Raw genomic sequence first — 57,671 nt, 5'->3', positions numbered from 1 at the left:
TCAGAGATTTCCTTTTCTTTTGATAATATATGGTTGCAACCACCTGAGATTATTAAGAATGGATCATGGTCTAAAGAAAGCCAGCTTTATTCTATCATCGGATTTTATTATTATTTATTAACTGGTCAAACTTTCTTTCAAACTGATACTAAAGGAGAGCTGACTGTTAAAATAAAACATTTATCACCCATCGAGCCAAAACTTTTAAATCCTCAAGTTTCTACTGAATTAAATAATTTAGTAGTTAAATGTTTGAAAAAAGATAAGAATAAGAGACCAGGAAGTTTTAAAGAGGTATATCAAAGGCTTGAGAAATTAGAAAAGGAGAATAAATTAATATCTTCTCAAGAAAAAATAAAGGAAAGACAAGAAAAACAAGAACAACAAAAGAAATTGTTTAGTCTAAAAGAAAGATCATTCTGGTTTTTATACCGTTATTGGCGAGTGGGAATTGGAATGATAGCTGGAATTATAATTTTAACTGTTTTATTATCAACTGGAGGTTATCAACCTATTCTTAAGCGGGATACAACTCCTAAAAAAGTTGTTAAGTACTTTTATAAATCACTAAATAATAAAAATATTAATTTATTAGAGGAAGTATCGAATGCAGAAAAAATAGATTATTTGGAGGAAGTTGTAATCAGGGGTAGAGTAATTGAAAAGATGAAACAGGCTTATGGTGGTTCTAAAAGACCAGGAAAAGATGTAATTTACTCTATTGAAGGGCTTAGTATTGAATTGATTAGTAAGCAGCCAGTTCCTAAATTTAAAGCTAGTTATAAATTTATTTTTAACCGACCTCAAGCTAATCAAATTGAGATTCCTATGGAGGATTATTTAATCTTAAAGCGGGTTAATAAAAAATGGAAGGTAGTTAAGATTAGAGGAAGTATTACTAATCAGAATTTTATGGTAGAAGCTAGAAAGAACAAAGCAGAGGGCCAATAGATATGGCTCTCTGTTTTATTTATTGGTAATATGTTTTAAGAAACTTATTTCTGAGATAAAATAATTGTATAATTCATCATAATTTTTTAAGCCGTAGATTACTTTTAGGAATTCTTCTAGTAGCCATTGATTGCTAGTTAAGAATTTGTGGATCTGTTTTGGTGCTAGGAAGAAAAATTGGCTTAATAGCTTAGCTTTTTTAAATTCTAATATAATTTCTTGGTTAACTAGTGTTGTGTAATGATTTAGAGATTTATTTTTTTCTAAGTTATCAATGATTGCTTTGCTTGCTAATTGACCACTTTTTAAAGCATAGAAGATTCCTTCGCCAGATAGTGGGTCAACTAATCTAGCAGCATCACCTACTAATAATCCCTGGTTAGTATTTAAAGTTTTTTCACTTTGCCAAACAGGTAATAAGTGTCCTTTAGCATTTAACTCTTCTTGAATAAATATTTTTTCTTTGTTTAAATAGTTTGTTAATTTTTCTTTAAGGTTTAATCCTTGTTTATAACTAGCAATACCTACAGACAAATGATCTTGTTTAGGAAAAATCCAACCATATCCTTTAGGAATAGCACCATAATCTAGCTTTATCCTACTTCTTTGGTTGGCCAATTGTGGAGTAGAGACTTTTATTTCTTTTTCAAATCCTATAGCATGATTCATATTAGTTTTTAGTCCTAGTTCTTTAGCTATTAAACTATTTACCCCATCAGCTCCAATAAGATAATTACTTTTAAATAAATTATCTTTTGTCGTAACTTCTAGTCGATCATTTTTAGTAATAGAAAGAACTTTACTATTACTAATTACTTTAGCTCCTGCTTCTTTAGCTTTATTAACTAATAGATTATCAAATTTATCTCTCATTACTAGATAAACAAACGGTTTAGAAAAATCAATCTCAATTGCAGGTTGCAGATTATAATCAAATGTGATATTAGTTATTTTATCTTCAATAATATTAGTTAAATCAATATCTGCTAAGTATTTTTTGGCTTTAAGAGAAATAGCGCCTCCACAAGATTTGTAACGAGGTAATGATTCTTCTTCGATTAATAATACATTTAGATTTTCTTTAGCTAGGTTATAACTAGTATAGGCACCAGCTGGTCCAGCTCCAACAACAATAACATCAAAGACCACTTAGACCACCACCATTAAAATTTATTATTGAGCTTTATTATAGCCTATTCTATAAAAAAGCATTTCTTGCCTATTAATTAATAAATTATGGAGGGATACTATGAATTTAATAGATTTACATTGTGATACTATATATCGCATTTGTAATAATCAAACAGCAAGTTTAAAGAAAAATTCATTTCATGTTGACTTAGAGAAATTACAACAGGCTAACTCCTGGGCCCAATTTTTTGCTTTATTTATAGATTATAAAGAAGAAGCTATTTATGGAGAAAATCCCTTTGAGCACACTTTAGGTATGTTAGATAGGTTCTACCAAGAGGTTGAAGCTAATGATGAACTAGTAGCTATAGCAAAAAATTATCAAGATTTAAAAGCTAACCAACAAGAAAATAAGATATCAGCTTTTTTAACTATAGAAGAGGGGGGAGTTTTAGAGGGCCAACTATCTAGATTAAGAAATTTTTATCGTTTAGGAGTTAGATTAATAACTCTAACATGGAATTATCCCAACCAATTGGGATATTCCAATAGTAAACTACAGTATAGACAACAAGGGCTTACACCTTTTGGGAGACAAGTAGTTAAAGAAATGAACAAATTAGGAATGTTAATCGATGTGTCCCATTTATCTGACCAAGGTTTTTATGATGTAGCTCAATTATCCTCACAGCCATTTATAGCTTCTCATTCTAATGCTAGAGAGCTTAGAGATCATCATAGGAACTTAACTGATAAAATGATAAGAATAATTGCCAAACAAGGTGGAGTAATAGGACTTAATTTTGCAGCTAGTTTCTTAGGAGATAATAAAATAAGTAAAGTAGAAGATATAGTACGCCATATTAAACATATTAGAAATGTTGGAGGTAGTGAAGTTATAGCATTAGGTTCTGATTTCGATGGAATCGACTGTGAGTTAGAGATCAGTAATATTGCTAAGATTGATAAATTGATTACTACTTTAAAAAAGAATCAATTTACTACTGAGGAAATAGAAAAAATATTCTTTAAAAATGCAGAGCGAGTTATAAAAGAAGTTTTATAATTTTTATTGAATCTTTCATCACCTTAAAATGCTTCATCTTATGTAAAGTTTATAAGAGAAAAGGAGATTAAGTAACAAAAGTTGGCAAGATTAATATACTAGTAGTGAAAGGAGTGATAATAATGTTATTTAACTTATTAACAAATAGATTATCTCAAGAAGAGACAGAAGATATTTCATTATCTGATAGACTAGGTGTTTTTTCAAGTGGAGTAGGTTTTATAGCTAGTTGGTTAGCTTTTGCAGAACTTAAAGAAGAAGTAGATCTCCCCCTCCCAGAAGATTTGGATCAGTCTGAAAGTAATTTAGAGCCCCAAGAAAAGCCAGGAGAAAGAAAAGATACAGGAGTGAGTGATCAATTTGTTTGGTTGTTAGTCTTTCTTGTATTTTATATAAGTTTTGGCCCGTTTAATAAACGAGAAGAAAAAAAAGAGGAAGGGAGTGATTAAGGGCTTAATATATTTTTAACTTAGTCACTTATGACTACTAATTTTAAATAAAAAAAGGATAATCATAGACATAATAGAAACTTATTAACAAATACTTTAGAATAAGGGCAGTTAAATAAAACTATATATCAAGAAATTACAAGTAATTTAAAGAGGTGATATTAGTGACTGATGAAATTAAATTAACTCAGTATAGTAGTTCATCTGGCTGAGCAGCTAAAATGGGCCCTAAGGCTCTGTCGCAAGTTTTGCGACGCGTTGAATTTCCTGGAGTTGATGAAAACTTATTGGTTGGATTTGATAAAGCGGATGATGCAGTAGCTTATAAACTTCAAGGTGAGCAAGTGATAGTACAATCAGTTGATTTTTTTACTCCAGTAGTTGATGATCCTTATTTATTTGGTCAAATTGCTGCTGCAAATGCTTTAAGTGATATTTATGCTATGGGAGCTACTCCTTTGTTAGCTATGAATATTGCTGGTTTTCCTACTTGTTTAGATAATCAAATCTTAGAAGAAATTTTGCAAGGAGGAGCTGATCAAGTAGCTAATGCAGGAGCAATAATAGCTGGTGGTCATACTATTGAAGATGATGAGCCTAAGTATGGATTAGCTGTAACTGGAGTAGTTGAACATAATAATTTAATTACTAATTCTGGTGCTCAAGTTGGTGATCAACTAATTTTAACAAAGCCTTTGGGGATGGGGGTTATGACGACAGCTTTTAAAGGGGGCATAGCTGAAGTTGATGGTAATAGTCTTGCTGTTAAAGCAATGGCTACTTTAAATAATAAGCCTGTAGAATTGATGCATAAATATAATGTTAATGCTTGTACTGATATTACAGGCTTTGGTTTATTAGGACATGCTTGGGAGTTGGCCACAGGAAGTGGCTTGGAAGTTACTATTTATGCTAATCAAGTTCCATTATTTGCTCAAGCAAAAGAATATGCTGCTTTAGGCCTAGTTCCTGAAGGAGCTTATAGAAATCAGGATTATTTACAAAAGCAAGTTGAGTTTGGGGTAAAGATTAATGAAGCAAGAAAGGATTTATTATTTGATCCTCAAACTTCAGGAGGTTTATTAATATCTGTTGCTAAAGAAGATGCTGCTGATTTATTAAGCGATCTTTATCAAGCAGGATTAGATGATGCTACATTAATTGGCCAAGTTACAGGAACAGGGCCAAAAATTAAAGTTAGAGATGAGGGAAATTAATGTTTGAAGAGGAATATAAATTAATTGTTTTTGATTCAACGCACCATTCTTTAACAGCAGAAGATATTTTAAAAGATGCAGGATATAAAATAATGATGGTACCAGTTTTACCTGAAATTAGTGCTGATTGTGGAATAGCAATTAAACTAGAAAAGCAGGTTAAAACAACCAAATTATTAGGAAAATTAAATAAGAAGGGGATTGAGTTAGCTGGTTTATATCAAGTGTTAGTAGAGAAAAAGGAAAAAAAGATCAAAAGATTAGATTAGCTAGTTAACCGATTAACCAGGAGGGGATTATGGCTAAACAGGTTACAATTCGTGATGTGGCAGATTATGTAGGGGTTTCAGTAGCTACAGTATCTAATGTTTTAAATGAAAATCAACATAAAGTCTCTCAAAAGACTTACCAAGAAGTTTTAGAAGCAATAGAAAAGTTAGGATACTATCCTAACTTTACAGCTCGTACTTTAGCAAATAGAAAATCACATCTAATTGGGATTATGCTTCCTTTAGTTGAGCAAGATAAAGCTAATACTTTACTGCAAGATAATCCCTTTTATAGTCAATTTATAAGTGGAATTGAGATGAAGACTAGAGAAAAAGACTATGATATTTTGATTACGGGGGTTGGCCCGGAAGAGAGTTGTAAAGATTGGATTATCAAAAGAAATTTAGATGGAATTATTTTTTTAGGGGTCTATCCTAACTTACTCTCCAAAAAGATAGAAGAAATAGATGTTCCTATTGTACTAACTGATACTTATAAAGATTATACTGGGCAGTTTCATAATATTGGTGTTAATGACCAACAAGGGGGTTATTTAGCTACTGAATATTTATTAAAATTAGATCATAGAAATATTGCTTTTGTAACAGGTAATAGAGATTTGAGTGAAGTTAATTATAGACGTTATCAAGGGTATCAAAAAGCATTAAAAAGATACAATATTACTGAAAATGAAGAATTAGTTTATGAGACTGAAGTTTCTTTTGAAGGGGGGTATAAAGTAGGAGCAGAACTATTATCTGATCAAAATGATATTAGTGCAGTTTTTGCTGTAGCAGATATTTTAGCATTTGGTATTATAAAAGCTTTTCAAGAGCATGATAAAAAAATTCCTGAAGATCTTTCAATTGTTGGTTTTGATGATTTAAAGACATGCCAATATGTTACTCCGGCTTTAACTACAATAAAACAAGATATCTTTTACAAAGGAGTTAGAACAGTAGAAGTATTAATAGAGGAAATAGAATCCCAAGCCAAAGAGAAAAAGAGTATTACATTACCTTTAGAATTAGTTATTCGAGATTCTACACAACAGAGAAAGGACTAACAAACCGCCTTGACAAAACTTTTTAGCAAGTATATAATGTGGGTAAGTTAAACGCTTAACATAAAATCAATCAGTAGAAGTGCTTTTTGATTGTGCAACCGTTTGCAAAGATTGAATTAATATTTAAGATAGGAGCTGATGAATATGAATAGTGAAGAAATAATAGACCAGGGCCAAGGAAATAAAAGAAAGAGATACTTTGTTTTAAGTGAAATTAATGAATATAATCAAGATGATAATTATTTATATTTACAATTATCTGAAGGAGAATTAGTTTTAGAGTTTATTACCTCAGAAATAGTTAGGGTAGTAATGGGCCAACGTGATAAAGCAGATTTATCTACATCACCAGCATTGGTAGAACATAATTTAAAGTATCAAGATTTTGAAGTTGAAGATAAAGGAGATTATTTACAAGTTACAACACAAGATTTGAAAATAAAGATTAATAAACAAAAATTAGGGATTAGTTTTTATGATTTAGATGGTAATTTAATTCATAGAGACTACTCCAAAAAAGCTTTAGGTTGGAGTAAGGATGAAGTAAGAGCATGGAAGGAATTAAGGGAAGAAGAAAGATTTTATGGTCTAGGTGAAAAGACAGGTTGGCTAGATAAAAGAGATGGAAAATATGTAATGTGGAATCATGACACATTTAGTCCGCATGTAGATGATACTGATCCATTATACCAATCAATTCCATTCTTAATTGGTCTTAATCAAAATAAAGCTTATGGTATTTACTTTGATAATACCTATAAAAGCCACTTTGATTTAGGTGTAGGTGAAAAAGATTATTATTCATTTTGGGCTGAAGGAGGAAATCTAGATTATTACTTTATTAATGGGCCAAGTCTTAAAGAAGTTGTTGATAGTTATACGACTCTTACAGGAAAGATGCCTTTACCTCCAAAGTGGTCATTAGGTTATCACCAATCTCGTTATAGTTATCATCCAGAAGAAGAAGTAAGAGAAATAGCCCAGAACTTCCGGGAAAAAGAGATTCCTTGTGATGCTATTCATTTTGATATTCATTATATGGATGAATACCGTATTTTTACTTGGGATGAGAATAGATTTCCTAATCCAGAGCAGTTATTAACTGATTTAGGTGCTGATGGCTTCAAACCAATAACTATTATTGATCCAGGTGTTAAAAGAGATCCTAAATATGATATTTATCAAGAAGGAATAGAAAATGATTATTTTTGTAAATATCTTGATGGAGAATATTTTATAGATAAAGTATGGCCAGGAAGATGTGTCTTTCCTGATTTTACTCAACAAGCAGTTAGAGATTGGTGGGGAGATTTACACCAGAGGTTAACTGATGTAGGAGTTAGAGGAATTTGGAATGATATGAATGAGCCAGCAGTCTTTAATGAAACAGATACTATGGATACTGATGTCATTCATCAAAATGATGGTGATTTAGGAACTCATGATAGATTCCATAATTTATACGGATTTTTAGAAGACCAGGCTACTTATGAAGGACTAAAGAAACATTTATCTAATGAACGACCTTTTGTGCTAACTAGAGCTGGTTTTGCAGGAATTCAACGTTACTCAGCAGTTTGGACAGGAGATAATCGAAGTTTTTGGGATCATATTAAGTTAGCGATGCCAATGTTAATGAATTTAGGTTTATCTGGTGTTACCTTCTCTGGAACAGATGTAGGAGGATTTACTGGAGATACTAGTGGAGAACTTTTAGCTCGTTGGACCCAGTTAGGATCTTTTGTGCCATTTTTTAGAAATCATTGTGAAATTAGAGCTATTTATCAAGAACCATGGGCTTTTGCTGAAGAATATGAAAGTATTATTACAGAATATATTGAATTACGTTATAAATTTTTAACTCATATTTATAATTTATTTTATCAAGCTACTCAGACAGGTTTACCAGTAATGAGACCATTAGTAATGGAGTATCAATCTGATGAAGAAACACATAACTTATCTGATCAATTTATGGTAGGAGATAGTATTTTAGTAGCTCCTATTTATCAACCAGATCGAGATAGAAGAATGGTTTACTTCCCAGAAGGAACTTGGTATGATTTCTGGACGGGAGAAGAATATGAAGGCAACCAGCATGTAATTGTAGATGCTCCACTAGATACCCTACCTCTTTATGTTAAAGCAGGTAGTATCCTTCCTTTAGCTCCAGTAGTAAATTATGTAGGAGAGAAGGATATAGAAGAATTGAATATTAATATTTATTTAGACTCAAAAGTAACAACAGATAGTTATAAACTATATAATGATGATGGTTTAAGCTTTAATTATCAAGATGGTGAATATAGTTTAACAGAGTTTACTTATCAATATCAAGCTGCTAATTTAGAATTTACAATTGATGATCAGCAGACTGGTTATCAGGAGTATAAAAGTTATTGCTTATCCTTTAATAATGTAGCAAGTAAACCTAGAACGGTTATAGTAGATGGTGCAGAAGTTGATGATTGGAATTATGAAGCTCAGAGATTAGAGGTTACTATTCCAGCTAAAACTACTAAAGTAGAAGTCAAATTATAAGAAGCTAAAAAGCCCCAGGTAGAGATTAATCTCTACCTGGGGCTTTTTTAGAATTGATACAAAGTTTAACAATTAAGCAGGTAAAAAATAAAATTTATAGAAATAATACAATTAGAAAGGGAGGGGCAAAATGAAGAAAATAGCTTTAATTGCTCATGATGAGAAAAAAGATGATTTAGTTAGATTTGCTCAAGAGAATGAAAGAGTTTTGAGTGGTTTTAATTTAATTGCTACAGGGACTACTGGTCAGAGATTAAATGAAAATACTAATTTGGAAGTAACTAGAATGGCTTCTGGTCCTTTAGGGGGCGACCAACAAATTGGAGCTGAAATTGCTAGTGACAATATAGCAGCAGTTATTTTTCTAAGAGATCCATTGACTGCTCAGCCCCATGAACCAGATGTAAGTGCTTTACTTCGTGTTTGCGATGTGCATAATGTACCTTTAGCTACTAATTTAGGTACTGCAAATATGATCTTATTAGATAATTTAGTTGATTAGTTGCAAGACCTAATTCCTTATCGGGGATTAGGTCTCTATTTTCTAACCTAACAAGGAATATTTATTGATAAACTAGATAACTTATGTTATGATATTAAAGGAAGATAATTACTACATAAAATAAGATGTGGAGGTGTAAGAAATGGCTTATACAATTACTGATGGTTGTATTTCTTGTGGGGCTTGTGAACCTACTTGTCCAGTAGATGCTATTTCTGAAGGAACTGACAAATATGAAATTGATGCTGATGCTTGTATTGATTGTGGTGCTTGTGCTGGTGCTTGTCCAGTAGAGGCTATTGAAGCTTAATTTGTAGTTAAGATCTCAGGATGCCCTGGGATCTTTTTATTTTATGATCTTTTTATTTTATAAGGATAATTTATACCATTATTGAATAACATATAAAGTAAGTTATTTGATATTTGAGCTAGAGGTGATATGGTGAGTGCTAAAATTGGATTAGCTTTAGGAGCTGGATCAGCTAGAGGTATTGCTCATATAGGTGTCTTAAAGGCTCTGCAAGAGGAAGGCATAGCTATAGATTATTTAGCAGGAGCTAGTATTGGTAGTGTGGTAGGAGGATTCTATGCTGCTGGATCTGATTTACATATGTTAGAACGATTAGCAATTCATTTAGAGTGGGATCATTTTACTGATATTACAGTTTCTAAGCAAGGATTAGTTGCAGGAAATAAAGTTAAAGAATTTTTTCAGTTATTAACTAAAGGAAAGACTTTTGCTGATTTAAATTTACCCTTCTCAGCAGTAGCAGCTGATATTGAAAAAGGAGAAGAGGTAGTAATTAAAGAAGGGTTAGTAGCTGATGCTCTAAGAGCCAGTATGTCTATTCCTGGTATTTACATTCCCTATGAATTAGAAGGGAAAAAGTTGGTTGATGGGGCAGTATTAAATAGAGTACCTGTTAGTGCTGTAAAGGAGGAAGGTGCTGATATTGCAATTGGGGTAGAGGTTAGTTATAATCTAGTCCGAAGTTATAATGTCAATACTATCTTTGATGTAATTATGAGTTCAATTGATATTATGCAACAGGAGATTGCTCAACATAAAAATGTGGAGGCGGATATACTAATTGTTCCAGAAGTAGGTCATATTGCTTCTACTGATTTAAGTCAAGCCCAGGAATGTATCCAATTAGGTTATCAGGCAGCTAAGGAAAAGATACCAGAAATAAAAAGATTGATTAATGAATATAATAAAGAGACTGCTAAGTAGATTCTTTAAGTTGATTGTTGGGAAAGGAAGTGAGATAGAAATGGGGATAGATTTAATTAAGAAAAGAAGTTTTTGGATTAAAGCTTTAATTGTAGTAGTGGTAGTGGGCATTTTAGCTGTATACCCAAGTGATTATTACCTTATTTCACCTGGTATAGCCAAACCTTTATCACCGATGGTTAATATTAAGGCTGATACTTACCTTCAAACAGGTAAAGTTATGTTAACTGCTGTTTCTATGAAAAGTGCTAGTTTATTAGAGTATATGTATGTCAAGCTGTTTAATCCAGATTTAATTGAATTGCAGTCTAAAAATTTATTGCCTCCTAATATGAATATGGAGGAATACTTTAAATTTATGCGTGAAATGATGAAAGAGAGTCAGATGAAAGCTAAGGCCGTAGCTTTAGAAGCAGCAGGTTATAATCCCCAGGTTAGTGGGCAAGGGGCCAAAATAACCCATGTATTAAAAGAAGGCAATGCTAAAGGGAAGCTAAAACCTGGTGATATAATTATTAAGGTTGATGGAGAGCCAGTAGGTTTATTAACAGAAGTTGTAAGTGAGATTCAGGATAGAAAGGTTGGAGCACAAGTAAGGGTTACTGTAAAAAGGGATGGAGTTAAGAAGACTTATTCAATTAAAACTAAGAAAATACAAAATAATGCTGATAATCCATCTATTGGAGTCTTAATAACTTCTTACAAGCGGGAATATGATTTTCCAATTAAGATTAATATTAATGCTGGAAGGATTGGTGGCCCATCAGCTGGAAGTATGTTTGCCCTGCAGATTTTTAATCAATTAACTAAAAAAGATTATACCTATGGTTTAAAAATTGCTGGAACAGGAACAATTAGTTTAGAAGGTAAAGTCGGTAGGATAGATGGTGTTAAACAAAAGATAGCAGCAGCTAAAGAGCGAGGGGCCAAGATATTTTTTACCCCTCAAGCAAATGCTAAAGCAGCCAAAGAGATGGAAACTCCAGAGATTAAGATAGTCTCTGTCAAAAACTTTACTGATATTATTAATTATCTTAAAAGTTTAAAATAGGTGTTTGCCTAAAGTCAACCCCACCTTTTTTTGCTTTGTTGTTAGAGTAGGCAAGAGTATATAAATCATTTGCTAATAGATCATATTCTAACATCTCCTGTAGGAGATTACGTGGGGTTTGTTTTGATTTAAAGTGGTTAGCTACTTTGGTGATTAAAGGCAAGTTAGATTTCTTCTTAATTAATTTAAGTAACTGCCTACCTTGCTGATTAAAACCTAGGACTCTTAAATATTGTGGGCCGTAAGCAGTATCGAATTTAGTTAATTGATCTTTAGTTAACCCTAATAGCAGATGAATTAAAATACGTTGAATTCTAGTTTGTGTAAAGCGTTTAGTCTTAATTAAATTAATTAATTCTTGTAATGAAGTGGCTTTAAGAGCTGCTTCTTTAAATCTATTTTCTAATCCTCCAGTTATATTTTCATAGTTTCTTAATTTGTTTTTATCTACTCTTCTAAGTAGGGTTAATAATTGTTGACTAAAATCATTAGTAAAGATTGGCCCTAAATTATCCTTGAACTTATTTTTTAAAACTTCAACTGTTGAATTAGGCAAGGATTGCCTGATCTGTTGATCAATTAATGGTTTGTTTTGTTGTTGATTTTTTTTAATTCGATTTCTAATAGCAGAGCCACTAGCAATATTATTAAGTTTATTAGAGTAATAGTCTGCCCCTTCTCTTTTAATAGTTAGTGGCGTAATAGAGCTATTTAAATTAATTAGAGCTTTAATATATTCTAGACCTAAAATATTATTAGGATTATTTATAATTTCTTCTGCTTTTGTTGGTGATACTTTAAAATCACTTGATTTTAGCTTTAAATAACTAGTAAGTGCTTTAGTTCGCGCTTGAGGATAGGAGTGACCTTCTTTTAATTTTTCTTGCAGTAATGAACTTAGTTGTTGTGGTTCTTTAGCTAGTAATTCTCCGAGTTCTTTTAAAGAATTAATGTTACCTGACTCACTACCAAAAGAAAGATAATCAACGGTCTTGGTAGCTTCTAATGATCTTACAGCTGCCCAAGCGAAATATTCAGCACTACGAGTAGAATAGACAACAGGAAGTTGGAGGATTAAGTCTACTCCTACCTGAAGTGCCATTTTAGCTCTGCTCCATTGGTCTATAATGGCTGGTCTTCCTCGTTGTAAAAAACAGCCACTCATGATACAAATAGTAGCATCAGCTTTACTTTTATTTAGTGAGTTTTGCAAATGAATTTTATGTCCTAGATGAAAAGGATTATATTCAGTAATAATGCCGAGTACTTTCATTTTTGCCCCCTTTTTTGTTTATTATAGCTCGAAGATTAATAAATATCAATTTAATCTGTCAGATAATTATTAATTTTAGAATTAATAGATTAAACAAGGAGAATAAAGAGGGCATCTAGTATTTAAATAAATGGAAAGTCATAAAGGGAGGTAGGATAATGAGTTTTATTAAAAGAATGCACGCTCAAGCTCGTGATGGTAAAGAAAAAATAGTTCTTCCAGAAGGCACTGAACCAAGAATGATTAAGGCTGTTCCTTTAATTATAGAAAAAGGGATTGCTGAGGTTGTCTTATTAGGTGATAAGCAAGAAGTTCAAGATATTGCTCTAGAACATGGAGTTGATTTATCTGGAGCAGAGATTATTAATCCAGTTAAGTCAGATAAGTTAGAAGAGTATGCTCAAGTTTATTATAAGTTAAGAAAACATAAAGGAATTACTAAAGAAGAGGCACAAGAAAAGATTAAGGAACCATTATATTTTGGAGCAATGATGGTTAAGCAAGAAGATGCGGATGGACAAGTAGCAGGTGCTGCTAATCCAACTGGTAATGTCTTAAGGTCTGCTATTAAGATTATTGGTACAGCCGAAGGAATTTCTGTTATCTCGGGTGCATTTGTAATGATTGTTCAAGATAAAGATTTTGGTGATGATGGATTATTATTATTTGGGGATTGTGCTGTAAATCCAAATCCTGATACTAATCAATTAGCTGAGATTGCTGTATCTACAGCAAAAACTGCTCAAGATTTAGCTAATATTGATCCTAAAGTGGGTATGTTATCATTTTCTACAAATGGTAGTGCTCAGCATGATTTAGTTAATAAAGTACAAGAAGCTACAGATAAAGCCCAAGAGATAAATCCTGATCTAAAGATAGATGGTGAGATGCAGTCTGATGCAGCTTTGGTACCTAAAGTAGCGGATAAGAAATATCCTGAGAGTGAGATTGCTGGTAATGCTAATGTATTGGTATTCCCTGATCTACAAGCAGGTAATATTGGATATAAATTGGTACAGCGATTAGCAGGTGCAGAAGCGATTGGCCCTATTTTACAAGGAGTAGCTAAACCAGTTAATGATCTATCACGGGGTTGTAATGTACAAGATATTGTTAATGTAGTTGCTATTACTGTTGTACAAGCCCAGAATTGTTAATTTATAAATTAATATTTTTAATAATCGATACTAAGGAGGAATTCAAATGGGGATTTTAGTAATTAATAGTGGTAGTTCTTCGATTAAATACCAATTATTTAATATGGATGATGAATCAGTACTAGCTAAAGGATTAGTAGAAAGAATTGGTATTGAAGGATCTAGATTAGAACAAGAGGTTAATGGAGAAGAAATTGAAATAGAACAAGAAATTGCTGATCATTCAGTAGGTATGAAATTAGTAATTGATACTTTAACTGACACTGAGACTGGAGTTATTTCAGATGTAGAAGAAATTGATGCTGTGGGTCATAGGGTGGTTCATGGTGGAGAATACTTTGATGGATCAGTTGTTGTAGATGATGATGTAAAAGAAAAAATTGAGGAATGTGCAAAATTAGCCCCTCTACATAATCCAGCTAATTTAATGGGGATTGAGGTTTGTGAGGAATTAATTCCTAATGCGCCTCAAGTGGTTACTTTTGATACTGCTTTCCATCAGTCTATTCCTAAAGAATCTTATATGTATGCTTTACCGTATGAATTTTATGAAAAACATAGAGTACGTCGTTATGGTTTTCATGGAACATCCCATAAATTTGTGGCACAACGCGTGGCTGAGGAGATGGGCCAACCTGTTGAAGATCTAAAGATTATCACTTGCCATTTAGGGAATGGGGCTAGTGTAACAGCAGTTAAAAATGGTAAGGCTTATGATACAAGTATGGGTTTAACACCTTTAGAAGGTTTAGTAATGGGGACTCGTTGTGGAGATATTGATCCAGCAGCAGTACCATTTATTATGGAAAAGGAAGATTTATCTCCTCAAGAAATGGATCAGTTAATGAATAACAAGAGTGGATTGTTAGGAGTTTCTGGTGTTAGTAGTGATATGAGAGATGTAGAAGATGCTGCGTCTGATGGCAATAAAAGAGCCCAATTAGCTTTAGATATGTTTACTAATCGAGTTAAAAAGTATATTGGTTCTTATACAGCAGAGATGAATGGAGTAGATGCTATAGTATTTACAGCAGGAATTGGAGAAAATGGAAGTGAAGTAAGAGAAGCATCTTGCTCTGAATTAGATTATTTAGGGGTTAAGATTGACGCTGATAAAAATAATGTACGAGGTAAAACTCAAGAGATTAGTACTACTGATTCTAAGGTTAATGTTTATGTGATTCCAACTAATGAAGAATTAGTTATTGCACGGGATACTAAAGAGTTAATTAAGTAAAAATCTGAGTCCTTTTCTTGACAAGAATGTAAAGTGTATATTATAATAAGAGATGTTGCTTTGGAATCTTGAGTTTAATATTCTTTTTATATTATATGATTCCTGGGGTGATTAGATGAAAATAAATATTAAATCCATTAAAGATACTTTAGGCGCTAAAATTGATGTAAAAAAATCTATTAATTTGGAGTCTAGAAAGATTAGAGGTCAGGAGATTGAATTTATTGGATCATGTGAATTAGATTTAATGGTAATTAATGCAGAAGATAAATATGTAGTTAGTGGCCCAGGTAAAGTGTTAGTTAAACTACCTTGTAGTCGCTGTTTAGAAGAAGTTAAAGAAGAATTAAATTTTAATTTTAATGAAGAAATTAAAAAAGTTGATGTTGAGCATAATGAATTAGATTTATCCAATTCATTAGAGGAATATATTAGGTTATCTTTACCAATGCAAGTTGTTTGTGATGAAGATTGCGCTGGCTTATGTCCTAGCTGTGGTATTAATTTAAATGATGATGAATGTGAATGTTATATGCATGAAGTCGACCCTCGGCTTGCTAAGCTAGATAAATTACTAGATGATTAGAAATATATAGTTTAGAATTAGTATTATTAATAAAGGAGGTGTTGATAATGGCAGTACCAAAGCAGAAAACTTCAAAAACGCGTAAAAGAAAAAGAAGAACTCATAAGAAGTTAAATGCTCCTAACTTAGTGGAGTGTTCACAATGTCATGAACCGAAATTATCACATCGGGTGTGTCCTGAATGTGGATATTACAAGGGCAGAAAAGTTAAGTAATAATTATCATAGACAAGGTAGGTATTAACCACCTTGTCTATTTTAGTTTTTGAAAAAAATAACTTTATACTTGCGTTTAAAGAAAAAATTATATATAATATTAAATGGACTGATTTAGTACCAGGTGTTAATAGAAGCTATTAGTAGGTGGTAATACCAAATGGCAAAATTAAATAAGTTAGAGAGACAAAGACGATTGAAAGAGAAATTGGCTGATAATCCTTTTTTAGTTGATAAGGAATTAGCTGAATTGTTTAAAGTTAGTATTCAAACGATTAGATTGGATAGAAAAGAATTGGGTATTCCAGAAGTAAGGAAGAGGACTAAATCAGTAGCTCAAAATGCTTATTCTAAAGTTAAATCAGTTCAAAGTGGAGAAATAATTGGTGAATTAATACATATAGAATTAAATAAGAGTGGACTTTCTATCTTAGAAACAGTCAATGAAATGGGATTGGAAAAATCTAACATAGTGCGTGGACATCATATTTTTGCTCAAGCAAATTCTTTAGCTGCAGCAATTATAGATACAGATGTAGCATTAACTGGTGCAGCAGAAGTAAGATATGATAGACCAGTATCTGTTGGAGAAAGATTGGTAGCTCAAGCTAAAGTAACGGATAAAAAAGAGAATAAATTTCATATTAAAGTAGAAACTAAAATTAAAGATGAAGTAATCTTTGCAGGGGAATTTGTTATTTTTGCTGTAGAGGATGAAGTTAGTGGTAAGGAGGAGAAATAGTTTGAAGATAGCTATTGATGCTATGGGAGGAGATGATGCTCCTTTAGAAGTAGTTAAAGGAGCAGTACAAGCTAGTTCAGATATTAAGGGCCAAATTATTTTACTAGGCTTAAAAGAAAAGATAAAAACTGAACTTAATAAATATAACTATCCAGAAGATAAAATAGAGATCTATCATACATCTCAAACCATTAGTATGGATGAATCTCCTGCTCGGGCTTTAAGAAAGAAGAAAGACTCATCAGTTGTAGTAGGAGCTAAATTAGTTAAGGAAGGAAGAGCTGATGCTTTTGTTTCTGCTGGAAATACGGGAGCAGTTATGGCAGCTGGCACTTTAAAGGTTGGTCGAATTCAAGGAGTCAAGCGACCAGCGATTGCAACAGTTTTTCCAGGTTTGAAAGGTGAAACATTAGTTTTAGACGTTGGAGCTAATGCTGATAGTAAGCCAGAACATTTAGTCCAACAAGCCCAAATGGGCCAAATCTATGCTAAAGAAATACTACATAAATCTAATCCTACAGTGGGGTTATTAAGTATTGGGGAAGAAGCTAAAAAAGGAAATCAATTAACTAAAGAAACTTATCCGAAATTAAAAGAGTTAGATAATATAAATTTTGTCGGCAATGTAGAAGGAAGAGACATATTTACCGGCGAGTATGATGTTATATTATCGGATGGTTTTGTTGGAAATGTAGTTCTTAAAACCTCTGAAGGATTATCTTCGGCTATATTTAAGATTATAAAAAAAGAGATTCAAGCAAGTTGGTTAAGTAAATTAGGTGGCTTATTATTAAAGCCAGCTTTTAATCGCATTAAGAAGAAAATGGATTATACAGAATATGGTGGAGCTCCTTTATTAGGAGTTAATGGTGTAACCATTATTGGTCACGGAAGTTCAAATGCTAAAGCAATTGCCAATGCTATCAAAATAGCGGAAGAATCAATAAATGTGGAATTGATTGATTTAATTAAGCAGAACATTAATGAAGGGACTGATAAATAGTATGAATCAATCTTCAAGAAGGGCCAAAGTTGCCGGATTAGGTTCTTATGTTCCTGACCAAGTACTAACTAATAGTGATTTAGAGGAACTAGTTGATACTAGTGATGAATGGATTACACAAAGGACTGGAATTAAAGAACGAAGGGTTGTTAAAGAGGATGTAACTGCATCTGATCTTGGTTATCAAGCAGCCCAAAAGGCTATTGAGAATGCGGATATAGATAAAGACAAATTAGATTTGATTTTGGTAGCTACCTCCACTCCTGATTATGTAGGGTTTCCTTCAACCGCTTGTTTAATTCAGGATAAATTAGGTTTGCCAGGAATTCCTGCTTTTGATGTAGCTGCAGCTTGTACAGGCTTTATTTATGCTTTGTCAGTAGCAAGCCAGTATATTGAAACAGGAGCTTATGATAATATATTAGTAATTGGCTCTGAAGCTTTATCAAAGGTGATTGATTGGGAGGATAGAGGTACTTGTGTTTTATTTGGTGATGGTGCAGGAGCTGCAGTTTTAACACCTGCTCAATCTGGTGGCATTCTAACTAATCATTTAGGTGCAGATGGATCAAAAAGTGATGTATTAAAAATACCAGGTGGCGGGTCATGTAATCCATTATCCCAACAGTTACTTGATGAAGGTAATCATTATTTAGAAATGGAAGGTAGCGCCGTCTTTAAGTTTGCCGTTAGGATTTTAGGTAAAGCTGCTCAAAATGCTTTACAACAGATTGGCTTAAATAGGGATGATATTGATTATTTAATTCCTCATCAGGCTAATATTAGAATTATAGATTCTGCTGCTAAAAGACTAAGATTGGATAAAGAACAAATTTATGTTAATTTAGATAAGTATGGAAATACTTCTGCTGCATCTATTCCTCTTGCTTTAGACGAAGCAGCAAAGAAGAATAAAATTAAGCAAGGAGATATTGTAGTTTTAGTTGGATTTGGTGCAGGTTTAACTTGGGGTGCAACAGTTTTAGAATGGACTTAAGGGGGATGAAAAAATGTTTAAGACTGAATTATGTGATTTATTAGATATTAAGTATCCTATTATTCAAGGTGGTATGGCTTGGGTTGCTACTGGTGAATTAGCTGCTGCAGTTTCTGAAGCTGGAGGGCTAGGGATTATTGGAGCTGGAAATGCTCCTGCTGATATAGTTAGAGAAGAGATTAAAAAGGTTAAGTCTCAAACTAAAAACCCATTTGGTGTTAATGCGATGTTACTATCACCTCATATAGATGAAGTGATAGAAGTTATTTTAGAAGAAGAGGTACCAGTAGTAACTACTGGAGCTGGTAATCCGGCTAAATATTTAGATAAATTACAAGATATGGGGGCAAAAGTGATTCCTGTAGTACCTTCTGTTGCTTTAGCAAAAAGAATGGCTAGATATGGTGTAGATGCTGTAATTGCTGAAGGTAACGAAGCTGGAGGACATATAGGACAATTATCTACTATGCCATTAATCCCTCAGGTAGCTGATGAAGTTAATATTCCTGTAATTGCTGCTGGTGGGGTTGCTGATGGACGAGGAGTTGCATCTGCTTTAGCGTTAGGAGCTAAAGGTGTTCAAATTGGAACTAGATTTGTTTGTGCTAGTGAATGTATTGCACATGATAATTATAAAAAAGCTATTGTAAAGGCAAAAGATAGAGATGCAATTGTAACAGCAAGATCTACAGGACATCCAGTTAGAAATTTAAAGAATAAGCTAACACGTAAAATTAAAAAGATGGAAGAAGAGGGTGCTCCTAAAGAAGAAATAGAAGAATTAGGTATTGGTAGATTAAGACAAGCAGTTATTGATGGAGATACTAAAGAAGGTACAGTAATGGCTGGGCAGGTTGCAGGAATGATTAATGAAATTAAACCAGCTGCAGATATGATTGAAGAAATCATGAGAGAAACAAAAGAAATATTAGAAGATAACTGTCAACTTGTTAAGTAAGGAGGATAAAGATGAGTAAGATTGCATTTATTTTTCCTGGTCAAGGTTCTCAACATGTAGGGATGGGCCAAGATTTAGCTGAAGAATTTCCAGTTGTTAAAGAAACTTTTAAGGAAGCAAATCAGGCTTTGGATATAGATATTACTAAGTTGTGCTTTACAGGACCAGAAGATAAGTTAAAAGAAACAGCTAATACTCAACCTGCTATTTTAGCAACTAGTATTGCAGTTTATAGATTGTTATTAGAGAAAGGCATTGAACCAGAAGTAGTAGCAGGACATAGTTTAGGCGAATACTCTGCTTTAGTTGCTGCTGGAGTAATTGATTTTGCTACTGGATTACAATTAGTTAGAAAACGGGGACAATTAATGAGTCAAGCTGACCCTTCTGGTGAGGGTGCTATGGCAGCAATTATTGGTTTAGAACCTCAAGAAGTAAAAGAAGTTTGCCAGCAAGGAAGTGAAAAAGGTATAGTAGAAGTAGCTAACTATAATTGTCCAGGTCAAGTAGTTATCTCTGGTCAAAAGAAAGCAGTTACTAACACAGCAGAATTAGCTCAAGAAGCAGGAGCTAAAAAGGCTATTACACTAAATGTCAGTGGGCCCTTCCATTCTAGTTTAATGGAATCTGCTGGTAAAAAGTTAGCGGATTATTTAGAGCAAATTGAGTTTAATGAAGCTGATTTACCACTAGTGCCAAATGTTAAGGCTGATTTTACTACTCAACCGGCTGAAATTAAAGAAGCTTTAATCAAGCAAATTAGTGGTTCAGTACGTTGGGAAGAATCAATTAAACAAATGATTAATGAGGATCTTGATACATTTATTGAAGTTGGCCCGGGTAGAGTATTAAAAGGCTTTATGAGACGTATTGACCGGAGTGTAACTGCTTTAAATGTAGGAAGTATGAGATCTTTAAAAAAGACATTAAAGAAGTTATAGATAATAAGTTAAATGCAAATATTAGTTATATAAACTGTAGGGAGGGATTTGATGAGAGTTAAGGATAAAGTTGCACTTATAACAGGTAGTTCTCGGGGGATTGGTAAACAGGTAGCTTTAAAGTTGGCCCGAGAAGGAGCTAAAATAGTAGTTAACTATCCTCTAGAAGCGGAAGCAGAGAATGCTCAACAGGTTGTAGCTGAAATTGAAAAATTAGGTGCTAAGGCAACAGCAATTAAAGCTGATGTAACTAATTTAAAAGAAGTAAAGAGTATGGTAAAGCAGACTAAAAAAGAGTATGGTAGTTTAGATATTTTAGTTAATAATGCTGGAATTACTAAAGATACATTATTGATGAGAATGAAAGAAAAAGACTGGGATGCAGTATTAGATGTTAATCTAAAAGGAGCATTTAATGCTACAAAAGCAGTAAGTAGGTTGATGATGAAGCAAAGAAGTGGTAGAATAATTAATGTTTCTTCTGTAGTAGGATTAATGGGTAATGCAGGGCAAGCTAATTATTCTGCTTCTAAAGCAGGTTTAATAGGATTGACTAAATCAACTGCTAGAGAACTGGCTAAGCGTGGAATAACTGTTAATGCTGTTGCTCCTGGATTTATTGAAACAGCTATGACAGATGAATTATCTGATAAGGTAGTTAAGAAAATGACAGATGAGATTCCTATGCAAGAATTTGGTCAGCCTGAAGATATAGCTGATACAATATTATTTTTAGCGAGTGATGAAGCAAGATATATTACTGGAGAAGTTATTAGAATTGATGGCGGAATGGCAATGTAACTAAGTATATTAGTTATAGATTATAAATTATCCCATATAAGGAGGTGACAATAATGGATGTATTAGAAACTGTAAAGGAAATTATTGCAGAAGAATTAATGTTAGATGAAGATGAAGTTACTGCTGAGGCTACTTTTGATGATCTAGGAGCTGATTCTCTAGATATTGTAGAAATTGTAATGGCCTTTGAGGATGAGTTTGATGTTGAAATTCCTGATGAAGATGCTGAGGAAATTCAAACTGTACAGGATGCTGTAGATTACATTAATGATCTTTTATAATTCTTAATTATTTAATTAGGTCCCGTTTATTTTATATAGGCGGGGCTTTTATTCAACTATATAAAGGATTAATATAAATTTTGTTTATATCCAATCTGTTAATACATATTATAATTATAAAACATAAAGTGAAGGTCAAAGACTTTTAATAATTAACCAATGGGGGAATAATATTGAAATTACCAAAATTAAAAATTGGAGATTTAGTAGCTAAAGTGCCTATTGTACAAGGAGGTATGGCAGTTAAAGTTTCTACTGCTCCATTAGCTGCAGCAGTGGCTAATGAGGGAGGTATTGGTTTAATAGCTGGTTCTGGTTTTGAAACGGAAGAGTTACGTAAGGAAATTAGACAGGCTCGAAAGATGTCTTCTGGAATTATTGGGGTAAATATTATGGTAGCAATTAGTAAATTTAAAGACCTAGTTAAGGCTTCAATTGCTGAAGGGATTGATGTAATTGTTGCTGGAGCTGGTTTCTCTCGTGATTTATTTTCTCTAGGAAAAGAAAATAACGTAGAGATTGTACCAATAGTTTCTTCAGTAAAGTTAGCTAGAATTTCTGAAAGACTTGGAGCTTCAGCAATAGTTGTAGAAGGAAAAGAAGCGGGGGGGCATTTAGGGACTGATAAACCACTAAAGCCATTACTAAAAAAAGTTGTTGAAGCTGTTGATATACCAGTTATCGGTGCTGGAGGAATTATTAATGGTAAAGATATTGCTGAAATTTTAAAATTAGGTGCAGCTGGGGTACAAATGGGATCAAGATTTGTAGCTAGTGAGGAGTGTGAAGTTGCTGATGAATTTAAACATCAGTATATGAATGCTGATGAAGAGAAAGGTTATTTAATTGATAGTCCTGTTGGCTTGCCTGGACGGGCACTAAAGAATAAGTTTATAGAAAGGTTAGAAGATGAAGAGGTTACAACTGGAGAAACATGTGATTATCTCTGTTTGAAGAAGTGTTCCCGAAGATTTTGCATTATGGATTCTTTGCTAAAAGCACAAGCTGGTAATATGGAAGAAGGACTAGTCTTTGCTGGGGAAAGAGCATATTTACTTGATGAAATATTACCTGTTAAAGAAATAATTAATAATTTAGTTACTGAAGCGCAAGAATATTTGGGAGGGAAAAATGAAGATGAATAAACGTATAGTTGTTACTGGGATGGGGGTTATTTCTCCTGTAGGAAATGAGATAGAAGAATACTGGACGTCTTTAATAGAAGGTAAATCTGGAATTAGTGAAATTACTAATTTTGATGCTACAGAGTATAAAACTAGAATTGGTGGAGAAGTTAATGACTTTAATCCACAGGATTTTGGGATTAATCGAAAAGAAGCTAAAAGGATGGATCCTTATACTCAATATGCTGTTGCTGCTTCTAATATGGCAGTTAAGGATGCTAATTTAGAGATTAATGATGGAAATGCAGAACGAGTAGGAACTCTAGTTGGTTCTGGAATTGGAGGGATTGAAACATTAGAGCAGCAACATAAAAGGTTACTTAAACGTGGGCCAAATAGAGTTAGTCCATTTTTAATACCAATGATGATTGCTAACATAGGAGCTGGGCAAGTTGCTATTCAAACAGGGGCTAAAGGACCTAATTCATCAATAGTAACTGCTTGCGCTACTGGAACTCATGCTCTTGGAGAAGCATATGAAATAATTCAACGTGGAGATGCAGATGTGATGATTGCTGGAGGTAGTGAGGCTGCAATTACTCCTGTATCATATGCAGGATTTTGTTCTCTAAAAGCAATGAGTACTAATAATGAGAATCCAAAACAAGCTAGTTGCCCTTTTGATGCTGAACGAGATGGTTTTGTAATGGGAGAAGGTGCAGGAGTGTTAATTCTTGAGACACTAGAACATGCTCAAGCTAGGAGGGCTAACATTTATGCTGAATTAGCTGGCTATGGATTATCAGCTGATGCTCATCATGTTACAGCTCCAGCGCCTCAAGGAGAAGGAGCTGCTAGAGCTATGCAAATGGCAGTTGATAAAGCAGGTATTGCTCCCAATGAAATTGATTATATTAATGCTCATGGTACATCAACTCCAGCAAATGATAAGTTGGAGACAGCAGCGATTAAAGAAGTTTGTGGAGATCATGCTTATGATTTAGCAATTAGTTCAACTAAATCAATGACAGGTCACTTACTTGGTGGAGCTGGAGGGATTGAAGCTATTGCATCAGTATTAGCTATCAAAAACAATATTGTACCACCAACAATTAACTATCAGAATGAGGATCCAGAATGTGATCTCAATTATGTACCAAATGAAGCCAAAGAAATAGAGACTAAGGTTACTTTATCTAATTCATTAGGTTTTGGAGGACATAATGCTTGCGTATTATTTAAAGAGTATAATGCTTAAATAGGATGTGAAAATTTATGGCAGCAAATAAAGAAGTATTGATTGAGCTTCAGCAAGAAATTGAAGTTCAATTTAGTGATTTGAAATTATTAGAGAAAGCTATTACCCATAAATCTTACGCAAATGAGAAACAAGAATTAAAGATTAAAGATAATGAACGTTTAGAGTTTTTGGGTGATTCTGTATTAGATTTGATTATTAGTAGATATATCTTTCTCAATTATCCTGATCATCCTGAAGGTGAATTAGCTAAAATTAGATCTGTAGTAGTAAGTGCTCCTATCCTAGCCGAAAAAGCGCGAGAGATTGAATTAGGAAAATATATGTTACTAGGTAAAGGAGAAGAAATGACAGGTGGTAGAAAGAGAGATTCTATTTTAGCTGATGGATTTGAAGCGGTAGTAGGAAGTATCTATCTAGATCAAGGATTAGAGGCATCACAAGAATTTATTCTAGACTTACTAGTTCCTAATATAAAAGAGGTAGAGCAAGGAAGTTATGTTCGTGACTATAAAACTTTATTGCAGGAATTAATTCAAAAAGATTCTAATTTGCGTCCTGATTATAAAGTAGTAGAAGAAAAAGGACCTGACCATAATAAAAGGTTTACTGTTGAAGTTATTTTTGATCAAGAAATATTAGGTGTAGGAGTGGGTTTTAGTAAAAAAGAAGCTGAACAAAAAGCAGCCAAAAAAGCAATTGCTAAGGTGAAGTAGCTCGTGAATTACGGGCTACTTTTTGTTTTAGTTATCAGTTATGAAAGGAGATTAAGTATGTATGATTTAATTGTAGTAGGTGGTGGAGCAGCAGGTATGATGGCTGCAGGACAAGCAGCTACTAGAGGGAAGAAGGTTTTATTACTAGAAAAAAATGAACAGGTAGGCAAAAAATTATTAATCACTGGGAAAGGTAGATGTAATTTAACTAATGATTGTGATATAGAAGAAATAATTAATAACTTTCCTGATAACGGTAAATTTCTCTATAGTTCTTTGTATACTTTTTCTAATTGGCAGTTAAGGGACTTTTTTGCTAAGCTAGGAGTTAAGACCAAAGTAGAACGAGGAAATAGGGTCTTTCCTACTTCAGATTCAGCTCATGATATTGTGAGCGCTTTAAAAAAATTTATGGAAGAAAACGGGGTTGAAATTAGACTTAATAGTGCAGTTGAAACTATTACCGTAAAAAATAAGCAAGTAACAGGGGTACAGACTAAAGATAAAAAAATCTATTTTGCAGCTAATATTTTATTAGCAGTTGGAGGTAAAGCTTATCCGACAACTGGTTCATCAGGTGATGGTTATGATATAGCTAAAGAGTTAGGACATAGAGTTATACCCAGCAAGCCTTCTTTAGTTCCTTTAGAAGTAAAAGAAGATTGGGCACCCAAATTACAGGGTTTAAATTTAAGAAATGTAACAGCCACTCTAGTAATAGATGGTGCAGAAAAGAAAGAAGAATTTGGTGAAATGTTATTTACTCACTTTGGAGTTAGTGGGCCAATTATTTTAACTTTAAGTCGTGATGTCGTAAATTATTTAGGACGTCATAGTATAAAATTAAGAATTAATCTTAAACCAGCTTTGTCTTTAGAACAACTAGATAATCGATTACAAAGGGATTTTGCTAAATATTCAAGAAAACAATTCAAAAATAGCCTTGGTGATCTATTACCTAGTAAGTTAATTCCTGTTATTGTTCAGTTATCATCAATTCCTGCTACTAAATTTGTTAATCAAATTACTAGAAAAGAACGAGAGGAATTGGTAGATTTATTAACTAATTTAAAATTAACTATAACAGGCACTCAAGGATTTAAACGAGCTATTGTTACAGTAGGTGGTATAGATACAGAGGAGATTAATCCATCTACTTTAGAATCTAAGTTAGTGCAAGGGTTATATTTTGCTGGAGAGGTAATTGATGTAGATGCTTATACCGGTGGATTTAATCTACAAGGAGCATTTTCAATGGGCTATGTAGTTGGAAATAATGTGTAATCGAAAATTTAAGAATGTCCTTCTCTTATAATACATATTACTATATTAAATAGTGTATTATAGGGGGGGAGTTTTATGCCCAGAGGTTTTTTTGATAGATTAATTGACAAGATTCAAAGGTTAGTGATGTGGGTAGTAGTAACTGGTCTATTATTAATGGTGACTGTTCAAATGATTTTAGCTAATCCTAATCTAGAAAAAAGTTTAATTAGTAAAATTCCTAGGGTCAAAAAGATATTAACTATTGGACAACAGTCTAACTTTAATCCACCAGTTAAAAATACTTCTGCTAAACAAGTTTTCTCTGTTCAAGAGGATTATATGACTCTCAGTTTACAAAATAAATTAAAGACGCCTCATGTTAATTTAATCATTAATAATCAAGTTGTAGATAACTTTAAAGATGGAGTAGTTAGATTTAAGATTCAAGAAGGTGATTTGATTGCTATTGATGCTAGAGGAAGTAAAGGAGGGTTATGGTTTAAAGTAGTCGAATTATCTAATCGTCTAGCAACCTTTAAACCTCAACAACAGTTTTGGGTAAAGAATGAATATAAAGTTTTAGGACGGGTAAAGAGACTTAGTAAATTTTAATTTTAACTTGCCATGAAAATATAAATATGTTAAGATAATATACAGTAGATTATAGTAGGAAAGTAGGAAATGGAATATCTAGTAGTAAAATTAAATATTTGTTATAGTAGGAAAGTAGGGGGAATAGTAGGGATAACTATATCTAGTAAGTACTCCTTAAGGAGTACTTTTTTTGATTTATAATCTATTTAAATGGAGGAATAAATTATGGTAAAAAAAGATGCATTAAGTAAAGAAGTTGCTGCAGCAGCAATTAAAATGTCTTTAAGTGATAGAAAAGAAGAAAGTAAATTAAAAGAAAAATATCGAGTTCAAGAGTTAGAAGTTGCTGCTGTAGATTTTGGTGGGGAGTTTAATGATTCAATTAAGAAGATAATTGAAAGAGCAGTTGTAGCAGCTGAAAGAGAAGGAGTAATTGATGAAAATGATCATGCAGAATTAGGAGCAGTTGCTGGTGCTGCTAGAGAAGCTGTAACTCAAATTCAAAATAAGGCAACTGGTTTTAATGTAGGTGGTAAGATTGGTGTTGCTAGACAAGAAGATCATATTAGTGTAGCAGTCTTCTTTGCTATTGGGTTATTACATCTTAATGAAATGTCAATAGGTTTAGGACATCGAGCAGTACATAAATAACTTTAGAAAAGAGGGGGAGAAAATGAAAGTTAGAGGTATTAGAGGAGCTATAACAGTTGAGAAAAATAGTAGTGAGCAGATATTATCAGCTACTCAGGAATTATTACAAGAATTAGAGGAAACAAATGATCTTAAAGAAGACAATGTTGCTTCAGTTATATTTTCTATGACCCCTGATTTAGATCAAGCTTTTCCAGCACAAGCTGCTCGAGAGATGGGGTGGAATGAAGTTCCACTATTTTGTACACAAGAGTTAGCTATCGAAGGAGCTTTAGCGAAGTGTATTAGAATATTAATTCATTATAATACAGAAAAAGCATTAACAGAAATTAATCATATCTATTTAAAAGCAGCTAAAGAATTAAGACCAGATTTAATAGAGAAGGGAGGAGAGTAAATGGTAGCTGAAAAAATGGTTCGAAAAGCAATTATGAATATCAAGCCTTATGTACCTGGAAAACCTATCGAAGAAGTAAAAAGGGAGTTAGGGTTAGATAAGGTAATTAAGTTAGCTTCTAATGAAAATCCATTAGGTACTTCACCAACTGCAGTAGAGAAGATGCAAGAGAGATTAGAACGGGCACATATTTATCCTGATGGAAATGCCTATAGTTTAAGGGCCAAATTAAGTTCTAAGTTAGAAGTTGCCCAAGACCAGTTAATCTTTGGTAATGGATCTGATGAATTATTAGCTTATTTGGGGCAAACATTTATTAAGTCTGATGATGAAGTAATTATGGCCGAAACAACTTTTAGTGAGTATGAATTTACTACTAATTTGATGGGAGGGAATTTAATTAAGGTTCCTTTAAAGGATTATAAACATGATTTAGAAGAAATGGTAGCAGCTATTACAGAACAGACAAAGATGATTTTTGTTTGTAATCCTAATAATCCAACAGGAACAATTGTAACTAGTAAAGAAGTAGAAGAATTTTTAGAGCAGGTGCCTGATGATGTAGTAGTAGTTTTTGATGAAGCATATTATGAATATGTTACTAATGATGATTACCCTGAGACAATAGATTATTTATCTGATTATGATAATCTAATTATTTTGAGGACTTTTTCTAAAGCATATGGTCTATCAGGGTTAAGAATTGGATATGGCATCTCAAATCCAGAATTAATCGATTATTTAAAAAGAGTAAGACAACCCTTTAATGTTAATGAAATTGCTCAAGTAGGGGCATATAGTAGTTTAGATGATAAGAAGCATTTAGAAAAGACTTTAGAGTATAATAACCAAGGAAAAGAGTATCTCTATCAGCAATTTGAGGAGTTAGGATTAGATTATATACCGACTGAATCTAACTTTATAATTGTTGATGTAGAGGAGTCGAATGATCAAATTTTTGATAAACTGCTTAAAGAAGGGGTTATTATTAGAAGTTTATCTTCTTTTGGTTATCAGACTAAGATTAGAGTAACTGTTGGTTTACCTGAAGAGAACAAAGCCTTTATAGAAGCTTTAAAAAAAGTATTATAATATAATAAGAGTAGGGAGGAGATTTAAAGATGATTATAGTAATGGAGCCACAGGCAACTGAAGAACAAATTGAGCAGGTGATTGGGAAAGTAGAGCAGGGAGGATTTCAAGCTCACCCAGACCAAGGTGAAAAGCAGACTGTAGTAGGAGTAGTTGGTGAGGGCAAGCGGGAGATGATACTTAATTCAATTGGAGCTTTCGCTGGAGTTGAACAGGTTATTGAAATTAGTAAGCCTTATAAACTAGTAGGCAATGAGTTTAAATCTGAACCATCAGTAATTGATGTTGATGGTGTTAAAATTGGTGGAGATAACTTTACCATTATGGCAGGACCATGTGCTGTAGAAAGTAAGGAGCAGTTATTTACAGCAGCTAGACAGGTTAAAGAAGGTGGAGCAAAAATTTTAAGAGGTGGTGCTTTTAAACCACGTACTTCCCCATATAGCTTCCAGGGGTTAAAGGAAAAAGGATTACAGATGTTATCTGAAGCTGCCGAAAAAACAGGACTAAAAGTTGTTACTGAAGTAATGGATACTCGTGAAGTAGAGTTAGTAGGTCAGTATGCAGATATATTTCAGATTGGTGCTAGGAATATGCAAAACTACCCACTATTAAGAGAAGTTGGAAAGACAGATACACCTGTATTACTAAAAAGAGCTATGACAGGAACTTATAAAGAATTATTAATGGCTGCTGAATATATAATGGCTGGCGGAAACTATAATGTAATTCTTTGTGAGCGAGGAATTAGAACTTTTGTTAATGAAACAAGAAATACAGTTGATTTATCTGTAATTCCTGTTATTAGGGAGTTAAGCCACTTACCAATTATTATTGATCCAAGCCATGGTACAGGTAGTTGGAAGTACGTTACTCCGTTAGCTAAAGCTGCTCTAGCAGCAGGGGCTGATGGATTAATGACAGAGGTACATCCAGATCCAGCAAATGCTTTGTGTGATGGACCTCAATCACTACGACCGGATAAATTTAGAAAAATGGTATCAGAGATGAAGCCAATAGCTAAAGCAGTAGGACGAAAGTTATAAGTTAGCGACTTATATTAATGAGGTGAGAAGATGATAGAACAAGTAGCAATTATAGGAGTAGGATTAATTGGATCTTCTCTGGGATTAGCTTTACAAGATGTTACAGAAGTTAAATCTGTGGTGGGGATTGATAATAATTCCCGCCATGTACAAGAAGCCTTAGATATTGGAGCGATTGATGAAGAAGCTACTTTAAAAGAGGGTGTCCAAGAAGCAGACTTGGTAGTTTTAGCTGTTCCAGTAGGAATTATTAAAGATTTAGTTATTAAGATAGCGCCTTATCTTAATTCTGAAACGATTATTACTGATGTAGGTAGTACTAAATTACAATTAGTTAAGCAGTTAGAAGAAATAGTAGAAGATAATACTTATATTGGTGGACATCCGATGGCTGGTTCTGAAGTTTCTGGGCCAAGTGGAGCAGATAAGTATTTGTTTGAGAATGCTATCTATGCTTTAACAAAATCAAATAAAACAGATGAAGAAGCTTTAGCTAAATTAAAGAATTTAGTAAAACAATTAGGGGCTCAGCCTTTAATTATATCCCCCCAAGCTCATGATCAAATTGTAGGGATTACTAGTCATTTACCTCATGTAGTAGCTGTTAGTTTAATGGAGGTTGTAGCTGATTATTCTAAAGAGAGTGATTTATTAACCTCTTTGATTGGGGGCGGCTTTAGAGATACAACCAGAATCTCTGCTGGTGATCCTACTATGTGGAAGGATATCTTTCTTAATAATCGCGACCAAGTGTTAGAGGGGATAGATGCTTTTTCTAATAACCTAGCAGAACTTAGAGAATTAATTGCTAGTAAAAATGAAGTAAAATTAAAAGATAAGTTGGCCCAAATAAAAGAGGCTAGAACTAAAATACCAATGAAGAAAAAGGGTTTATTGCCTAGTAACTATGAACTAATACTTACTTTAAAAGATAAGCCTAATCAAATTGGTAAAGTTGCTACTTTATTAGGGGTAGCTAAGATAAATATTCAAGATATTGAAGTATTAAAGGTCAGAGATAAAGGTGGGACAGTTAGATTAAGTTTTAATCAAGAAGAAGAACAAGAAAAAGCGTATAGTTTATTAAAAGAAGCAGAGTATAAGGTAATAAAGAAGTAGGAGGAGTTAAGATGGAGCTTAAGGTTGAACCTAAATCTAAATTACAAGGTCAAGTTAAAGTCCCCGGAGATAAATCAATCTCTCATCGTGCTGTAATGTTAGGGTCCTTAGCCGAAGGTCAAACAGAGGTTAAAGGTTTTTTAACTGGAGAAGATTGTTTAAGTACTGTTCGGGCTTTTGAGCAATTAGGAGTTAAGATTGAAGGAGTAGGAGAAGAGAGAATGATAATTCATGGCTGTGGATTAAATGGTTTAACGGAGCCAGATAATGTACTTGATTTAGGAAATTCAGGTACAACTACCCGGTTAATGTTAGGGATGTTAGCTGGACAAGATTTTTATTCAGTAGTTACAGGAGATGATTCTTTGCGGGGGCGACCAATGGCTAGAGTAACTGATCCTGTTAGTCAAATGGGTGGTCAATTTAAAGGACGAGATGATGCTAATTTACTTCCTATAACAGTAGTGGGGGGCCAAAATTTAAAATCTCTTACTTATCAATCACCTGTAGCTAGTGCTCAAGTTAAATCATCTATTTTATTAGCTGGTTTATATGCTAAGGGAGTAACCAAAGTAGTAGAACCAGCTAAATCTAGAGACCATACAGAGCGAATGTTAGAGTATTTTGGAGCTGATATAACAGTAGATGGTTTAACAGTTAGTGTTACTGGTAAACCTAAATTAAAAGGTAAGAAAGTAATAGTACCTGGAGATATTTCTTCTGCCGCTTTTATAATGGTAGCTGGTTTAATTACAGATGATTCTAGAATTGTGTTAGAGAATGTAGGGCTTAATCCTACTCGGGCTGGTGTAATTACAGCTTTAGAAAAGATGGATGCTAATTTGGAATTGATTAATGAGCGTGAAGTAAATGGTGAGCCAATAGCTGATGTTGTAGTTAAAAGTAGCCAATTGCAAGCAACTACTATTGAAGGAGATTTAATTCCTTTATTAATCGATGAAATTCCTATTTTAGCTGTTGCTGCTACTCAAGCTGAAGGTAAGACAATAATTAAAGATGCTGAAGAATTAAGAGTCAAAGAGACAGATAGAATAGCTGCGATGGTTAAAGAATTACGTAAATTAGGTGTAGAAGTTACTGAACGGAAAGATGGGTTAGAGATTGTTGGCCCGCAAGAGATTAAAGGCGGAGTTAATTGTTTAAGCTATCATGACCATCGGGTAGCAATGTCTTTAGCTATAGCTGGTTTAATAGCTGAACAACCACTTAAGATAGAAGAAGCTGATTGTATCAATATATCTTTCCCAGGTTTTAAACAATTATTAACTGATTTATAGAAGAAACCTCTGGTACCTACCAGGGGTTTCTTATTTATGTTAAATTAAATTTTTAGATTGACATAGTGTAAAAATATTAGTATAATATAATTACAATTAATATGGGGAATTATGCACTCATTATTTTATAACATTTATCATCCCACCAACTAACCAATCTGTTTAGATTAAATTTAGTAGTATAGATTTGTTTTAAAGAGTTAAGAGATACATGGGAAAGGATTGATTTTTATGCGTAATTTTAGTTTTTCTTTTATATCTTTAGTAATTATCAGTTTGTTTTTTCTTACATTATTCCAGCCTGTAGCTGTTAATGCTGCTGAGTTAGATATTAATTCTACACAGTTATCTCCAGAAATTAATCTAGGAATGGTTATTGTAACTATTATAGTTATTATAGCTGTTATATTATTTTTATGGGAACCAGTAAGACCTGATATTGTAGCATTAGGTGTTCCTGTAGTTTTAGTTTCATTAAATCGTTGGACTAAAGTATCAGTTGCTGAAGCTTTGTCTGGTTTTTCTAATGAGGCAACGATAGCTGTTTTAGCAATGTTTATTTTAAGTGAAGGAATTAGACGTAGTGGTTTAATGCAAATTATAGGCGATAAAATTATGCAACTTACTGCTGGAAAGGAAAAAAGACAGTTAGGAGTAATTACTGGTTTGTCAGGATTAACTTCTGGAATGATTAACAATACACCAGTCGTAGCTGCTTTTATTCCTATGGTAACTGAATTGGCTGAAAAGACAAAAACTTCTCCTTCAAAGTTATTGATTCCTTTATCATATGCTTCAATGATGGGGGGGACTATGACTTTACTTGGTACTTCGACTAATTTATTAGCTAGTGGATTTTCGGCTCGGTTACTTGATCACCCTTTTTCAATGTTTGAGTTTACTAAATTGGGCGCTATAATATTTGTAATAGGAATTATTTATTTGCTTACAGCAGGGAGATATTTAACTCCGGAAAGGATTGAGCCAAATGAGGATTTAGTAGAAGAGTATGAAGTTGGTGATTTTTTAACTGAGGTAATAATCGAAATAGGGTCACCATTAATTGGTCATAGTGTCGGACGTAGTCTAGATGAAATTAATTTAGATATGGATTTAGTTAAAATCATTCGAAATGGAAAAGAATTCATAAAACCTTTAGATTCAAAGAGTTTTCAAGCTGGAGATCATTTAATTGTTCGTACTGACCGCAGAACTTTAATGGAATTAATTGAAACTGAAGGCTTAAAACATTTATCTGAAACTAAAGTTACAGAACGGGAGTTAGAAGAACCTAAAAGAGGTCAAAAGTTAATTGAAGTAATTATTTCTTATGGTTCATATTTAGAAGGACAAACTCTAAATGAGGTAAACTTTATAGAACGGTATAATACGAGTATATTAGCTGTACGAAGAGGAAGAGAATTAACTCATCAACAGATGAATAATATCGCACTTAAACCAGGGGATGTATTGTTATTACTAACTAATGAAACTACTTTAGATCGCTTAAGAAACAACCCTAATTTTATTATAACTAGAGAAATAGAAAAATCTGTTTATCGTCGTTCTAAAATTCCTATTGCGCTAGCTTCTATAATAGGAGTAGTTGCTTTAGGGGGGTTAAATATTTTACCTACGGCTATTTCGGCTCTTGGTGGTGTATTAGCTATGATTTTAACTGGTTGTATAGAACCAAAAGAAATATATGATGCTGTAAATTGGGAAGTTATCTTTCTATTGGCTGGTTTGATTCCTTTAGGAATAGCAATAGAGCAGACGGGAACAGCTAACTATATTGCTAATCAATTATTAGCAGTGGCTGGCTTTCTTCCAGCAATAGTTATGTTAGGCTTATTTTATCTTTTAACATCTTTATTAACTAATATTATTAGTAATAATGCAAGTGTAGTGTTAATGATCCCTGTGGCTATAGAAACAGCTCAGATCCTAAATGCTAATCCTTTTTCTTTTGTCATAGCTGTGACTTTTGCTGCTAGTGCAGCTTTTATGACTCCAATAGGTTACCAAACTAATTTAATGGTTTATGGGCCTGGTGGATATAAGTTCAGAGATTTTATAAAAGTTGGAGCACCACTCCAGTTATTACTAACAATTATAACTCCATTATGTATTGCTCTTTTGTGGGGGCTATAAATTGATAATTTTTAACAGAGGGATTTTTCTCTCTGTTTTTTTGTTTTTGAAAATGAATAATTTTTATTTTAAAACATAATATTTTGCAGGAGAAAAGAAGTTTTATTAGAAATAATCAATATGAGTAAAGTTCTTCCTGATAGAGAATAAAATAACCAATAAAGAATTCCTACAAAGGGGGATAAATATGGGAGCAGAAATTAGTGATGGGATTAAATTATACCTTAATCAATCAGCACATGATTTATTAACAGCAGAAGAGGAAAAGAATCTTGCTAAAAGAATAGAAGAAGGGGATAAAGAGGCTGAACAAGATTTAATTGAAGCTAATTTACGCTTAGTAGTTAGTATAGCTAAAAAATATGTGGGCCAAGGATTGGACTTTTTAGATTTAATTCAAGAAGGTAATTTAGGCTTAATGAAAGCGATTCAAAAGTTTGATTATGAAAGAGGTTGTCGCTTTAGTACGTATGCTACTTGGTGGATTAAACAGCGGATTAATCGGGCATTGGCTGATAAATCACGAACTATTAGAGTTCCTGCTCATATTTGGGAGTCAATTAATAAATACTTAAAGATATTTAATAAATTATCAGGAGATTTAGGAAGAGAACCAAAATTAGAGGAATTAGCTCAAGAGATGAATTCTTCAACAGAAAAAGTTAAGAAGATCCAAAGATTAATTCAAGATCCCATTTCTTTAGATACTCCAGTAGGAGAGGATGATGATTGTTATCTAGGAGATGTAATTGAAGATCCTAATATCTTAACTCCAGATCAACTAGCTGATGATGAGATGTTAAGAGAAGAGTTAAATGATGTTTTAGATACCTTATCAAAACGTGAAAAAAGGATTCTCCAATTAAGATTTGGTTTATTAGATGGAAGGCCCCGAACTTTACGTGAAATCGGGAAGGACTATGATCTTTCTAGAGAGAGAATTAGACAAATAGAAAAGAAAGCATTACAACGTTTAAGGCATCCTAAACGAAGTAAACGATTAAAGGGTTATCTTTCTTTCTAATTTGCAAACAATATAATTGACTGCTATAATAGTTTTGGTAAAGAATATCATATTATTTCTAGAAGTTAAAAGAAAGAAGGAGTAGATAGTAATGAATAAAGAATTAACAGTAGCAATTGATGGACCAGCAGGTGCTGGAAAAAGCACAGTAGCTAAGATTGTAGCAGATAAATTAGAGTATATTTATATTGATACTGGAGCTATGTATCGAGCTCTAACCTTAAAAGCTTTACAAGAAGATATAGATCTAACAAATAAAGCAGATTTAGTTAAAATTGCTCAACAAGCAAAGATTAGTTTTTCTAAGAATAATAAGCAAGAGAGAATTCTATTAGACCAGCAAGATGTAACCTCTCAGATTCGAACTAAAAGAGTAAATAATCATGTATCATTAGTTGCTAAGGTAGCTGGTGTACGAAAAGAGTTAGTAAAAGCTCAACGTAAATTAGCAACTTGTTGTGGGGTAGTAATGGATGGTCGGGATATAGGAACAGTTGTATTACCTAATGCTGATGTAAAGATATTTTTAACTGCTTCTGTTGAAGAAAGAACTACTAGAAGATTTCAGCAGCTAAAGGATAAGGGAGTAAATGTTAATTTTGCAGAGTTAAAAGAAGAGATTATTAAGCGAGATCAATTAGATCGCAATCGTGAGGTTGGCCCATTGCAGAAGGCAGATGATGCAGTTGAAATTGATACGACGGATTTAGATAAAAAAGATGTAATTAATAAGATAATTTCTATCTGCCAGGAGGTATAGAAATGGATTTTACCTATCAAACAACCCATAAATTATTTCGTACTGCATTTAAATTAGGATTTGGTTGGGAAGTAACTGGAGAGGATAATTTACCACAAAATGGGCCAGTGATTGTGGTAGCAAATCATGTTAGTAATTTTGATCCTCCTATTTTGGCAGCAGCTTTACATCGTAAGGTACATTATATGGCAAAGGAAGAACTTTTTAATAACCCAATAGCAGATAAAGTGCTTAAGTATTATGGTGCTTTTCCGGTTAGAAGAGGTGGAGTTGGTAAATCAGCCTTAAGAAAAGGGCTTCAGATATTAAAAGAAGAAAAAATCTTAGCTTTATTTCCTGAAGGAACTCGTAACCAAGGGCCAAAACTAAAAAAAGCTAAGTTAGGAATAGTAATGTTAGCTACTAAATCTCAAGTTCCAATCTTACCGGTAGGTTTATTAGGAACTAGAAGTCCTATTCAAAACCAAGTCAAAGTTAACATTGGCAAACCTTTTAGATTAACAGAGTACTATAATAAAAAATTAGACAAGACAGAAATGAGACAAGCTGGCCAAGAGATTATGACTCAAATTGAAGGATTATTAGAGTGAGGAAGATTAAATAATGGCTGATAACTTGCTCTTTTCTTTGGTTAAAAGTATTTCTGTAATTGGTATTTCAGCTTATTTGTTAGCTTTAGAGGCTAATTTTTTTCAGAAATTAATTATTGATTCAAAAGATCAAACTAAAATAAAAAACCAGTTTTTATTGGCTATCTTATTTGGTTTCTTATCTTTATTGGGGACTTATTTAGGTATTTATACCCATGGTGCTTATGCTAATATTAGAGCTGTTGGTGCTGTGATAGGTGGTTTATTAGGAGGGCCAATTGTTGGAGTTATCGCTGGTTTAATAGGTGGTCTACATCGTTATTACTTGGGTGGGTTTACTGCTTTAGCTTGTGCTTTAGCAACTACTTTAGCCGGATTAATTTCAGGCGCTATTTACAAGGATCGATCTTTACGCAAGATTAGTCTTAAAGAAGGCTTTTTATTAGGAGTTGGATTAGAAATTTTGGAGATGGCTTTAGTTTTAATCTTAAGCAATCCTTATGCTAGAGCTTATGAATTGGTTAAAATAATTTCTGTGCCAATGATTTTAAGTAATGCTTTAGGGGTTGCTTTCTTTATTTATATTCTGCATAAGGATTTGGAGAAGAAGGAAAAAGTTAAAGCTTTACAGGCTTATAAGGCATTAGAAATAGCTAATCAAAGCTTAGCCTATTTACAGGAAGGATTAAATTATGAATCTGCTAGAGAAACGGCTAAAATCATCTTACAGGTAACAGATTTATCTGCAGTAGCAATAACTAACCGTAAAGAAGTATTAGCTCATTGTGGCAAAGAGCAGTATCATCATCGACCGCAAGAAGAAATTATAACGCAGGCTACTAAAGAAGCTTTAAATCAAGGACAATTAAAGATAATTTCTACTAAAGAAGAGATTGGTTGTCCAGTTGATGAATGTACTCTTAAAGGAGCTGTTATAGCACCACTAACTAAAGGAGTTGAGAAAAAAGTAATTGGAACGTTAAAATTATATAAGACTGAAGAAGGAAGTATTAATGGATTAGATATTGAATTAGCTTGGGGGATAGCTAATTTATTATCGACTCAACTTCATCTCTCAAGTTTAAAGCAACAAGCTAAATTAGCTACTGAAGCTGAACTTAAAGCTTTACAGGCTCAGGTGCGGCCACATTTTTTATTTAATTCATTAAATACTATTAGTTCTTTTTGTCGAACTGACCCTAAACGGGCGCGAGAATTAATAATGAAATTAGCTAAATTTTTGCGTAAGACTCTAAATCAGAGTTGTCAAATGATTTCTTTAGCACAAGAGTTAGAATTTGTGCACTATTATATAGATATTGAAGAAGCTAGATTTGAGGAGAAATTAAAGGTAGAATTAGAAATATCGGAAGACTTAACTGATTATCAATTACCTAGCTTTATTTTACAACCTCTAGTAGAAAATGCTATTAAACATGGGATATCTCCTAAGGTTGGCCCAGGTCAAGTCAAGATTTTAGCTAAGAAAGAAGAGGATTTATTGTTACAAGTGATAGATGATGGGGTAGGTATTAAAGAAGATCCGGGAAATCTTTTAGAAATGGATTCTACTAGTGATCAAATTGGTTTATCTAATGTCAACCAAAGAATTAAGAAAATTTATGGTACTGAATATGGATTAATGATTAATAGTAAATTAGGTCAAGGTACAACTGTTACAATTAATCTTCCGCAAGTAGGAAAGGAAGATATTGATGAATAGATTAAAAACAGTAATTGTTGAAGATGAATTACCAGCTCGTAATGAATTAAGCTTTTTATTAGAAGAAATTGATGATGTGAAGTTAATTGGAAGTGCTAAAGATGGGCTAGAAATTTTAGAAATAATTAAAGAAAAAGAGCCTGATTTAGTCTTTTTAGATATTCAATTACCTGGTAAGACAGGACTGGAAGTAGCCCAAGAAATAAAGAAATTAGAGAAAAAAACTATTATTGTCTTTCTTACAGCATATGATGAATATGCTCTGCAAGCTTTTGAAGTGGAAGCTATTGATTATATTTTAAAACCTTATGAACAAGATAGATTAGTAGAGACTATAAAGCGAGTTAAAGACTATTACTTTAGTAATCAGCAGCAACTACTAGAAAATAAGATAGAAGCTTTATTTAATAAACTACCTCAAGATGATAATGAAATTGCTAAAATTAAAAAATTGCCAGTTAAAGGTAAACGAAGTAGAATTAAATTGATTCCTTATACTGAACTTATAGTTTTTCATACTCGTAATTGTAAAGTGTATGTAAAAACGTATAAGCAAGAATATGAAGTTGATTTTACTTTAAAAGACTTAGAAGAAAAACTACCAACTACTCAATTTCTTAGAGTTCATCGTAGTTTTTTGATTAATTTAAAGCATGTTAAGGAAGTAATTCCTTGGTTTAAAGGAAAATATCAAGTTGTGATGGATAATCAAGGAGAAATTAAAGTTCCGGTTAGTAGAGCTAAGGTAGAAAAAATCAAGAGTATATTTAATCTATAATCTCCTAGCTAGGGGATTATTTTTTTAGTAGTGTATAATGTAATTCAGCCCCTGATTTCTGTTATTCAGTTTAAAATTATTATTTAAAAAATTAACCATTGTATAATATGAATAACGGATATAAGTTTTATAAGTTTATAACCTCTAAACTTATAAAGTAAAAGGGGGAGTTACTAGTGTTATCATATCTTGGTGGAATATTAATCTTAATAGCTGGTTATATCTTTTATGGTAATTTTGTAACAAAAATTTTTGGAGCAGAGAAAACAAAAGAAACACCAGCTCACACTAAAAGTGATGGAGTGGATTATATAGCGATGAGTTGGCCTAGAGCATTTTTAATTCAATTACTAAATATTGCTGGTCTAGGGCCAATTTATGGTGCAGTAATGGGGGCTTTATTTGGCCCAGCTGCTTTTTTATGGATTGTACTAGGTTGTATCTTTGCTGGAACAGTACATGATTATTTAATTGGGATGATATCAGTTAGAGATGATGGTGCTACTGTTGCTGAAATAGTAGGGGATTATTTAGGTGAAGGTGCCCGTAAGTTTATGAGGGTCTTCTCTATTTTAGTATTGATTTTAGTAGGGACTGTATTTATGACTGGTCCAGCTAAATTATTGGCTAGTATGACAGGACTTAGTCTTAATGCTTGGTTAGTACTTATTATTTCTTATTATTTCTTAGCCACTATTTTACCAGTAGATAAAATTATTGCTAAATTCTATCCATTGCTTGGTGGTGCTTTATTAATAATGGCTTTAGGAGTTGGTGGTGGATTAATTATTGGCGATTATAATATTCCAAATCTTACTTTAGCTAATCTACATCCTAAATCATTATCTTTATGGCCATTCTTATTTGTAACGATAGCTTGTGGAGCAATTAGTGGTTTTCATGCTACCCAATCTCCCTTAATGGCTCGGTGCTTAGATAATGAAGATGATGGAAAAAAAGTTTTTTATGGTGCTATGATAGCAGAAGGAATTATAGCTATAATTTGGGCGGCAGCTTCTATGACTTTTTTTGGTGATACAGTAGGTTTATCTGAAGCTCTGAATAGTCTTGGTGGAGCTGGTGGAGTAGTTAAAGAAATCAGTGATAGTATGTTAGGAGTGACTGGTGGTATAATGGCTATGTTGGGGGTTATAGCTTTACCAATTAGTTCTGGTGATACAGCATTTAGAAGTGTTAGATTGGCTTTAGCAGATATGCTTAAGCTAGACCAAAAAGATAAAACTAATAGATTTAAGATTGCTATTCCAATCTTTATGATAGGTATTATCTTATCACAAGTTGATTTTAGTATTATCTGGAGATACTTTGCTTGGTCTAATCAGACTTTAGCCATGATGGCATTATGGGCTGGAGCTGCGTATTTGGCCCAGCAGGATAAACTACACTGGATTGCTACTATTCCAGCTACCTTTATGACAGCAGTTTCAATCTCTTATATATTTGCTGCTCCAGAAGGATTTCAATTATCATTAGCAATTGCTACTCCTATTGGAATAATAACAGCAGGTGGAGCGTTAACATTATTTTTAACCAAAGGACAAGATGCTACAGTAGAAAAGAAAAAATCTGTCTAATATTAGAGGGAGCCTATATAGGCTCCCTGTTTTTTGTATATAAGATTATTAAGCTAGTTGATTTAAGGAAAAGCTTGCTATCTTTTTGCATTTTTTAGCACACTTATGGCAAATCTCTACACAAGATTGATAATGTTTATTGGATGATTTAGCACATACTTTCGCACAATTGTTGCAAATAATAGCACATTTATAGCAGATATCTCTTATAAATCTGCTATTGTATAAGAGATATCTAATTGTTATAGAACATATATCAATACAATCTAATAAGAGATTAATACAATCTAGCTGGTTATCTTTTTTAGATTCTTGCAGTGAGAAAGTTAAAGATGCCTCACATTCAGATAAGCATTTTATACATATATTAGTGCACTTTTTGTATATCTTCATGTTAAGACTCCTTGTTATTTATTTTAGATAACTTACTCAATTATTTGTCATTTATTACATAATATGTTATAATAACTGGTAAACTATGTAAAAATTAGGGGGCTAATATGAAGGGAATTAATTATAATGGTCATTTATGTAGTCTTTATTACGGGGAGGAACATTTTCTAGTTAAGGCTATATCCTTTTTAGAAGCAGGAATTAAACACCAAGAGCAATGTTTATGTTATTTAGAACCAGGCTTAATTTCGCAAATAAAAAGTTATTTTGAAAATATTGAATTAAATGAAGATCAACTTAGATTTAAATCACTTGAACCCATAATAGAAGACGCAATAAAAACTAAGAATCTAGATAGTTTAGCAAAACGATTGATTAATTTGCAGCAAGAGACAATAAGTTCGGGACATTCTGATATTAGATTTTTAGTGCAAGCTAAAGTAGCTATAGAAGAAACATCACCAAATAAATTTTTAACCTGGAAATCTAGACTAGCTAAAGCATTATCTAAGGCAGATCTTAAATGGTTATCTATGTATGATATAGCTGATTTGATTTCAGAACAAGAGGTCAGTAAAGCAGCTTTACAAGAACTGGTTAGTAAACATTCTTCTTTGCTTAGTGCAGGTAAAGTACATAATTTATCGGGTAAGGAAATAGTTTAAGGCCTTCTATATAGAAGGCCTTTTTATATGATTATTACTCAACATGTTCCTGCTCGCCAAATAAAAAACTAACAGAATATAACCCAGATAATCCAACTAAAGAATAAATTATTCTACTCAGAAAACCAGTTCCAAATATAGCAGAAACTAAATTAAAACCAAATAAACCAATTAATCCCCAATTTAGAGCACCAATAATTACTAAAGTTAAGGCTAATGAGCTCATTGTTTTGGCTCCTTTCTAGTATATTTCATTTTTAGTATATCTAATCCACTGATTAATATTCAATTGTTGGTGATATCATTTTTAAATTATTTCAAATAAGCGAATATAATGTCATTATTATGCGTATGTTTTAATAAAATATGATAAGTTTGTATAAAAATAGTAGATAGATTAATTTTAATTACTTTTTTTACTTGCAAAGTATAGTTTGATTATTTATATTAAATACTAGAGTGCAACCAATTAATAATAGCTATTATTAATTGGCAAGGAGGTAGAATATGAAAATAAGGTTTATCTTAGTTTGTTTAGTGTTAATAATTGTTAGTTTTAGTCTCAATTCTCTAGCTTATGATCATAAGGCAGTAAGAAGTTACATATCTTATCGAATTAAGTATATTCATAGTGTAGCATATAATACTAACATAGATCTCTCTAAAGAGAGAGTTCAAGAATATACTGAATCTATTATTTATTGGTCCGATTATTATTCTAGAGAATTAAATGTTAATATTGATCCTTTATTAGTAACAGCTATTATAGAAACAGAAACAAATTTTGTTTCTCGAGCTGACTATGATAATGGAGATAGTATAGGAGTTGCAAGTATGAAAATTAATACAGCTAAATGGATAGCAAAGCAATTAGGAGTGGATTATAATAAATGGAGTATATTAAATGCAACAGATTTAGGAATTAGATTTGCAGTTTATTATTTAGGTTTAGCATTTGATAAATATAGAGGTAATCTCTATCAGGCTATTTTATCTTATAACCAAGGACTTAGTGGGGTTAGTCCTGATGTAGATCAATTATATGATAATTATTTATTTAAAGTATTAGGACGCTATAAATATTATCAAAAAAGGCTTGCTATGCGTAATTCTACAGCAGCTACGGCAGTAAAATACTTTAACTATAAATTCAATCAATTTTATTAATAAATCCCCCACCTTTAAAGGTGGGGGATTTTTAGAATTATTTTTGTATGACTTCAGTCCTGTAACCATCAGGGTCAGTTAAGAAATAGTAGCCACCACTTGCTTCTTTATCTAAACTTTTTAGCTCACTTACTTGATAACCAAGTTCTTGATGTTTGTGGTATGAAGCTTCTAAATCTTCCACAGTTACAGCAAGATGACTAAAGCCGTTGCCAATGGTATAAGGTTCTTTACGGTCATAGTTATAAGTAAGTTCTAGTTCGAAATTGCTTGTTTTACTTTTAAGATAGACAAGTGTAAATTCAGCTTCTGGGAAGTCTCTTTTTCTTGCTACTTCAAAGTTTAATGCTGTTTGGTAAAATTTAATTGATTTTTCTAAATCAAGAACTCTAATACAAGCATGCACTACATTGTATTCTTGTGTCATAGATTAAATCTCCTCCTTAGTAGTATGTATTGTATATTGTAGTATTAAAATATCTAATTGTCAATAATAAGATATATAATTAGATGTCTAAATAATATCCTTTATTATTAACTAGTCTAATGATATAATAAAAATAGTTATCAAGACTAAAATATGGTATATTATTGATTTAAAAGTTGAGGTGAAAAGGAATGGAGTATAGAGAATTATTAAATGAATTGGAAAGTTATTTTAGAGTTGGTGAAACAGAAGAACAAAAAATAGGTGTTGAAATTGAACATTTTGTAGTAGATAAAAATGGTTTAAGAACTATTACATATCAAGAACAGAATGGAATTGAAGATTTATTATATCAGTTACAAGCTAAAGGTTGGCAAGGAAAAAAAGAAGAAGGTAATTTAATTCAACTTTCCTCTTCTCAAGCTGATATAACTTTAGAACCAGGTGGGCAGGTAGAATTAGGAATTTATCCCTGCGCTGAAATTAAAGAATTAGAAGAGGTTTACGACCAGTTTTTACAAGATTTAATACCTATTTTAGAAGAGTATAATTACTATTTGATTAGTTTAGGTTATCAACCAGCTAGTAAGATTAATCAAATTGCTTGGAATCCTAAACAAAGGTATAAAATAATGTCTGATTATTTTAATGAAAAAGGTCAATATGCTCATAATATGATGAAAGGAACTGCAGCTTTTCAAATTGCTTTAGATTATGAGAGTGAACAGGATTTTATAGATAAATTTAGAGTAGCTAACTTTTTATCACCAGTATTGAGTATTTTGTTAGATAATGCACCTATTTTTGAAGGACAAATTTATGATAAACAAGCTTTAAGAACCTTGATTTGGAATCATACTGATCCAACTAGAACAGGAGTAGTTCAAGAAAGTTTTGCTTCAGATTTTGATTATAGGAAATATGCTGAATATATTTTGTCAAAAGAGTCGATATTAATTAAGCAAGATAAGAGTTATCAGGCTACTGGCTCTCAGACAAATAGACAAGTTTTTGCTCAGCGAGATTTTTGCTTACAGGATTTAGAACATATTTTGACTATGGTTTTTCCAGATGTACGGGCCAAGCAATTTATTGAGATTAGGATGGCTGATTCATTACCACCTGAACTTAGTTTTGCTCTAGTATCTTTTTGGAAAGGATTATTTTATAATCAAGCAAGTTTAGATAAAGCAGTTAATTTTTCAAAGCTATTTAGATTAGAGGATGTTCTAGAAGCTAAAGAGGCAATTATTAAACAAGGTGTCAAGACTAAATTAGGTGATTATGATATTTTAGAGATAGCAAGTAAGTATATTAACTGGGCTAAAGCAGGTTTAAAAGAAGTAGAACTTGAGTATTTAAAACCTTTAGAAGAATTAGTTAGAGAAAGAAAGACACCGGCAAGTAGGCTAAAAGAAAGACTACGCCAAGAAAATAAAAAAGAAGCCATTAAACCATGTATTCTTAATTATAAACTTTAGAGGAGGAGAATAAGTGCAAGAAGCTACTATTAAGTATCAGGAAATTTTGAAAAAAGGCGATGACTATTATCAAGATTATCAAAGATTATATAAGCAATTAGAAGATTCTTATGCCTATTATAATGGGAGAGTAATTCCTTTTTTATATAATCCATTATTTTTTAACAGTACAGAATTAGATAACTTTAGTCATTTAGTCGATAAATTAAATAATATTTTAAATAAAGTAGTAGATGAGTATTTAACTAGTGAAGAGTTTCGTTCTTACTTTGATTTTTCTAAAAAGTTAGAGGAACTTATTTTAGTTGATCCTGGTTATGAGTGTAACTTACCAATGGAACGTTGTGATATCTTCTATTATGGTAAAGATAAGATTAAATTTTGTGAATTGAATGCTGACGGGTCATCAGGAATGGTAAAGACTAATACTTTAGAGCAATATTTTTTAGAATCTAAAGCAGTTAATGATTTAAAAGAGGACTATGATCTAATGTATTGTGACTTGTTAGATAGTTGGATTGATACCTTATTAGGGAATTATAATCAATTTAGTGTTACTAAAAAAGATCCTAATGTAGCTATTATGGATTTTAATAGTTATGGGATGGAGAGTGAATTTAAATTTTTTAAAGAAAAGCTAGAAGAAGAAGGTTTAGAAGCCAAAATAGTTGATCCTCGGGATTTAACTTATGATAAAGGAGATCTGTACATAGATGATTTTAAGATTGATTTAATTTATCGGCGAGCTGTGACTACTGATTTAATGGATCATTACGAAGAAATTGGTGACTTTATAGCAGCTTATAAGAATCAAGATGTTTGTGTTGTTGGCCCAATAAGATCGCAAGTTATACATAATAAGATTATTTTTGCTATTTTACATGATCAAGATAAAGTATCTTTTTTAACTAAAGAAGAGCAAGAATTTATTGAAAAATATATTCCTTATACGGTCGTGGTTGATCCGGCAGATGAAGAACAAATAGAGTATATTAAGCAAACTAAAGATCAATTAGTTTTAAAACCAAAAGATAGTTATGGATCTGAGGGAGTTACTATTGGGCAAGATGTAGCCCCAAAAGAGTGGCAAAACAAGTTATCTAATCTTGAAGCTGAGAAATATTTGGCCCAAGAGTTTTGTCTAGTCCCAGAAATAAAATTAGCTACGTTTACTAATCAGGAGTTAAATTTTGAATCTTATAAGCATACCTTAGGGCTTTTTTGTTATAATCAAGATTTACAAGGGATTTATACTCGGGCTGGAAAAGAGAATGTGATCGCTAGTGCTACAGGATGCGTTACACAACCTAATTTTATTGTTTCTAGAAAATAAATATGGTTTAAAAAGGGTTCTGCTATGGAGGCAGAATTCTTTTTAGGTTAAATTTATTAGTTACTTGGTCACTTATGAACATTAAATTGTAATATTTTACTTCCTTATACAATATACTTTAATATAACTAAAAATAAGGGGGAGTAATATGAAAAAAGTATCTATTGAAACTAAAGATAAAGAGGAAGTATTAACAGATGTAATTCAAGCAAGTGCTTTAGAAAAAACTGCTTTGGCTGAATTAATTGATGCAGAAGCAGAGGATTTGAAAAGAGTTATGGATTTAGATGATATTACAGTAGATAAATTAATTCAATTACAGGAAAAAGTAGATTCTGTTCTCAGTACAGGTTTAGAGTTACAGAAATCATCTCAGGCTGATTTAGAAGCTACTGATTATAAAACTAAGAAAGATAATTCAGAAGTACTAGAAGTAGAAGAGGAAATAGTAGAAGTAGAAGAAGATGGAACTAAGAAGATTAAGAAAGTAATAACAAAACAAAAGAAAGAATAAAACTAGTTAATTAAGTAAAAATTATAGATAATAAACTTTAAAATGATAGGGTATTGATATATAGTTTAACTTTTGGATTGCTGAGAGAGGATTTCTCACTAAATAAATTTCTCAAAATTCGTCTAAGCTTACTTCCATAAAAATAAGGTTAAGCTAATCAAAAACAGGTGATTAGCTAACCCAAACCTTATTTTTATTCCAGTTCACTAAGACTCATTAATTAAAAATTTAGGAGTCGTTGCGAAACCCTCTCCAGCAATTATTAAAGGTATTGTGGGGCTTTTGGACTGTCTTATAGTTTTTGTTCATATGCTTTGAATGAAAGGTAAAATAGATATGAATAAGCAAATCTATGATTTGGTTTATCTCATTTTACCTAGAATGAAATGAACAAAAACTATTTAAGGAAAAAGCCACACAATGCCTGATTAAGAAGTACCACTATATATCAATTAAGTTCTATTTTATAGGAGGTTAAATTCGTGGTAGAAACTACACCAGTTAATAGACTAGCAAATGAAAAGAGTCCTTATTTATTACAGCATGCACATAATCCTGTAAATTGGTATCCTTGGAGTGAGGAAGCATTTAAGAAAGCTCAAGAAGAGAATAAACCAGTTTTTTTATCAATAGGTTATTCTACTTGTCATTGGTGCCATGTAATGGAGAGAGAATCTTTTGCAGACCAAGAGGTAGCAAATGTTTTAAATGAAAATTTTGTTTCTATTAAAGTGGATAGAGAAGAAAGGCCTGATATTGATGATATTTATATGTCAGTTTGTCAAGCAATGACTGGTAGGGGAGGTTGGCCCTTAACAGTAGTTATGACTCCTGATAAAAGACCTTTTTTTGCTGGTACTTACTTTCCTAAGCAAACTAAAAGGGGGCGTCCTGGTTTATTAAAAATACTAGATCAAATTACAAAGAAGTGGTCTAATCAACAAGAAAAGATATTAGAGTCTAGCGAAGAATTAGTACAAGCTATTAAGCAACAAGATATGAAGAAGCAAGCTGCCAATTTTTCTAGTAATGATTTAGATAAATTAGTTAAGGAGGCAGTTAGTAGTTTAAAGAGTAGCTTTGATGCCCAATATGGTGGTTTTGGTTCTGCTCCTAAGTTTCCTAGTCCCCATAATTTAATGTTTTTATTAAGATATGGTAAAATTCATAATGACCAAGAGGTTTTATCTATAGTAGAAAAAACTTTAGATAGTATGTATCAGGGAGGGATTTATGACCATATAGGATATGGTTTTTCTCGTTATGCAACAGATGAAAAATGGTTAGCACCCCATTTTGAAAAGATGCTATATGATAATGCATTATTGACTATTGTCTATCTGGAAGGTTATCAAGTTTTAGAAAAGGAGATTTATGCTAAGATAGCTGAAGAAATTTTAGCTTATATTAACCGGGATATGACTTCATCAAAAGGAGCTTTTTATTCTGCCGAGGATGCTGATTCAGAAGGAGAAGAAGGTAAATACTATTTATGGCAGCCAGGGGAAGTAAAAGAAGCTTTAGGAGATAAGTTAGGAAGCCAATTTTGTCAGACGTATAATATTATTCCTGAAGGAAATTTTGCGGGAAAGAATATACCAAATTTAATTAAGACAGAACGTGATAAATTAAAGATTAATCATGAATTTAGGAAAGCCAGAAAGAAGTTATTTTTAGCTAGAGAGAAAAGAGTTAGGCCAGCAAAGGATGATAAGATCTTAACTGCTTGGAATGGATTAATGATTGTAGCTTTTGCTAAAGCAGGAAAGATATTAGATAAAGAAGAATATCTAAACTATGCTAAAGAAGCAGCTGATTTTATCTGGGATAATTTAATAAGAAAAGATGATGGTAGATTATTAGCTAGATATAGAGAAGGTGAAGCAGATTATTTAGGATATGTTAATGATTATGCTTTTTATATTTGGGGGTTAATAGAGCTTTATCAAGCTAATTTTAATGCCAATTATTTAGAGCGAGCTTTAATTTTAAATAAGGATTTAATCCATTTTTTCTGGGACCAAGAAGATGGTGGGTTTTATTTATATGGTAGTGATGGAGAAAAATTAATTACTAGACCTAAGAGAGTAAGAGATGGAGCTTTACCTTCAGGAAATTCAATAGCTACTTTAAATTTATTAAAATTATCTAAACTTGTTAGTAATCAAGAATTAAGCGATATGGCTCAGCAACAATTTGAATATTTTTATAATCAAGTTAGGAAGGCACCAAGAGCTTATTCAGCCTTTTTAATATCAGTTTTATTTAACCAGCAACCTGGAAAAGAAGTTATAATTGTTAAAGCCAAGGAAGAAACAGAGATGATTGATATCTTTCAACAGAAATTTAATCCTTTTAGTGTAGTTGTAGTTAAGGATACTAAAAATAATGACAAGTTAATTGAATTAATTTCCTATATAAAAGATTACCAAGTAAAAAATGGAGAAACAACAGCTTATGTTTGTGAAGATTTTAGTTGTTTAGCCCCCGTTACTAGCAGGGATAAATTTAAAGAATTAATAGAGTAAGAAAACAGGGCCAAGTTGGGCCTGTTTTAATTTGGGGAGGGATAATATGCGACTAGATACTAACTTTTATCAACAGGATACTTTAACTGTGGCGCAAGAATTAATAGGTAAAGTTTTAGTTAGAGAATTAGATAATAAAAAGATAAAGAGTAAAATAGTAGAGACAGAAGCTTATATTGGCCCGTATGATAAGGCTTGTCATGCTTATCAAAATAAAAAAACTAAGCGGACTAAAGCAATGTTTGCTCCAGGAGGTTATACATATGTTTATCAGATTTATGGCATTCATTATTGTTTTAATATTGTAACAAGTAAAGAAAATAATCCAGAGGCTGTATTAATTAGAGCTATCGAACCACTTACAGCTTTAGAAGTAATAGAAAAAAGGCGACAGATTAAAAGTAATCGCAGTGCAGATTTAACCAATGGACCTGGAAAACTATGTCAAGCATTAGAAATTGATAAAAGTCTAAACAATTATGACTTAACTAGCGGAGAGAAGATATATGTAATTGATGAGGGCAAGAGTTGTGAAGTTGTTTCTGCTAAACGAATTAATATTGATTATGCTGAAGAATATAAAGACAAATTATGGCGTTTTTATATCCCTAACAATCCATTTGTATCTAAATAATGTTGACTTACTATGAAATTATTATTATAATTAGTTTTAACTAGTAGATAAATAAATAATAAGTAGTGGAGAAGGAGAGATAAAATGAGGGAAGAAATCTTAGAATTATTAGAGAATGATAGTGATTTATCTTCAAAAGAGATTGCTACTATGTTAGATATTCCTGCAAATAAAGTTAAAATGGAAATTAATAAGTTAGAAGAAGAGAATGTAATTGTTAAATATCATACTTTAATTGATTGGGATAAGACTGATAAAGAAATTGTAACAGCTTTTATCGATGTTAAAGTTACTCCTGAACGTGATCTAGGGTTTGATGCAGTAGCAAAGAGAATTTATAAATTTTCTGAAGTTAAATCTGTTTATTTAATGTCAGGGGGCTATGATCTATCTGTTAAAATAGAAGGGAGAACAATGAAAGAAGTAGCTTTATTTGTAGCAGAAAAATTGGCTACAATAGAACCAATAGAAAGTACTACGACTCATTTTATGTTAAAAACTTATAAGAAAGATGGAATAATTTTTAAAGGGGATCAAAAAGCAGCTGAACGGCTAGTGGTTTCTCCATGAATTGGGAAGAAATAATTTCAACTAAGGTACAAGAGGTTTCCCCTTCAGGAATCAGGAAATTTTTTGATTTGGTATCAGGAGTAGACGATGTAATCTCACTAGGAGTAGGAGAACCGGATTTTGTTACTCCTTGGCATATTAGAGAAAGTGCTTTCTATTCTTTAGAACAAGGTGCTACAATGTATACGTCTAATTATGGATTGTTAGAATTAAGAAAAGAAATTGTAAATTATTTAGCTCAGGAGCATAATTTAAGTTATAATCCAAAAGAAGAGGTATTAGTTACAGTAGGAGTTAGTGAGGCATTAGATTTGGCCCTGCGGACTTTATTATCTAAAGGAGATGAGTTATTACTTCCTGAGCCTAGTTATGTTTCTTATGAACCTGCAGCAAGATTGGCGGAAGGAGATGTAGTACGTGTTCAAACATCCAGAGAAGATGAATTTAAGTTAACCGCAGATAACTTAAAGGAAGCTATTACACCACGGAGTAAATTGTTAGTACTATGTTATCCTAATAATCCTACTGGGGCTACTATGGATTATGATGATTTATTAGAAATTGCTGAAGTAGTAAAAGAACATGATTTAATTGTATTAGCAGATGAAATTTATAGTGATTTAACTTATGATGGAGAACATACTAGTTTTGCTAGTTTACCAGGGATGAAAGAGAGAACTATTGTGTTTAATGGTTTTTCTAAAGCTTATGCTATGACTGGTTGGAGAATAGGCTACGCTGTAGCTCCTAAACCGGTAATTAAATCTATGATGAAAATTCACCAGTATACTATGTTATGTGCTCCTATTATGGGCCAAAAGGCTGCTTTAGAGGCATTAAAAAATGGCAACCAGGAAAAGAAAAAGATGATTAAAGCTTATAACCAAAGAAGAAGAGTGATTGTTAAGGGTCTAAATGATATTGGATTAGACTGTTTTAAACCACATGGTTCTTTTTATGTTTTTCCTTCTATTCAATCAACTGGCTTAAGCTCTGAAGAATTTTCGGAGCGTTTATTACAAGAAGAAGGGGTGGTTGTAATTCCAGGTAATGTCTTTGGAGAAAGTGGAGAAGGGTTTATTAGATGTTCATATGCTGCTTCTTTAGATAATATTTATGAGGCTTTAAATAGAATAGATAATTTTGTAAAACAGATATAATTAGTAGAGATTCTCTACTAATTATATCTGTTTGATTTTTCAACTACAACTCCAATTAATCCTGGACCAGTATGGACTACCATAACTGGACTAATTTGTCCTAAAAATGTTTTATTAACATTGTTTAATTTTTTAAAACGATTCAATAGCTTTTTTGCTTCAGGTAAAGCATTACCATGCATTACATTAACCTTACTAACCCCTTCTTTAATTTTCTTTCTAGTTATTTTATAGAGTTGATTAATTGATCTTTTACGACCTCTGGCTTTTTTATAAGTATAATATTTACCCTCTTGATTAATAGAAATGATTGGTTTGATATTTAACAAATCTCCAATTGCCCCTTTAACTTTACCAATACGACCACCTTTACGAAGGTACTTTAAAGTTTTTAGTACGAAAAAAATCTCAGTATTATCTACTTTGTTGTTGGTCTTATTAATTATTTGTTGCCAACTTAAATCTTGTTTAATTAAATTAGCAGTATATAATACAATACTTCCTAAACCAATTGAGAGTGATTGGGAATCAATAACTTCTATTGTTAAATCTTTTAGCTGTTGACTTACCATTTGCACCATATTGTAAGTTCCACTTAAACCACTTGAAATATGAATAGCAATTATATGAGTGTAACCTTTTTCTTTTAGTTTGAGTAGTTTTTCTTGAGCATCTGTCGGTGAAGGCATGGATGTAGTAGGGATCTCAGTAGAGAAGTTATCATAAACTGTTTGTGGTTTGATTTCAATTCTATCTTGATATTCTTTATCGGAATAAATAATTTTTAATGGTAAGATGCTAACAGGTAAATTATCTAATAATTTTTGAGGTAAATCACATGTACTATCTGTTAAAATTGCAATTTTATTTTTCATTATTTGGCCCCTTTTCTATTAGTGTGTGATATTGATATTATATCATGAATATTATAATCTGACAATCTACTTATTATGATGTATAATATTAAAGGTTGGGAGGTGAAAAAATGTCTAAAGACTATACTTGTCCGAAGTGTGGTAATAAAAATTATGAATCTGATACTTTTTCTGCTACTGGAGGAGGTTTATCTAAAGTATTTGATGTGCAAAATAAAAAATTCACTACTATAACTTGTAGCAAATGTGGTTATACTGAGTTGTATAAAAATGATACCAGTACATTAAGTAATATTTTTGATTTTTTTACTGATTAATTGTAGGGAGTGAATTAAATGTTAGAAATTATGCCAATTGCTATAGCACTAGCTTTAGATGCTTTTGGTGTTGCTTTAGGAATAAGTTGTGGTAATAAATTAGATAAAATTGAAAGAGGAAATCTTATTTTATCTTTTGGAAGTTTTCAATTTCTATTTGTTTTATTAGGAGCTTTATTTGGTAGTTATATTGATGGTAATTATTTTAATATCAGTGGATATATTAGTGGAGTAGTAATTTTATTATTGGGTTTATTACTATTAAAAGAAGGTCATGAAGATGACGAGGCTTGTGTTTATACAAAGTTAGATTTAATAACTTATGTAATTTTAGGAGTAAGTGTTAGTATTGATGCTTTAGGAATTGGTTTTTCAGTACTATATAATTTAAGTTTAAAGCTTATTCTTTTAAGAGCGACTGTGATTGGATTGGTTGCTTGCTTACTTACCTTTGTTTCTTTTGTAATTAGTAACTACATTAAAAGCTTTATGGTTATTGAGAAGTATGCTGATTATTTAGGTGGGGTAATCTTAATCATATTTGGTCTGAAAATGATTTTATGATAAAATATAAGTTTTAGCGGTAAAAAGGCTCTGGTATTTACGTAAATACCAGAGCCTTTTTAATTTATCTATATTGATAGGATATATATAGTGATATTTCTGGTTTGATTTTGAATATAATATGGTAAAGGATTTAGGAGTTGTTATAATAAAATGATAAAATTTAAAGTAGAAAAAAGAATCCATTTTATTGTAGTGATTAGTGTGTTCTTATTTTCATCTATATTTACCTTTTTTATAAAAGGAAATAATTTATTAGCAAATGAAAGACTAGCTATAACTCCAGGCCAAAAAGGAATAAAAACTATAGTCAGGGCCAAAATTAGAAATGTAATTCTTTATTCTTCTGTTAGTCAAGCTATAAATAAAGTTGTAGATCATGAAAGTTATCAGGTGAGAAAAAGAATTGAAAGTTTAGCTATAGATTTATCTCATAATGCAAAGATAGCACTTAAAGATGTAGGTTATAAAAATGGTAAAATATATTATAATTTTTCATCTAAGATATATAAACTAAAATTAATGGAACAATTTGCATTAATTGATTCTTTACTTCAAATTGGTGGTAGAATAAATGGTGCTAAAACAGGTTATTTCTTAATTAATGGTCGGAAAGCAAAACTGTCATCTTATATTAATTTTAAATCTCCTTTTAGAGTTAGACGAGGACCAGCTAAAGTAGCAATTATCATTGATGATTTTGGAAATAGGGCTGCAGGAACAGATGAAATACTAAAGTTAGAACAAAAGATAACTTGCGCTATCTTACCCTTTAAAGAAACTTCAACTGAAGAGGCAAGAGAGATTAAGGAAAATGGATTTGATGTAATTGTACATTTACCAATGGAGTCAGAAAAGGGTAAGTTAAGTTGGTTAGGTTCTAAACCAATTTTAACTAGTTTATCGACTAAGGAGATTAAATCTAGAGTTCAAGAAGCAATAATTGATATTCCAACAGCAATTGGGTTTAATAATCATACTGGTTCTAAAGCTACTGCTAATAAAAGAGTAATGGAAGCTATTTTAAAGGTAGCAAAAAGTAATAATTTAATAGCTATAGATAGTCGTACTACTTCTAAATCAGTTGTAGGGCAGCTAGCTAATAAATTAGAAGTTCCTTACTTAGAAAGGGATGTGTTTTTAGATAATAAAAAAGATTATGGTGATATTAGAAAGAATCTTTTATTATTAGTAGCTCATGCTATCAAAGAAGGTCAAGCAATAGGGATTGGTCATGTTGGCCCACATGGTGGGAGAATAACTTTTTCAGTTTTAAGTAAAATATTACCTTCGTTAGATAAGATAGGAATAAAGTTTGTCGGAATAAGTGATTTAATCTAATATTGTAAAAAAGCCAGGGTTTCCTGGCTTTTTTGAAAGAAAGCTACTTTTTTTTAATAAAGCCCATAATTCTACCTAATAGAAATGCTCCAGCCGCTGTAACAATTAATTTAGAATAATGATTTGTTTCTTGGTTATCATCCATAGTTTTGCTTAGTTGATTTTTAATTTCATTTAACATCATTTGTGGGCCTCCTTTCAAGGTTATTATTAACTTATGGAGAAGAAAATATCCCAGAAATGCCTTTAAATCAAACCTAAACTTATTCATTAAAATATTAGTCACTTAAGACCATAAAGATTGCAAAAAAGACAAAATTATAATATAATAAACAATATAACAAACAAGGAGAGATAATTATGAAGTACAAAATAATAATTTTAAATCTATTAATAGTCTTAGCAATTAGTGGTTGTAATTTAAGGCAAGGAAAAGTTATTTATAATAACACAGAAAAATTAGAGGGTAGAAAGTTAAGTAGTGAATCTATTAAACAAGGGCAAATGAAACTAATAACGCCTAATTCCATTGGTCAGTTACGCAACAAGCTAAGAGGTATTGAAAATTTATCATTAAATAATAGGATTGCTGTTTATGCTTCATTAGGCGAGCGTTCATCAGGAGGATTTCAAATTAAAATAAAAGAGATTAGAAAAAAAGATGATAATTTAATTGTAACTGTTAAAGCAGTTGGACCGTCACCAAATCAAGCTGTAATCCAAATGATTACCTATCCTTATGATATTGTTGAACTATCTTTAAAAGAAAAGGAGATTAAGAAGGTTTTCTTTTTAACCCCAGCAGAAGATAAGTTAAAGATGATAAATATAAACTAAAATAAGGATGAAATTATTTTTTTCTTGCTTTAGTTACTAATGTGTGTTATTCTAAATATAAACAAAATAATAAGGTAGAGGAGCAGTTATCAAAAGTACTTAGCTAAGGAAAGGGTTAACTGCCGAAACAACAAATTAAAATATTTGTTGTTGGGTTTATACTTAACAGGTATAAAACTGTTAAAAAAGCACAGTTAGCTACATGGATAATGGGTGTATTAATCTTCTTTGATGATTATGCTAATAGTTTGATTGTAGGAACTACAATGCGGTCGATTACAGATAAGTTAAAGGTATCCCGAGAAAAGTTATCTTATATTGTTGATTGTACAGCCGCACCTGTAACTAGTATGGCATTTATTTCAACTTGGGTTGGTTATGAAATGGGATTAATTCAGGATGCTTTTACTAAGTTAGGCATTGAGCAAAATGTTTATTCTGTTTTCCTTAAAACAATTCCGTATCGATTTTACAGTATATTAGCTTTATTTATGATTTTAGTAGTTATTTGGACTGGCAAAGATATAGGTCCTATGCATCAAGCAGAGCAAAGGGCTAGAAAAACTGGAAAGGTATTAGCAGATGGGGCCACACCAATGGCTTCTGAAGAACTAACAGAGATGAATTATAAAGAAAATAATAGTATGAAATGGTATGATGCTTTTTTACCTATTATTACAGTTATTATAGTTTCTTTAGTTGGTTTATGGTATAATGGTGGTGGATTAGCAGCCGATGTGGGACTTAGAGAAGCATTTGGAAATGCTGATTCTAGTGTAGTTCTTCTATGGGCTTCGTTTAGTGGTACAATAGTTGCAGGAATATTAGGACTATTTAAAGGGAATTTAGAAGTAGAAGAAATTATGGAAGGTTGGATTGATGGAGCTAAAGCATTAGCTGTAGCCTGTGGTATTCTTATTCTAGCTTGGTCCTTAGGAACAGTAATTGAAAAGCTAGGAACAGCTAATTATATTGTAGCTTTAACTAAGGATATTATTCCACCATTTTTACTTCCAACAATGATGTTTGTTATTCCGGGCATAATTGCTTTTGCTACAGGTACTTCTTGGGGAACTAACGCAATTATTATGCCTTTAGCAATTCCAATGGCGTATCAATTTGGGGCACCTATGTTACCAACAATTGGAGCAGTATTGACTGGTTGTGTTTTAGGAGACCACTGTAGTCCAATATCTGATACTACAATTATGTCTTCTACAGCTTCAGCTGCCGACCATATTGATCATGTTAATACACAAATCCCTTATGCGCTTATAGTAGGAATCATTTCTATTGTCTTTGGCTTTATTCCAGCTGGATTTGGACTACCTTACTGGGTAGTATTTCCATTATTGCTATTAGGTATGATTGCTTGCTATATAGCTATTAATATATTCGGAAAAGAAGTCGAAGGAGATGAAGTAACAATAGAAGATACAAAAGAAATTACCGCATAACTTTTGGTTTAGAGCAGGATAATTCCTGCTCTTTTTTTAGTATTAAGTTCACTTAAGATATAGTCACTTATGAACATAAAAATAAAAATCATAAACAATAAAAAAAAGAATACATTATATTAAGGAGGGATTGTAATGAAATCACAATTAAATATGACTCTAATAATTTTAATTATATGTTTAATATCTTTTATCATGGGGATAGAACAATTAGATATTTTATCTTTTTCCATAGCTAATAATAGTAAGATTTCTGGAGGGGAAATAAAAGTAAATCAACCACAATTGCCTATTAAATATAAAGATAATGTAGAAATAATTTGGGATGTATCAAAAAGTATACAAAATAAAGAAAATATTAATAAAATAACTACGTCAAAGAATGTACTATATAGTATAGTTAATCGCTTGCCTACAAACTTAAATTTAGGGATTAGGGTTTTTGGAAATAAAGATAGAAATAATACCCCATCGTTTTTTACAATTCCATTGGGGGTTAAAAATAGAAAAGAAATTATAAATTTTATAAATAAAATAAATCCAACAGGGGAATC

General features: G+C 32.1%; 62 protein-coding genes and 1 riboswitch (2 of these 63 running past the window's edge). Of the genes, 55 read left to right on the top strand and 7 right to left on the bottom strand.

Features of this window, described 5'->3' with window-relative positions; translation table 11 throughout:
* Window positions 1-951 carry the 3' portion of a protein kinase family protein gene (locus HALHA_RS07070; RefSeq protein ID WP_015327107.1) on the top strand. Its footprint begins 447 nt before the window's first position, so only the last 951 of its 1,398 coding nucleotides appear in the window; the start codon falls outside the window, past its left edge; its stop codon occupies window positions 949-951.
* Between the two features lie 15 nt (window positions 952-966).
* On the opposite strand, the gene HALHA_RS07065 is transcribed toward HALHA_RS07070, so the two are convergent.
* Complete coding sequence (locus tag HALHA_RS07065) at window positions 967-2,100, bottom strand: geranylgeranyl reductase family protein (protein ID WP_015327106.1); 1,134 nt, start codon at window positions 2,098-2,100, stop codon at window positions 967-969.
* Window positions 2,101-2,200: 100 nt separating this feature from the next.
* Between HALHA_RS07065 and HALHA_RS07060 the strand changes: the two genes are divergently transcribed.
* From HALHA_RS07060 to HALHA_RS07015, 10 genes are all read left to right on the top strand, one after another.
* Complete coding sequence (locus HALHA_RS07060) at window positions 2,201-3,148, top strand: dipeptidase (protein WP_015327105.1); 948 nt, start codon at window positions 2,201-2,203, stop codon at window positions 3,146-3,148.
* A 122-nt stretch (window positions 3,149-3,270) separates the two neighbouring features.
* The gene (locus HALHA_RS07055; RefSeq protein WP_015327104.1) at window positions 3,271-3,597 is read left to right on the top strand and encodes a hypothetical protein; all 327 of its coding nucleotides are present in this window, start codon (window positions 3,271-3,273) and stop codon (window positions 3,595-3,597) included.
* A gap of 164 nt (window positions 3,598-3,761) precedes the next feature.
* Complete coding sequence (gene selD, locus HALHA_RS07050; RefSeq protein ID WP_281098751.1) at window positions 3,762-4,814, top strand: selenide, water dikinase SelD; 1,053 nt, start codon at window positions 3,762-3,764, stop codon at window positions 4,812-4,814.
* Window positions 4,814-5,083 (top strand): putative Se/S carrier protein, encoded by a 270-nt coding sequence (locus HALHA_RS07045; protein WP_015327102.1) that lies wholly within the window; start codon window positions 4,814-4,816, stop codon window positions 5,081-5,083. Before selD ends, HALHA_RS07045 begins: the two co-directional genes overlap by 1 nt.
* 29 nt (window positions 5,084-5,112) lie before the next feature.
* Complete coding sequence (locus HALHA_RS07040) at window positions 5,113-6,150, top strand: LacI family DNA-binding transcriptional regulator (protein WP_015327101.1); 1,038 nt, start codon at window positions 5,113-5,115, stop codon at window positions 6,148-6,150.
* Between the two features lie 144 nt (window positions 6,151-6,294).
* On the top strand, window positions 6,295-8,691 hold the full coding sequence (locus HALHA_RS07035) for a glycoside hydrolase family 31 protein (protein ID WP_015327100.1): 2,397 nt from the start codon (window positions 6,295-6,297) through the stop codon (window positions 8,689-8,691).
* A gap of 130 nt (window positions 8,692-8,821) precedes the next feature.
* Window positions 8,822-9,193 (top strand): methylglyoxal synthase, encoded by a 372-nt coding sequence (mgsA, locus tag HALHA_RS07030; RefSeq protein WP_015327099.1) that lies wholly within the window; start codon window positions 8,822-8,824, stop codon window positions 9,191-9,193.
* A 142-nt stretch (window positions 9,194-9,335) separates the two neighbouring features.
* Window positions 9,336-9,503 carry a DUF362 domain-containing protein gene (locus HALHA_RS07025; protein WP_015327098.1) on the top strand — a complete coding sequence of 56 codons (168 nt, stop codon included), beginning with the start codon at window positions 9,336-9,338 and terminating at the stop codon, window positions 9,501-9,503.
* Between the two features lie 132 nt (window positions 9,504-9,635).
* Window positions 9,636-10,427: a patatin-like phospholipase family protein gene (locus HALHA_RS07020; protein WP_015327097.1), complete on the top strand. Its 792-nt coding sequence runs from the start codon at window positions 9,636-9,638 to the stop codon at window positions 10,425-10,427.
* Window positions 10,428-10,437: 10 nt separating this feature from the next.
* A complete protein-coding gene (locus HALHA_RS07015; RefSeq protein ID WP_245547349.1) occupies window positions 10,438-11,478 on the top strand; it encodes a YlbL family protein in 1,041 nt (346 codons plus the stop codon).
* Here the strand turns inward: HALHA_RS07015 and HALHA_RS07010 are convergent.
* Window positions 11,462-12,751 carry a nucleotidyltransferase gene (locus HALHA_RS07010; protein WP_015327095.1) on the bottom strand — a complete coding sequence of 430 codons (1,290 nt, stop codon included), beginning with the start codon at window positions 12,749-12,751 and terminating at the stop codon, window positions 11,462-11,464. The genes HALHA_RS07015 and HALHA_RS07010 overlap by 17 nt on opposite strands.
* Before the next feature lie 158 nt (window positions 12,752-12,909).
* Between HALHA_RS07010 and pta the strand changes: the two genes are divergently transcribed.
* The 29 genes from pta (at window position 12,910) to HALHA_RS06865 (ending at window position 40,854) form a co-directional block, all read left to right on the top strand.
* On the top strand, window positions 12,910-13,908 hold the full coding sequence (gene pta / locus HALHA_RS07005; RefSeq protein WP_015327094.1) for a phosphate acetyltransferase: 999 nt from the start codon (window positions 12,910-12,912) through the stop codon (window positions 13,906-13,908).
* Between the two features lie 46 nt (window positions 13,909-13,954).
* Complete coding sequence (locus tag HALHA_RS07000) at window positions 13,955-15,145, top strand: acetate/propionate family kinase (RefSeq protein ID WP_015327093.1); 1,191 nt, start codon at window positions 13,955-13,957, stop codon at window positions 15,143-15,145.
* Between the two features lie 115 nt (window positions 15,146-15,260).
* Window positions 15,261-15,731, top strand: a complete 471-nt coding sequence (locus HALHA_RS06995; protein WP_015327092.1) for a YceD family protein — start codon at window positions 15,261-15,263, stop codon at window positions 15,729-15,731.
* A gap of 47 nt (window positions 15,732-15,778) precedes the next feature.
* Entirely contained in the window at window positions 15,779-15,946 is a 168-nt protein-coding gene (rpmF, locus tag HALHA_RS06990) for a 50S ribosomal protein L32 (RefSeq protein ID WP_015327091.1), read from the top strand.
* Between the two features lie 160 nt (window positions 15,947-16,106).
* On the top strand, window positions 16,107-16,688 hold the full coding sequence (gene fapR / locus HALHA_RS06985; protein ID WP_015327090.1) for a transcription factor FapR: 582 nt from the start codon (window positions 16,107-16,109) through the stop codon (window positions 16,686-16,688).
* Between the two features lies 1 nt (window position 16,689).
* A complete protein-coding gene (plsX, locus tag HALHA_RS06980) occupies window positions 16,690-17,691 on the top strand; it encodes a phosphate acyltransferase PlsX (RefSeq protein WP_015327089.1) in 1,002 nt (333 codons plus the stop codon).
* Between the two features lies 1 nt (window position 17,692).
* Entirely contained in the window at window positions 17,693-18,688 is a 996-nt protein-coding gene (locus HALHA_RS06975) for a beta-ketoacyl-ACP synthase III (RefSeq protein WP_015327088.1), read from the top strand.
* Window positions 18,689-18,701: 13 nt separating this feature from the next.
* Window positions 18,702-19,646, top strand: coding sequence for an enoyl-[acyl-carrier-protein] reductase FabK (gene fabK, locus HALHA_RS06970; RefSeq protein ID WP_015327087.1), 945 nt, complete (start codon window positions 18,702-18,704; stop codon window positions 19,644-19,646).
* A gap of 11 nt (window positions 19,647-19,657) precedes the next feature.
* The gene (gene fabD, locus HALHA_RS06965) at window positions 19,658-20,587 is read left to right on the top strand and encodes an ACP S-malonyltransferase (protein ID WP_015327086.1); all 930 of its coding nucleotides are present in this window, start codon (window positions 19,658-19,660) and stop codon (window positions 20,585-20,587) included.
* A 51-nt stretch (window positions 20,588-20,638) separates the two neighbouring features.
* On the top strand, window positions 20,639-21,388 hold the full coding sequence (gene fabG / locus HALHA_RS06960) for a 3-oxoacyl-[acyl-carrier-protein] reductase (protein WP_015327085.1): 750 nt from the start codon (window positions 20,639-20,641) through the stop codon (window positions 21,386-21,388).
* Between the two features lie 53 nt (window positions 21,389-21,441).
* Window positions 21,442-21,669: an acyl carrier protein gene (locus HALHA_RS06955; RefSeq protein WP_015327084.1), complete on the top strand. Its 228-nt coding sequence runs from the start codon at window positions 21,442-21,444 to the stop codon at window positions 21,667-21,669.
* Window positions 21,670-21,842: 173 nt separating this feature from the next.
* A complete protein-coding gene (locus HALHA_RS06950; RefSeq protein WP_015327083.1) occupies window positions 21,843-22,814 on the top strand; it encodes an NAD(P)H-dependent flavin oxidoreductase in 972 nt (323 codons plus the stop codon).
* A complete protein-coding gene (fabF, locus tag HALHA_RS06945) occupies window positions 22,807-24,051 on the top strand; it encodes a beta-ketoacyl-ACP synthase II (protein ID WP_041608124.1) in 1,245 nt (414 codons plus the stop codon). The genes HALHA_RS06950 and fabF overlap by 8 nt, the downstream gene beginning before the upstream one ends.
* A 17-nt stretch (window positions 24,052-24,068) precedes the next feature.
* On the top strand, window positions 24,069-24,767 hold the full coding sequence (rnc, locus tag HALHA_RS06940) for a ribonuclease III (protein ID WP_015327081.1): 699 nt from the start codon (window positions 24,069-24,071) through the stop codon (window positions 24,765-24,767).
* Between the two features lie 57 nt (window positions 24,768-24,824).
* On the top strand, window positions 24,825-26,051 hold the full coding sequence (locus tag HALHA_RS06935; protein ID WP_015327080.1) for a BaiN/RdsA family NAD(P)/FAD-dependent oxidoreductase: 1,227 nt from the start codon (window positions 24,825-24,827) through the stop codon (window positions 26,049-26,051).
* Window positions 26,052-26,126: 75 nt separating this feature from the next.
* The gene (locus tag HALHA_RS06930; protein WP_015327079.1) at window positions 26,127-26,645 is read left to right on the top strand and encodes a hypothetical protein; all 519 of its coding nucleotides are present in this window, start codon (window positions 26,127-26,129) and stop codon (window positions 26,643-26,645) included.
* A 207-nt stretch (window positions 26,646-26,852) separates the two neighbouring features.
* Window positions 26,853-27,278 (top strand): HutP family protein, encoded by a 426-nt coding sequence (locus HALHA_RS06925; protein WP_015327077.1) that lies wholly within the window; start codon window positions 26,853-26,855, stop codon window positions 27,276-27,278.
* Between the two features lie 22 nt (window positions 27,279-27,300).
* Entirely contained in the window at window positions 27,301-27,675 is a 375-nt protein-coding gene (gene aroH / locus HALHA_RS06920; protein WP_015327076.1) for a chorismate mutase, read from the top strand.
* Window positions 27,676-28,767, top strand: coding sequence for a histidinol-phosphate transaminase (gene hisC, locus HALHA_RS06915; protein WP_015327075.1), 1,092 nt, complete (start codon window positions 27,676-27,678; stop codon window positions 28,765-28,767). It abuts the gene before it with no gap.
* A gap of 29 nt (window positions 28,768-28,796) precedes the next feature.
* A complete protein-coding gene (gene aroF, locus HALHA_RS06910) occupies window positions 28,797-29,813 on the top strand; it encodes a 3-deoxy-7-phosphoheptulonate synthase (RefSeq protein ID WP_015327074.1) in 1,017 nt (338 codons plus the stop codon).
* 30 nt (window positions 29,814-29,843) lie between these two features.
* Entirely contained in the window at window positions 29,844-30,932 is a 1,089-nt protein-coding gene (locus HALHA_RS06905; protein ID WP_015327073.1) for a prephenate dehydrogenase, read from the top strand.
* An 11-nt stretch (window positions 30,933-30,943) separates the two neighbouring features.
* Window positions 30,944-32,230 carry a 3-phosphoshikimate 1-carboxyvinyltransferase gene (gene aroA / locus HALHA_RS06900; RefSeq protein ID WP_015327072.1) on the top strand — a complete coding sequence of 429 codons (1,287 nt, stop codon included), beginning with the start codon at window positions 30,944-30,946 and terminating at the stop codon, window positions 32,228-32,230.
* Window positions 32,231-32,599: 369 nt separating this feature from the next.
* Entirely contained in the window at window positions 32,600-34,384 is a 1,785-nt protein-coding gene (locus HALHA_RS06895; RefSeq protein WP_052326496.1) for an SLC13 family permease, read from the top strand.
* 187 nt (window positions 34,385-34,571) lie between these two features.
* Window positions 34,572-35,408, top strand: coding sequence for a sigma-70 family RNA polymerase sigma factor (locus tag HALHA_RS06890; RefSeq protein ID WP_015327070.1), 837 nt, complete (start codon window positions 34,572-34,574; stop codon window positions 35,406-35,408).
* Window positions 35,409-35,499: 91 nt separating this feature from the next.
* Entirely contained in the window at window positions 35,500-36,168 is a 669-nt protein-coding gene (gene cmk / locus HALHA_RS06885) for a (d)CMP kinase (protein WP_015327069.1), read from the top strand.
* Between the two features lie 2 nt (window positions 36,169-36,170).
* Window positions 36,171-36,758, top strand: coding sequence for a lysophospholipid acyltransferase family protein (locus HALHA_RS06880; RefSeq protein ID WP_015327068.1), 588 nt, complete (start codon window positions 36,171-36,173; stop codon window positions 36,756-36,758).
* Between the two features lie 13 nt (window positions 36,759-36,771).
* On the top strand, window positions 36,772-38,481 hold the full coding sequence (locus HALHA_RS06875; RefSeq protein WP_015327067.1) for a sensor histidine kinase: 1,710 nt from the start codon (window positions 36,772-36,774) through the stop codon (window positions 38,479-38,481).
* Complete coding sequence (locus HALHA_RS06870; RefSeq protein ID WP_015327066.1) at window positions 38,474-39,259, top strand: LytR/AlgR family response regulator transcription factor; 786 nt, start codon at window positions 38,474-38,476, stop codon at window positions 39,257-39,259. Before HALHA_RS06875 ends, HALHA_RS06870 begins: the two co-directional genes overlap by 8 nt.
* Window positions 39,260-39,435: 176 nt before the next feature.
* On the top strand, window positions 39,436-40,854 hold the full coding sequence (locus HALHA_RS06865; RefSeq protein ID WP_015327065.1) for a carbon starvation CstA family protein: 1,419 nt from the start codon (window positions 39,436-39,438) through the stop codon (window positions 40,852-40,854).
* A 48-nt stretch (window positions 40,855-40,902) separates the two neighbouring features.
* On the opposite strand, the gene HALHA_RS13950 is transcribed toward HALHA_RS06865, so the two are convergent.
* Window positions 40,903-41,247: a four-helix bundle copper-binding protein gene (locus HALHA_RS13950; protein ID WP_015327064.1), complete on the bottom strand. Its 345-nt coding sequence runs from the start codon at window positions 41,245-41,247 to the stop codon at window positions 40,903-40,905.
* Window positions 41,248-41,354: 107 nt separating this feature from the next.
* Here HALHA_RS13950 and HALHA_RS06860 point away from each other — a divergent pair, with 107 nt between their 5' ends.
* A complete protein-coding gene (locus tag HALHA_RS06860; RefSeq protein ID WP_015327063.1) occupies window positions 41,355-41,912 on the top strand; it encodes an MEDS domain-containing protein in 558 nt (185 codons plus the stop codon).
* A gap of 34 nt (window positions 41,913-41,946) precedes the next feature.
* On the opposite strand, the gene HALHA_RS06855 is transcribed toward HALHA_RS06860, so the two are convergent.
* A complete protein-coding gene (locus HALHA_RS06855; protein ID WP_015327062.1) occupies window positions 41,947-42,138 on the bottom strand; it encodes a DUF378 domain-containing protein in 192 nt (63 codons plus the stop codon).
* A gap of 281 nt (window positions 42,139-42,419) precedes the next feature.
* Here HALHA_RS06855 and HALHA_RS06850 point away from each other — a divergent pair, with 281 nt between their 5' ends.
* Window positions 42,420-43,079 carry a transglycosylase SLT domain-containing protein gene (locus tag HALHA_RS06850; RefSeq protein WP_015327061.1) on the top strand — a complete coding sequence of 220 codons (660 nt, stop codon included), beginning with the start codon at window positions 42,420-42,422 and terminating at the stop codon, window positions 43,077-43,079.
* Between the two features lie 37 nt (window positions 43,080-43,116).
* Here HALHA_RS06850 and gloA read toward each other — a convergent pair whose 3' ends face one another.
* Window positions 43,117-43,506 carry a lactoylglutathione lyase gene (gene gloA, locus HALHA_RS06845; protein ID WP_015327060.1) on the bottom strand — a complete coding sequence of 130 codons (390 nt, stop codon included), beginning with the start codon at window positions 43,504-43,506 and terminating at the stop codon, window positions 43,117-43,119.
* A gap of 191 nt (window positions 43,507-43,697) precedes the next feature.
* On the opposite strand from gloA, the gene HALHA_RS06840 reads away from it, so the two are divergent.
* The 7 genes from HALHA_RS06840 (at window position 43,698) to HALHA_RS06810 (ending at window position 51,726) form a co-directional block, all read left to right on the top strand.
* Entirely contained in the window at window positions 43,698-44,987 is a 1,290-nt protein-coding gene (locus tag HALHA_RS06840) for a glutamate--cysteine ligase (RefSeq protein WP_015327059.1), read from the top strand.
* A 13-nt stretch (window positions 44,988-45,000) separates the two neighbouring features.
* Window positions 45,001-46,320 carry a glutathionylspermidine synthase family protein gene (locus HALHA_RS06835; RefSeq protein WP_015327058.1) on the top strand — a complete coding sequence of 440 codons (1,320 nt, stop codon included), beginning with the start codon at window positions 45,001-45,003 and terminating at the stop codon, window positions 46,318-46,320.
* Window positions 46,321-46,468: 148 nt separating this feature from the next.
* Window positions 46,469-46,834, top strand: a complete 366-nt coding sequence (locus HALHA_RS06830; RefSeq protein ID WP_015327057.1) for an alpha-helical endospore appendage domain-containing protein — start codon at window positions 46,469-46,471, stop codon at window positions 46,832-46,834.
* A 482-nt stretch (window positions 46,835-47,316) separates the two neighbouring features.
* Window positions 47,317-49,362, top strand: coding sequence for a thioredoxin domain-containing protein (locus tag HALHA_RS06825; protein ID WP_015327056.1), 2,046 nt, complete (start codon window positions 47,317-47,319; stop codon window positions 49,360-49,362).
* Between the two features lie 46 nt (window positions 49,363-49,408).
* Window positions 49,409-49,996 carry a DNA-3-methyladenine glycosylase gene (locus tag HALHA_RS06820; protein ID WP_015327055.1) on the top strand — a complete coding sequence of 196 codons (588 nt, stop codon included), beginning with the start codon at window positions 49,409-49,411 and terminating at the stop codon, window positions 49,994-49,996.
* A gap of 84 nt (window positions 49,997-50,080) precedes the next feature.
* Window positions 50,081-50,566 carry an Lrp/AsnC family transcriptional regulator gene (locus tag HALHA_RS06815; RefSeq protein WP_015327054.1) on the top strand — a complete coding sequence of 162 codons (486 nt, stop codon included), beginning with the start codon at window positions 50,081-50,083 and terminating at the stop codon, window positions 50,564-50,566.
* Entirely contained in the window at window positions 50,563-51,726 is a 1,164-nt protein-coding gene (locus tag HALHA_RS06810) for an aminotransferase class I/II-fold pyridoxal phosphate-dependent enzyme (protein WP_015327053.1), read from the top strand. Before HALHA_RS06815 ends, HALHA_RS06810 begins: the two co-directional genes overlap by 4 nt.
* A gap of 17 nt (window positions 51,727-51,743) precedes the next feature.
* On the opposite strand, the gene HALHA_RS06805 is transcribed toward HALHA_RS06810, so the two are convergent.
* Window positions 51,744-52,601 (bottom strand): DegV family protein, encoded by an 858-nt coding sequence (locus HALHA_RS06805; protein WP_015327052.1) that lies wholly within the window; start codon window positions 52,599-52,601, stop codon window positions 51,744-51,746.
* A gap of 110 nt (window positions 52,602-52,711) precedes the next feature.
* Between HALHA_RS06805 and HALHA_RS06800 the strand changes: the two genes are divergently transcribed.
* The 3 genes from HALHA_RS06800 to HALHA_RS06790 all read left to right on the top strand — a co-directional run bounded on the left by HALHA_RS06800 (window position 52,712) and on the right by HALHA_RS06790 (window position 54,823).
* A complete protein-coding gene (locus HALHA_RS06800) occupies window positions 52,712-52,918 on the top strand; it encodes a zinc ribbon domain-containing protein (protein WP_015327051.1) in 207 nt (68 codons plus the stop codon).
* 18 nt (window positions 52,919-52,936) lie between these two features.
* On the top strand, window positions 52,937-53,482 hold the full coding sequence (locus HALHA_RS06795; protein WP_015327050.1) for a manganese efflux pump MntP: 546 nt from the start codon (window positions 52,937-52,939) through the stop codon (window positions 53,480-53,482).
* 153 nt (window positions 53,483-53,635) lie between these two features.
* A complete protein-coding gene (locus HALHA_RS06790) occupies window positions 53,636-54,823 on the top strand; it encodes a divergent polysaccharide deacetylase family protein (protein WP_015327049.1) in 1,188 nt (395 codons plus the stop codon).
* A 43-nt stretch (window positions 54,824-54,866) separates the two neighbouring features.
* Here the strand turns inward: HALHA_RS06790 and HALHA_RS13475 are convergent, their stop codons facing one another.
* Window positions 54,867-55,007, bottom strand: a complete 141-nt coding sequence (locus HALHA_RS13475; protein ID WP_015327048.1) for a hypothetical protein — start codon at window positions 55,005-55,007, stop codon at window positions 54,867-54,869.
* Between the two features lie 176 nt (window positions 55,008-55,183).
* Here HALHA_RS13475 and HALHA_RS06785 point away from each other — a divergent pair, with 176 nt between their 5' ends.
* The 3 genes from HALHA_RS06785 to HALHA_RS06775 all read left to right on the top strand — a co-directional run.
* On the top strand, window positions 55,184-55,660 hold the full coding sequence (locus tag HALHA_RS06785; RefSeq protein WP_015327047.1) for a protease complex subunit PrcB family protein: 477 nt from the start codon (window positions 55,184-55,186) through the stop codon (window positions 55,658-55,660).
* Window positions 55,661-55,727: 67 nt separating this feature from the next.
* Window positions 55,728-55,869: riboswitch (Lysine riboswitch) on the top strand.
* A gap of 57 nt (window positions 55,870-55,926) precedes the next feature.
* On the top strand, window positions 55,927-57,117 hold the full coding sequence (locus HALHA_RS06780; RefSeq protein ID WP_245547347.1) for a Na+/H+ antiporter NhaC family protein: 1,191 nt from the start codon (window positions 55,927-55,929) through the stop codon (window positions 57,115-57,117).
* Window positions 57,118-57,252: 135 nt separating this feature from the next.
* Window positions 57,253-57,671 carry the 5' portion of a vWA domain-containing protein gene (locus HALHA_RS06775; RefSeq protein ID WP_015327045.1) on the top strand. The gene runs 283 nt beyond the window's last position, so the window shows 419 of its 702 coding nt (coding positions 1-419); the start codon lies at window positions 57,253-57,255; the stop codon falls past the right edge of the window.

Origin of the sequence: Halobacteroides halobius DSM 5150, assembly GCF_000328625.1 — a bacterium.
Taxonomy (GTDB): domain Bacteria; phylum Bacillota; class Halanaerobiia; order Halobacteroidales; family Halobacteroidaceae; genus Halobacteroides; species Halobacteroides halobius.
The sequence above is the reverse complement of the archived record's forward strand: the minus strand, read 5'-3'. Positions and strand labels throughout refer to the sequence as shown.

Bases quoted from the DNA above. Each gene is read 5' to 3' on its own strand.
- HALHA_RS06780 (WP_245547347.1), top strand. From the start codon at position 55,927: ATGCGGTCGATTACAGATAAGTTAAAGGTATCCCGAGAAAAGTTATCT.
- HALHA_RS06855 (WP_015327062.1), bottom strand. From the start codon at position 42,138: ATGAGCTCATTAGCCTTAACTTTAGTAATTATTGGTGCTCTAAATTGG.
- HALHA_RS07055 (WP_015327104.1), top strand. From the start codon at position 3,271: ATGTTATTTAACTTATTAACAAATAGATTATCTCAAGAAGAGACAGAA.
- HALHA_RS07035 (WP_015327100.1), top strand. From the start codon at position 6,295: ATGAATAGTGAAGAAATAATAGACCAGGGCCAAGGAAATAAAAGAAAG.
- fapR (WP_015327090.1), top strand. From the start codon at position 16,107: ATGGCAAAATTAAATAAGTTAGAGAGACAAAGACGATTGAAAGAGAAA.
- aroH (WP_015327076.1), top strand. From the start codon at position 27,301: ATGAAAGTTAGAGGTATTAGAGGAGCTATAACAGTTGAGAAAAATAGT.
- fabF (WP_041608124.1), top strand. From the start codon at position 22,807: ATGAATAAACGTATAGTTGTTACTGGGATGGGGGTTATTTCTCCTGTA.
- HALHA_RS07045 (WP_015327102.1), top strand. From the start codon at position 4,814: ATGTTTGAAGAGGAATATAAATTAATTGTTTTTGATTCAACGCACCAT.
- HALHA_RS06935 (WP_015327080.1), top strand. From the start codon at position 24,825: ATGTATGATTTAATTGTAGTAGGTGGTGGAGCAGCAGGTATGATGGCT.
- cmk (WP_015327069.1), top strand. From the start codon at position 35,500: ATGAATAAAGAATTAACAGTAGCAATTGATGGACCAGCAGGTGCTGGA.
- HALHA_RS06790 (WP_015327049.1), top strand. From the start codon at position 53,636: ATGATAAAATTTAAAGTAGAAAAAAGAATCCATTTTATTGTAGTGATT.
- HALHA_RS06850 (WP_015327061.1), top strand. From the start codon at position 42,420: ATGAAAATAAGGTTTATCTTAGTTTGTTTAGTGTTAATAATTGTTAGT.
- mgsA (WP_015327099.1), top strand. From the start codon at position 8,822: ATGAAGAAAATAGCTTTAATTGCTCATGATGAGAAAAAAGATGATTTA.
- HALHA_RS06995 (WP_015327092.1), top strand. From the start codon at position 15,261: ATGAAAATAAATATTAAATCCATTAAAGATACTTTAGGCGCTAAAATT.
- HALHA_RS06815 (WP_015327054.1), top strand. From the start codon at position 50,081: ATGAGGGAAGAAATCTTAGAATTATTAGAGAATGATAGTGATTTATCT.
- hisC (WP_015327075.1), top strand. From the start codon at position 27,676: ATGGTAGCTGAAAAAATGGTTCGAAAAGCAATTATGAATATCAAGCCT.
- HALHA_RS06785 (WP_015327047.1), top strand. From the start codon at position 55,184: ATGAAGTACAAAATAATAATTTTAAATCTATTAATAGTCTTAGCAATT.
- HALHA_RS07040 (WP_015327101.1), top strand. From the start codon at position 5,113: ATGGCTAAACAGGTTACAATTCGTGATGTGGCAGATTATGTAGGGGTT.
- HALHA_RS07010 (WP_015327095.1), bottom strand. From the start codon at position 12,751: ATGAAAGTACTCGGCATTATTACTGAATATAATCCTTTTCATCTAGGA.
- aroA (WP_015327072.1), top strand. From the start codon at position 30,944: ATGGAGCTTAAGGTTGAACCTAAATCTAAATTACAAGGTCAAGTTAAA.
- fabK (WP_015327087.1), top strand. From the start codon at position 18,702: ATGTTTAAGACTGAATTATGTGATTTATTAGATATTAAGTATCCTATT.
- HALHA_RS07025 (WP_015327098.1), top strand. From the start codon at position 9,336: ATGGCTTATACAATTACTGATGGTTGTATTTCTTGTGGGGCTTGTGAA.
- HALHA_RS06925 (WP_015327077.1), top strand. From the start codon at position 26,853: ATGGTAAAAAAAGATGCATTAAGTAAAGAAGTTGCTGCAGCAGCAATT.
- rpmF (WP_015327091.1), top strand. From the start codon at position 15,779: ATGGCAGTACCAAAGCAGAAAACTTCAAAAACGCGTAAAAGAAAAAGA.
- HALHA_RS06810 (WP_015327053.1), top strand. From the start codon at position 50,563: ATGAATTGGGAAGAAATAATTTCAACTAAGGTACAAGAGGTTTCCCCT.
- HALHA_RS06930 (WP_015327079.1), top strand. From the start codon at position 26,127: ATGCCCAGAGGTTTTTTTGATAGATTAATTGACAAGATTCAAAGGTTA.
- aroF (WP_015327074.1), top strand. From the start codon at position 28,797: ATGATTATAGTAATGGAGCCACAGGCAACTGAAGAACAAATTGAGCAG.
- HALHA_RS06975 (WP_015327088.1), top strand. From the start codon at position 17,693: ATGAATCAATCTTCAAGAAGGGCCAAAGTTGCCGGATTAGGTTCTTAT.
- HALHA_RS06805 (WP_015327052.1), bottom strand. From the start codon at position 52,601: ATGAAAAATAAAATTGCAATTTTAACAGATAGTACATGTGATTTACCT.
- gloA (WP_015327060.1), bottom strand. From the start codon at position 43,506: ATGACACAAGAATACAATGTAGTGCATGCTTGTATTAGAGTTCTTGAT.
- HALHA_RS06860 (WP_015327063.1), top strand. From the start codon at position 41,355: ATGAAGGGAATTAATTATAATGGTCATTTATGTAGTCTTTATTACGGG.
- HALHA_RS07060 (WP_015327105.1), top strand. From the start codon at position 2,201: ATGAATTTAATAGATTTACATTGTGATACTATATATCGCATTTGTAAT.
- HALHA_RS06880 (WP_015327068.1), top strand. From the start codon at position 36,171: ATGGATTTTACCTATCAAACAACCCATAAATTATTTCGTACTGCATTT.
- HALHA_RS06795 (WP_015327050.1), top strand. From the start codon at position 52,937: ATGTTAGAAATTATGCCAATTGCTATAGCACTAGCTTTAGATGCTTTT.
- HALHA_RS06905 (WP_015327073.1), top strand. From the start codon at position 29,844: ATGATAGAACAAGTAGCAATTATAGGAGTAGGATTAATTGGATCTTCT.
- HALHA_RS06875 (WP_015327067.1), top strand. From the start codon at position 36,772: ATGGCTGATAACTTGCTCTTTTCTTTGGTTAAAAGTATTTCTGTAATT.
- pta (WP_015327094.1), top strand. From the start codon at position 12,910: ATGAGTTTTATTAAAAGAATGCACGCTCAAGCTCGTGATGGTAAAGAA.
- HALHA_RS06870 (WP_015327066.1), top strand. From the start codon at position 38,474: ATGAATAGATTAAAAACAGTAATTGTTGAAGATGAATTACCAGCTCGT.
- HALHA_RS06890 (WP_015327070.1), top strand. From the start codon at position 34,572: ATGGGAGCAGAAATTAGTGATGGGATTAAATTATACCTTAATCAATCA.
- HALHA_RS06800 (WP_015327051.1), top strand. From the start codon at position 52,712: ATGTCTAAAGACTATACTTGTCCGAAGTGTGGTAATAAAAATTATGAA.
- rnc (WP_015327081.1), top strand. From the start codon at position 24,069: ATGGCAGCAAATAAAGAAGTATTGATTGAGCTTCAGCAAGAAATTGAA.
- HALHA_RS07000 (WP_015327093.1), top strand. From the start codon at position 13,955: ATGGGGATTTTAGTAATTAATAGTGGTAGTTCTTCGATTAAATACCAA.
- HALHA_RS13950 (WP_015327064.1), bottom strand. From the start codon at position 41,247: ATGAAGATATACAAAAAGTGCACTAATATATGTATAAAATGCTTATCT.
- HALHA_RS06895 (WP_052326496.1), top strand. From the start codon at position 32,600: ATGGTTATTGTAACTATTATAGTTATTATAGCTGTTATATTATTTTTA.
- fabD (WP_015327086.1), top strand. From the start codon at position 19,658: ATGAGTAAGATTGCATTTATTTTTCCTGGTCAAGGTTCTCAACATGTA.
- fabG (WP_015327085.1), top strand. From the start codon at position 20,639: ATGAGAGTTAAGGATAAAGTTGCACTTATAACAGGTAGTTCTCGGGGG.
- HALHA_RS06820 (WP_015327055.1), top strand. From the start codon at position 49,409: ATGCGACTAGATACTAACTTTTATCAACAGGATACTTTAACTGTGGCG.
- HALHA_RS06840 (WP_015327059.1), top strand. From the start codon at position 43,698: ATGGAGTATAGAGAATTATTAAATGAATTGGAAAGTTATTTTAGAGTT.
- HALHA_RS06955 (WP_015327084.1), top strand. From the start codon at position 21,442: ATGGATGTATTAGAAACTGTAAAGGAAATTATTGCAGAAGAATTAATG.
- HALHA_RS06830 (WP_015327057.1), top strand. From the start codon at position 46,469: ATGAAAAAAGTATCTATTGAAACTAAAGATAAAGAGGAAGTATTAACA.
- HALHA_RS13475 (WP_015327048.1), bottom strand. From the start codon at position 55,007: ATGATGTTAAATGAAATTAAAAATCAACTAAGCAAAACTATGGATGAT.